The 56731-nt window shown below is 65.7% G+C and carries 54 protein-coding genes and 1 pseudogene (2 of these 55 only partly in view); 38 read left to right on the forward strand and 17 right to left on the reverse strand.

The window, feature by feature from the left end; all coding sequences use genetic code 11:
* Positions 1 to 402, reverse strand: the 5' end (the start) of a protein-coding gene (locus tag F9B98_RS06640; RefSeq protein ID WP_150954590.1) for a sugar ABC transporter ATP-binding protein. It extends 1170 nt beyond the left edge of the window; 402 of the gene's 1572 nt are visible here — the first part of the coding sequence; its start codon is at positions 400 to 402; the stop codon falls past the left edge of the window.
* Between the two features lie 213 nt (positions 403 to 615).
* Between F9B98_RS06640 and F9B98_RS06645 the strand changes: the two genes are divergently transcribed.
* Positions 616 to 1548, forward strand: a complete 933-nt coding sequence (locus tag F9B98_RS06645; RefSeq protein WP_150954593.1) for an SMP-30/gluconolactonase/LRE family protein — start codon at positions 616 to 618, stop codon at positions 1546 to 1548.
* 89 nt (positions 1549 to 1637) lie between these two features.
* Here the strand turns inward: F9B98_RS06645 and F9B98_RS06650 are convergent, their stop codons facing one another.
* From F9B98_RS06650 to F9B98_RS06665, 4 genes are read right to left on the reverse strand one after another with little or no spacing between them, the layout of a single operon-like run.
* A complete protein-coding gene (locus F9B98_RS06650; RefSeq protein ID WP_191966699.1) occupies positions 1638 to 2129 on the reverse strand; it encodes a VOC family protein in 492 nt (163 codons plus the stop codon).
* 26 nt (positions 2130 to 2155) lie between these two features.
* Positions 2156 to 3046, reverse strand: coding sequence for a muconolactone Delta-isomerase family protein (locus F9B98_RS06655; RefSeq protein WP_225310249.1), 891 nt, complete (start codon positions 3044 to 3046; stop codon positions 2156 to 2158).
* Positions 3043 to 5001 carry a thiamine pyrophosphate-dependent enzyme gene (locus F9B98_RS06660; RefSeq protein ID WP_150954599.1) on the reverse strand — a complete coding sequence of 653 codons (1959 nt, stop codon included), beginning with the start codon at positions 4999 to 5001 and terminating at the stop codon, positions 3043 to 3045. Before F9B98_RS06660 ends, F9B98_RS06655 begins: the two co-directional genes overlap by 4 nt.
* 26 nt (positions 5002 to 5027) lie before the next feature.
* Positions 5028 to 6059 (reverse strand): zinc-dependent alcohol dehydrogenase, encoded by a 1032-nt coding sequence (locus tag F9B98_RS06665; protein WP_150954602.1) that lies wholly within the window; start codon positions 6057 to 6059, stop codon positions 5028 to 5030.
* A 350-nt stretch (positions 6060 to 6409) separates the two neighbouring features.
* Between F9B98_RS06665 and F9B98_RS06670 the strand changes: the two genes are divergently transcribed.
* From F9B98_RS06670 to F9B98_RS06730, 13 genes are all read left to right on the forward strand, one after another.
* On the forward strand, positions 6410 to 7189 hold the full coding sequence (locus F9B98_RS06670) for an IclR family transcriptional regulator (RefSeq protein WP_191966700.1): 780 nt from the start codon (positions 6410 to 6412) through the stop codon (positions 7187 to 7189).
* Between the two features lie 124 nt (positions 7190 to 7313).
* Positions 7314 to 8420: a mandelate racemase/muconate lactonizing enzyme family protein gene (locus tag F9B98_RS06675; protein WP_150954609.1), complete on the forward strand. Its 1107-nt coding sequence runs from the start codon at positions 7314 to 7316 to the stop codon at positions 8418 to 8420.
* 13 nt (positions 8421 to 8433) lie between these two features.
* A complete protein-coding gene (locus F9B98_RS06680) occupies positions 8434 to 9186 on the forward strand; it encodes an SDR family NAD(P)-dependent oxidoreductase (RefSeq protein ID WP_150954613.1) in 753 nt (250 codons plus the stop codon).
* 5 nt (positions 9187 to 9191) lie between these two features.
* The gene (locus tag F9B98_RS06685) at positions 9192 to 9695 is read left to right on the forward strand and encodes a VOC family protein (RefSeq protein WP_150954616.1); all 504 of its coding nucleotides are present in this window, start codon (positions 9192 to 9194) and stop codon (positions 9693 to 9695) included.
* Positions 9696 to 9972: 277 nt separating this feature from the next.
* Positions 9973 to 10956, forward strand: coding sequence for a sugar phosphate isomerase/epimerase family protein (locus F9B98_RS06690; RefSeq protein ID WP_150954620.1), 984 nt, complete (start codon positions 9973 to 9975; stop codon positions 10954 to 10956).
* A 7-nt stretch (positions 10957 to 10963) separates the two neighbouring features.
* Positions 10964 to 12154 carry a Gfo/Idh/MocA family protein gene (locus tag F9B98_RS06695; protein ID WP_150954623.1) on the forward strand — a complete coding sequence of 397 codons (1191 nt, stop codon included), beginning with the start codon at positions 10964 to 10966 and terminating at the stop codon, positions 12152 to 12154.
* Between the two features lie 169 nt (positions 12155 to 12323).
* Positions 12324 to 13106: an SDR family NAD(P)-dependent oxidoreductase gene (locus F9B98_RS06700; RefSeq protein ID WP_150954626.1), complete on the forward strand. Its 783-nt coding sequence runs from the start codon at positions 12324 to 12326 to the stop codon at positions 13104 to 13106.
* A gap of 396 nt (positions 13107 to 13502) precedes the next feature.
* The gene (locus F9B98_RS06705; protein ID WP_150954630.1) at positions 13503 to 14135 is read left to right on the forward strand and encodes a hypothetical protein; all 633 of its coding nucleotides are present in this window, start codon (positions 13503 to 13505) and stop codon (positions 14133 to 14135) included.
* Between the two features lie 226 nt (positions 14136 to 14361).
* The gene (locus F9B98_RS06710; RefSeq protein ID WP_150954633.1) at positions 14362 to 15420 is read left to right on the forward strand and encodes an NAD(P)-dependent alcohol dehydrogenase; all 1059 of its coding nucleotides are present in this window, start codon (positions 14362 to 14364) and stop codon (positions 15418 to 15420) included.
* A 106-nt stretch (positions 15421 to 15526) separates the two neighbouring features.
* Entirely contained in the window at positions 15527 to 16804 is a 1278-nt protein-coding gene (locus F9B98_RS06715; RefSeq protein ID WP_150954636.1) for an ATP-binding protein, read from the forward strand.
* A gap of 183 nt (positions 16805 to 16987) precedes the next feature.
* Positions 16988 to 17773, forward strand: a complete 786-nt coding sequence (locus tag F9B98_RS06720; RefSeq protein ID WP_150954639.1) for a fumarylacetoacetate hydrolase family protein — start codon at positions 16988 to 16990, stop codon at positions 17771 to 17773.
* 548 nt (positions 17774 to 18321) lie between these two features.
* Positions 18322 to 19140, forward strand: coding sequence for a hypothetical protein (locus F9B98_RS06725; RefSeq protein ID WP_150954642.1), 819 nt, complete (start codon positions 18322 to 18324; stop codon positions 19138 to 19140).
* Between the two features lie 573 nt (positions 19141 to 19713).
* Positions 19714 to 19989 (forward strand): hypothetical protein, encoded by a 276-nt coding sequence (locus F9B98_RS06730; protein WP_150954645.1) that lies wholly within the window; start codon positions 19714 to 19716, stop codon positions 19987 to 19989.
* Positions 19990 to 20103: 114 nt separating this feature from the next.
* On the opposite strand, the gene F9B98_RS06735 is transcribed toward F9B98_RS06730, so the two are convergent.
* On the reverse strand, positions 20104 to 20724 hold the full coding sequence (locus F9B98_RS06735) for a GntR family transcriptional regulator (RefSeq protein ID WP_191966701.1): 621 nt from the start codon (positions 20722 to 20724) through the stop codon (positions 20104 to 20106).
* A 1406-nt stretch (positions 20725 to 22130) separates the two neighbouring features.
* Positions 22131 to 23207, reverse strand: a complete 1077-nt coding sequence (locus F9B98_RS06740; protein ID WP_225310250.1) for an ATP-binding protein — start codon at positions 23205 to 23207, stop codon at positions 22131 to 22133.
* A 341-nt stretch (positions 23208 to 23548) separates the two neighbouring features.
* Between F9B98_RS06740 and F9B98_RS06745 the strand changes: the two genes are divergently transcribed.
* Positions 23549 to 24604: a hypothetical protein gene (locus tag F9B98_RS06745; RefSeq protein ID WP_150954651.1), complete on the forward strand. Its 1056-nt coding sequence runs from the start codon at positions 23549 to 23551 to the stop codon at positions 24602 to 24604.
* A gap of 351 nt (positions 24605 to 24955) precedes the next feature.
* On the opposite strand, the gene F9B98_RS06750 is transcribed toward F9B98_RS06745, so the two are convergent.
* Complete coding sequence (locus F9B98_RS06750) at positions 24956 to 25327, reverse strand: hypothetical protein (RefSeq protein ID WP_150954654.1); 372 nt, start codon at positions 25325 to 25327, stop codon at positions 24956 to 24958.
* A 255-nt stretch (positions 25328 to 25582) separates the two neighbouring features.
* Positions 25583 to 25990 (reverse strand): hypothetical protein, encoded by a 408-nt coding sequence (locus F9B98_RS06755; RefSeq protein ID WP_150954657.1) that lies wholly within the window; start codon positions 25988 to 25990, stop codon positions 25583 to 25585.
* Between the two features lie 97 nt (positions 25991 to 26087).
* On the opposite strand from F9B98_RS06755, the gene F9B98_RS06760 reads away from it, so the two are divergent.
* The 4 genes from F9B98_RS06760 to F9B98_RS16275 all read left to right on the forward strand — a co-directional run bounded on the left by F9B98_RS06760 (position 26088) and on the right by F9B98_RS16275 (position 32059).
* The gene (locus tag F9B98_RS06760; RefSeq protein WP_191966702.1) at positions 26088 to 26828 is read left to right on the forward strand and encodes a TnsA-like heteromeric transposase endonuclease subunit; all 741 of its coding nucleotides are present in this window, start codon (positions 26088 to 26090) and stop codon (positions 26826 to 26828) included.
* Positions 26829 to 26847: 19 nt separating this feature from the next.
* Positions 26848 to 28851: a Mu transposase C-terminal domain-containing protein gene (locus F9B98_RS06765; protein WP_150954663.1), complete on the forward strand. Its 2004-nt coding sequence runs from the start codon at positions 26848 to 26850 to the stop codon at positions 28849 to 28851.
* Between the two features lie 18 nt (positions 28852 to 28869).
* Positions 28870 to 29946 carry a TniB family NTP-binding protein gene (locus F9B98_RS06770; RefSeq protein ID WP_150954667.1) on the forward strand — a complete coding sequence of 359 codons (1077 nt, stop codon included), beginning with the start codon at positions 28870 to 28872 and terminating at the stop codon, positions 29944 to 29946.
* Between the two features lie 925 nt (positions 29947 to 30871).
* Positions 30872 to 32059, forward strand: coding sequence for a zinc-ribbon domain-containing protein (locus tag F9B98_RS16275; protein ID WP_225310286.1), 1188 nt, complete (start codon positions 30872 to 30874; stop codon positions 32057 to 32059).
* 43 nt (positions 32060 to 32102) lie between these two features.
* Here the strand turns inward: F9B98_RS16275 and F9B98_RS06780 are convergent, their stop codons facing one another.
* The 4 genes from F9B98_RS06780 to F9B98_RS06795 all read right to left on the reverse strand — a co-directional run bounded on the left by F9B98_RS06780 (position 32103) and on the right by F9B98_RS06795 (position 36853).
* Positions 32103 to 33215, reverse strand: coding sequence for a hypothetical protein (locus F9B98_RS06780; RefSeq protein ID WP_150954671.1), 1113 nt, complete (start codon positions 33213 to 33215; stop codon positions 32103 to 32105).
* Between the two features lie 330 nt (positions 33216 to 33545).
* Positions 33546 to 35420 carry a hypothetical protein gene (locus F9B98_RS06785; RefSeq protein ID WP_150954674.1) on the reverse strand — a complete coding sequence of 625 codons (1875 nt, stop codon included), beginning with the start codon at positions 35418 to 35420 and terminating at the stop codon, positions 33546 to 33548.
* Between the two features lie 210 nt (positions 35421 to 35630).
* Positions 35631 to 36161 carry a hypothetical protein gene (locus F9B98_RS06790; protein WP_150954677.1) on the reverse strand — a complete coding sequence of 177 codons (531 nt, stop codon included), beginning with the start codon at positions 36159 to 36161 and terminating at the stop codon, positions 35631 to 35633.
* Complete coding sequence (locus tag F9B98_RS06795; RefSeq protein WP_150954680.1) at positions 36158 to 36853, reverse strand: DUF3800 domain-containing protein; 696 nt, start codon at positions 36851 to 36853, stop codon at positions 36158 to 36160. The genes F9B98_RS06790 and F9B98_RS06795 overlap by 4 nt, the downstream gene beginning before the upstream one ends.
* A gap of 471 nt (positions 36854 to 37324) precedes the next feature.
* Here F9B98_RS06795 and F9B98_RS06800 point away from each other — a divergent pair, with 471 nt between their 5' ends.
* Positions 37325 to 37636: a hypothetical protein gene (locus F9B98_RS06800; RefSeq protein ID WP_150954684.1), complete on the forward strand. Its 312-nt coding sequence runs from the start codon at positions 37325 to 37327 to the stop codon at positions 37634 to 37636.
* 33 nt (positions 37637 to 37669) lie between these two features.
* Here the strand turns inward: F9B98_RS06800 and F9B98_RS06805 are convergent, their stop codons facing one another.
* On the reverse strand, positions 37670 to 39112 hold the full coding sequence (locus F9B98_RS06805; protein ID WP_150954687.1) for an MFS transporter: 1443 nt from the start codon (positions 39110 to 39112) through the stop codon (positions 37670 to 37672).
* A 163-nt stretch (positions 39113 to 39275) separates the two neighbouring features.
* Between F9B98_RS06805 and F9B98_RS06810 the strand changes: the two genes are divergently transcribed.
* From F9B98_RS06810 to F9B98_RS06830, 5 genes are all read left to right on the forward strand, one after another.
* Positions 39276 to 40175: a MetQ/NlpA family ABC transporter substrate-binding protein gene (locus F9B98_RS06810; RefSeq protein ID WP_150954690.1), complete on the forward strand. Its 900-nt coding sequence runs from the start codon at positions 39276 to 39278 to the stop codon at positions 40173 to 40175.
* On the forward strand, positions 40172 to 41197 hold the full coding sequence (locus tag F9B98_RS06815) for a methionine ABC transporter ATP-binding protein (RefSeq protein ID WP_150954693.1): 1026 nt from the start codon (positions 40172 to 40174) through the stop codon (positions 41195 to 41197). Before F9B98_RS06810 ends, F9B98_RS06815 begins: the two co-directional genes overlap by 4 nt.
* Positions 41194 to 41853: a methionine ABC transporter permease gene (locus F9B98_RS06820; protein ID WP_150954696.1), complete on the forward strand. Its 660-nt coding sequence runs from the start codon at positions 41194 to 41196 to the stop codon at positions 41851 to 41853. The genes F9B98_RS06815 and F9B98_RS06820 overlap by 4 nt, the downstream gene beginning before the upstream one ends.
* An 83-nt stretch (positions 41854 to 41936) precedes the next feature.
* The gene (locus tag F9B98_RS06825) at positions 41937 to 42347 is read left to right on the forward strand and encodes a hypothetical protein (RefSeq protein WP_150954699.1); all 411 of its coding nucleotides are present in this window, start codon (positions 41937 to 41939) and stop codon (positions 42345 to 42347) included.
* A 218-nt stretch (positions 42348 to 42565) separates the two neighbouring features.
* On the forward strand, positions 42566 to 43957 hold the full coding sequence (locus F9B98_RS06830) for a DUF1524 domain-containing protein (RefSeq protein WP_150954702.1): 1392 nt from the start codon (positions 42566 to 42568) through the stop codon (positions 43955 to 43957).
* 200 nt (positions 43958 to 44157) lie between these two features.
* Here F9B98_RS06830 and F9B98_RS16125 read toward each other — a convergent pair whose 3' ends face one another.
* Together F9B98_RS16125 and F9B98_RS06840 are read right to left on the reverse strand one after the other, a co-directional pair.
* Positions 44158 to 44784 carry a TetR/AcrR family transcriptional regulator gene (locus F9B98_RS16125; protein ID WP_225310251.1) on the reverse strand — a complete coding sequence of 209 codons (627 nt, stop codon included), beginning with the start codon at positions 44782 to 44784 and terminating at the stop codon, positions 44158 to 44160.
* 10 nt (positions 44785 to 44794) lie between these two features.
* Positions 44795 to 45556 carry an acetoacetate decarboxylase gene (locus F9B98_RS06840; protein ID WP_150954705.1) on the reverse strand — a complete coding sequence of 254 codons (762 nt, stop codon included), beginning with the start codon at positions 45554 to 45556 and terminating at the stop codon, positions 44795 to 44797.
* Between the two features lie 96 nt (positions 45557 to 45652).
* On the opposite strand from F9B98_RS06840, the gene F9B98_RS06845 reads away from it, so the two are divergent.
* The 12 genes and pseudogenes from F9B98_RS06845 (at position 45653) to rpsN (ending at position 54625) form a co-directional block, all read left to right on the forward strand.
* Positions 45653 to 46531 carry a 3-hydroxyacyl-CoA dehydrogenase family protein gene (locus tag F9B98_RS06845; protein ID WP_150954708.1) on the forward strand — a complete coding sequence of 293 codons (879 nt, stop codon included), beginning with the start codon at positions 45653 to 45655 and terminating at the stop codon, positions 46529 to 46531.
* Positions 46532 to 46621: 90 nt separating this feature from the next.
* The gene (locus F9B98_RS06850) at positions 46622 to 47635 is read left to right on the forward strand and encodes a metal ABC transporter solute-binding protein, Zn/Mn family (protein ID WP_150954710.1); all 1014 of its coding nucleotides are present in this window, start codon (positions 46622 to 46624) and stop codon (positions 47633 to 47635) included.
* Positions 47632 to 48447 (forward strand): metal ABC transporter ATP-binding protein, encoded by an 816-nt coding sequence (locus F9B98_RS06855; protein WP_150954713.1) that lies wholly within the window; start codon positions 47632 to 47634, stop codon positions 48445 to 48447. The genes F9B98_RS06850 and F9B98_RS06855 overlap by 4 nt, the downstream gene beginning before the upstream one ends.
* On the forward strand, positions 48444 to 49304 hold the full coding sequence (locus tag F9B98_RS06860; protein WP_150954715.1) for a metal ABC transporter permease: 861 nt from the start codon (positions 48444 to 48446) through the stop codon (positions 49302 to 49304). Before F9B98_RS06855 ends, F9B98_RS06860 begins: the two co-directional genes overlap by 4 nt.
* Before the next feature lie 76 nt (positions 49305 to 49380).
* Complete coding sequence (locus F9B98_RS06865) at positions 49381 to 49794, forward strand: Fur family transcriptional regulator (protein ID WP_056224791.1); 414 nt, start codon at positions 49381 to 49383, stop codon at positions 49792 to 49794.
* Entirely contained in the window at positions 49763 to 50809 is a 1047-nt protein-coding gene (locus tag F9B98_RS06870) for a permease (protein ID WP_225310252.1), read from the forward strand. Before F9B98_RS06865 ends, F9B98_RS06870 begins: the two co-directional genes overlap by 32 nt.
* Positions 50802 to 51659, forward strand: coding sequence for a DUF1980 domain-containing protein (locus F9B98_RS06875; protein ID WP_150954718.1), 858 nt, complete (start codon positions 50802 to 50804; stop codon positions 51657 to 51659). The genes F9B98_RS06870 and F9B98_RS06875 overlap by 8 nt, the downstream gene beginning before the upstream one ends.
* Complete coding sequence (locus tag F9B98_RS06880) at positions 51649 to 53073, forward strand: hypothetical protein (RefSeq protein WP_150954721.1); 1425 nt, start codon at positions 51649 to 51651, stop codon at positions 53071 to 53073. The genes F9B98_RS06875 and F9B98_RS06880 overlap by 11 nt, the downstream gene beginning before the upstream one ends.
* Positions 53073 to 53770 (forward strand): annotated as a pseudogene (locus F9B98_RS06885) (DNA-3-methyladenine glycosylase). The gene F9B98_RS06880 and the pseudogene F9B98_RS06885 overlap by 1 nt, the downstream one beginning before the upstream one ends.
* Before the next feature lie 138 nt (positions 53771 to 53908).
* Complete coding sequence (rpmB, locus tag F9B98_RS06890) at positions 53909 to 54145, forward strand: 50S ribosomal protein L28 (protein WP_055832508.1); 237 nt, start codon at positions 53909 to 53911, stop codon at positions 54143 to 54145.
* The gene (gene rpmG / locus F9B98_RS06895) at positions 54145 to 54315 is read left to right on the forward strand and encodes a 50S ribosomal protein L33 (RefSeq protein WP_013584775.1); all 171 of its coding nucleotides are present in this window, start codon (positions 54145 to 54147) and stop codon (positions 54313 to 54315) included. The genes rpmB and rpmG overlap by 1 nt, the downstream gene beginning before the upstream one ends.
* A 4-nt stretch (positions 54316 to 54319) precedes the next feature.
* Positions 54320 to 54625: a 30S ribosomal protein S14 gene (gene rpsN, locus F9B98_RS06900; protein WP_022878196.1), complete on the forward strand. Its 306-nt coding sequence runs from the start codon at positions 54320 to 54322 to the stop codon at positions 54623 to 54625.
* Between the two features lie 107 nt (positions 54626 to 54732).
* Here the strand turns inward: rpsN and F9B98_RS06905 are convergent, their stop codons facing one another.
* Positions 54733 to 56184 carry a helix-turn-helix transcriptional regulator gene (locus tag F9B98_RS06905; RefSeq protein ID WP_150954724.1) on the reverse strand — a complete coding sequence of 484 codons (1452 nt, stop codon included), beginning with the start codon at positions 56182 to 56184 and terminating at the stop codon, positions 54733 to 54735.
* A 416-nt stretch (positions 56185 to 56600) separates the two neighbouring features.
* Here F9B98_RS06905 and F9B98_RS06910 point away from each other — a divergent pair, with 416 nt between their 5' ends.
* Positions 56601 to 56731: the 5' portion of an HU family DNA-binding protein gene (locus F9B98_RS06910; protein WP_013584778.1), read on the forward strand. It continues 157 nt past the right edge of the window; the window shows 131 of its 288 coding nt (coding positions 1–131); its start codon is at positions 56601 to 56603; its stop codon lies off the right edge, out of view.

The raw sequence follows: 56731 nt of genomic DNA on the forward strand, positions 1-56731 counted from the left end.
TTCTAGGCCCCACTCATGTGCGATCCGTCGTGCTTCTTCTTCGCCGTGAGAACGGCGCCACCGCTTGCCGGGGCGGCCAGCAAGCTCCAGGTTCTCGGCGACGGTGAGGTCGGGGACCAGGCTGAGTTCTTGAAAGACTGTCCCGATGCCGGCGGCGCGAGCTGCGGCTGCCGACTCCAACGTCACCGGTTCGCCATCAAGGAGGAGCTCACCTTCGTCGGGCGATTCCATCCCGCTCAGTATCCGAACGAGCGTGGACTTTCCCGCACCGTTTTCTCCGATGAGTGCCGTCACACTGCCGCCGGCGAGTCCGAGCTGCGCGCCGTCCAGCGCTGTCGTAGCGCCGTAGGCCTTGCGGAGGTTCCGTGCCTCGAGCACGGGCAGTGCGCGATCCTTCGACAAGGCGTCTCCATCTTCGTCGGTGAATAAGACGCTCAGAGGTTGACACGACCCATCAGAGATTGTCAATATTTTGAGTGAAGTTCATATGGCCAAACCACGGCGCGTGTCGACGCCTCGTCTTGGCGAACCCCGGTCCGTTGGCTTCACATGATGAAAAACGCTTCAGTGGCTTATGCTGCTGCGGTCCGAACTGGCCCCAAAGGCGGGAGACCCATGGAAATTCAAATCGTTCTCGATGTGAAGCCTGCGCTGGGCGAGGGCCCACTGTGGGACGTCGCGCAGCAGCGCTTGTACTTCATCGACAGTCTCGGCAAGCGGGTATTTAGGTGTACCGCCGATGGTGGCGAGTTGCGTGCCTGGACCGTTCCGTCCGCGATTGGGTCGATGGCGCTGACCAGAGATGGGGAGGGCGCCGTCGTGGCGCTGGCTGACGGCGTTCACACGCTCGACTTCGCTAGCGGAGAAGTCACCGCCGTGATCGACCCCGAACCTGGGCTGACAGGTAACCGCCTGAACGACGGCAAGGTGGACCGAGCTGGACGGTTCGTATTTGGGTCCATGAACATGTCCGAGACCGAGTCCAGCGGTCGCCTGTACAGCCTGGACGCATCGTGGCAGCTACGCGTTTTGGACGAGGGCATCATCTGCTCCAACGGGCCGTGCTGGTCTCCCGACGACCGGAGCTTCTACTTTGCAGATTCGTGGTCTGGCGAGATCTGGCAGTACGACTACGACGTCGAGACGGGGGACGCGACCAACCGTCGCCGCTTCGGCGCAGTTCCGGGGACCGGTGTGGGCGCGCACGATGGGTCGACCGTCGACGCGGAGGGCTACCTTTGGAACGCTTTTGTTTACGAAGGTAAGCTCGCCAGATTCGCCCCCGACGGAACGTTGGACCGCCTCATCGACATGCCCGTGAAGAAGACCACGAGTGTGATGTTCGGGGGAGCTGACCTCGACGTGCTGTATGTGACTTCGATGGCCGAACCACCGCAGCCGCACTACCCCGGAGACCCGGCGGCACGAGGCAGCCTGTTTGCTATCACCGGCCTCGGTGTCTCAGGCGTTGCGGAGCCGCGATTCGGCGGGGTTGCCGCCGACTCCCACCTCGCTCGTTTCGTTCAACGTGAGCGCCTAGCCGGATGACGCAGAAGGTGGGCCGAGCATGCTCGGCCCACCTTCTTTGTCCAGGTCACTCCGCTCGCGTGGATCTCAGCCCCTGCGGGGTTGCAGACCTAGTGCGGCTTGTTCTGGGGTGCGGCGTGATCTTCGAGGTAGGACTTCAGTTCCAGCAGCCGGGCAGGAGACGGTTGGATGAACTCCAACGTGTTGCCGTCCGGATCGTGGAAATAACAAGCCCACCCGCCTTCGTTCGCGCCCTGCGTTATGCGGGTTGGGGGGTTTCGGAAGGTTCCGCCCCCGAGTGAAACCCTGTCGTGCAGCGTGGCTATGTCGTCCACGAGGAAACCGAGATGAGCGCTGCCGACCTGGTTGACCGGTGACGGCGATCCGTCGATTCCGTGGGCTACATATTGAATCAACTCGATGTCGTGAGTGGACAGCGCCGGAAGCGTCGTCGGGATTTTCATCTGAGCGACCTCCAGGACCGCCCCAGGAACCCCCACCAGGAGAGGCGTGTATGCGTTCTGCTGTCGTTGTCGGTGCACAAGGACTAGGCCAAGCACATCTCGGTACCAGGCGATAGATTCCGCGACATCACGGACCACTACACCGTGATGCAAACTACCCAGAATCAAGCGTCCAGCTCCGAAGCATTCGTCAGGGTGTCCCTGATCTTTCTCAACAGGTCGCCAGCCGCGTCGAAATCCGCGGCGCCCGTGCCTGTTGCGGTGAGCGTGGCGACAGTTCGGATCTGTATGGCATCCTCCCCGCCGGGTAGCGGGCGAATCATCGCGGCACGTCGGACGCGCCCGATATCGATTGTCAGCGCCGCATTCGGAGAGGGGTTGCCAGCCGAGTCCAAGCCATTTCGTCCGGAGTGCGACAGGCTGAGCGACCCGGCGGAAGAAACCTCGGCGGCCGCGTTTTCCACGACCAGACGTACGCGCTCGTCAGCGCGATCCGCCGCCACGTCGAGCAAGACACTCGTCAGATCGATCTCCAACGTCACCCAAGGTGCCCCTGTGGTTGCCGGAGCGTGTTGCGGAATCGGGCTCGGCGACTCGTCGAGGCGCCGGCTTCGCATGGTCAACTCGGGCAATTCCGGAAGAGAGACCTGACTGATCTCGGCGGCGCGACCTAGCGGACCACGTCCTGTCGAGCGTGTGCGGATCGGCAACTCGGGGAGGGGCTCGAGCTTCTCCGAATGGGATGCCTGGTTGTGGTGCTCGTCGAGGGTGCGCGGATCGTTGGGATGCTCTTCGAGTTCCTGAATGTCGATGGACATGAATGGCCTGAGCGGCAAGGTGCCGAGGGCTTGGAGCAGCATCTCGCGGTTGGGTGCTCGCCAAACACCAACGTTGGCCCAGCGCCCAGGGATGCGCCAGAGAATCTGGAGGAAGCCCTCGGCGGCAAGTTCGAGTGCTCGTTCGCGCTCAGCTCGCTTGAGCTGATCCACCTCTTCAGATTCCAGATCGCCCGTGTCGACGTCGATGTTGACCAAGAACTCCTGCATGGCGCTCATCGGGACATGACGCGGTTCACCGCGGCCACGATGTCTTTCGCGGCAGGAACGACAGCCGCCTGCAGGGCGGGGGCGGAGGGCATCCGTACGTCCGGGGTGCCCACACGGATGATCGGTGCGGAGAGCTGATCAAAATGGCGATCACTGATGAGCGCGGCAATTTCAGCGCCAAACCCTCCGGTGACGAACGCCTCGTGCGCGATGACGATGCGACCGTTGGATGTGGCCACGGCACGGGCAATCGCCTCCTCGTCCAGCGGTCGGAACCAGCGGAGATCAAGCACAGTAGCCTCGATACCCGTCTGAGCCAGGGTCTCGGCGGCCTCCATAGACGCGGACACCATCGAGCCCCACGTGATGATGGAAACGTCGGAACCGGAGCGTCGTTCACGCGCACCGCCGACGATCTCCGTCGGCCCGGCGAGAGTGACGGTCCCGAGCTCCTGGTACATCGCCCGGTGCTCGATGAGAATCACTGGGTCGGGGTCTTCGACCGCCGCCAACGTCATCGCGTACGCATCCTGGGGGCTGGTGGGCATGCCTACCTTGATGCCGGGGATATGGCTGAGGATCGCCTCAATGCTTTGCGAGTGCTGCGCGCAGGAGCCCGGGGTCACCCCTTGCTGCATACGAATCACGAGAGGGGCGCTTACGGCGGACCGGTTGATGTAGCGCACGTTTGACGCCTGGTTGATGATCTGGTCGAGGGCGACGAACACGAAATCCGCCCACATGATCTCCACGACAGGTCGGAGACCGTTCATCGCGGCGCCGACGGCAGACCCAAGGATGGCACTCTCAGCGATGGGGGTGTCGAACACCCGCTGCTCGCCGAACTCTTTCTGCAGGCCGCGCGTGACGCCGAAGATGCCGCCCGCGAAGCCCACGTCTTCTCCATACACGACGACTTCTTCGCGACGGCGCAGAGCATCCTTCAACGCCTCGTTGACGGCTCGGAAGTACGCAATTTCCTTACCCTCCGCATGACCGCTTGTGGGGGCGGGGAGGTCTGGCGCATACAGGTGCTCGAGGACGTCATCGGGGTCCGGCGCGGAAAGAGACCGAACACGCTCCGAAAGAGCCTTGATCTCGGACGCAACTTCAGCGTCAATCCGCTCGATCTGCTCGTCCGAGAGATTCTCCAGCTCTCTTAGACGCAAAAGCGGGTCCTGCAAACGCGCGGCTTCTACGTCGGCTTCGGGGCGATAGTGCTGGATGTCTTTGTTGTAGTGACCAGAGAGACGAATGGTCTTGAACTCCAGGAGCACGGGACCTTCGCCTGCCCGGCAGGTGCGAGCCGCCTCGGCGACGGCTTCAGCAACAGCGACGGGGTCCTGTCCGTCGATGACGTGGCTCTCGATGTTGAGCCCCTGCCCTCGCCGCGCAAGATGCTCACCGCGTGTGGTCGTGGCAATCGGCGTCATCTCAGACCAGCCGTTGTTCTCCAGCGCAAAGATGACCGGAAGGTTTTGAGCGGCAGCGAACACCATCGCCTCCGTGGTGGCCCCTTGGTTCATCGCGCCGTCGCCCAGTGAGACCAAAACGACACCGTCTCGACCCTGCGCGCGATCCGCCAGAGCAATGCCGGCGCCGATGGGGAGACCCGCGCCAATGATGGAGTTCTCGCCCATGAAGCCGACGTCAGGAGCGCTCAGCATGGGTGAGCCTGCACGGCCGCCGTTGGTGCCTTCCGCTCGCTGCGCGATCTCGGCGAGCACCGCGAACGGGTCTGCGCCGCTGGCCAGGGCCCAACCATGTCCCCGATACGTCGAAAGTACTTTGTCGCCTGGCTGAAGGACCGACATGGCTCCAACCGGGATTGCTTCCTGCCCGAGGCAGAGGTGCACCGAACCAACTACATGTCCGTCGCGTCCGAGTTCGAGAACCTCCTCCTCAAACTGGCGGATGAAGGCCATCCGACGGTAGCTGTCGATGGGGTCATAGGTGTACGGCATGTCAATCGTCCAATCCGAGAGGAGCGTCAGGCCTGCGGCGCGAAAAGAAATTTCACGCCATCGCCGCGTCGTGTCGCGGCGATGACGGACTCCCACTCGTGGAGGGGAGCTATTTGAGTAATGAGGGGTTCGAGCGAAACGAGGCCATCCGCGACCATGCGGATCGCTCGCCGGAATCCTTCTGGAGTGGCGCCGAACCCGGAGGTCAGCGTGAGGTCTTTCAGGCATATCGCGCTGAGGTCAACCGAAATCGGCCCGCCAAACAGGCCGAGCTGGACGTAACGACCGCGTCGCCGCACGGCCGCAAGGCACGAGGAAACCGCGGGGGCGGCGCCGGCGCATTCGATGACAACGTCGAAACGTTCCCTCCGCGACTCATCCGCAGAGCTCTCGGTAACTTCTACCCGCAGCCCGAGGTTTTCCGCTACGGCGAGCCGCCGCCGATCAGCTTCTCGGCCGAGCATCGTGACCTGCCCGCCGTGCGCTCGGGCTACCTGAGCTGCGAAGAGGCCGATTGCCCCCGGCCCGGTCACGAGGACGCGGTCTCCTGCGCTGATGACGGAGGGATCGCAGAGCGCCCCGACCACACACGCAAGCGGCTCCAGAAGCGCTGCCTCCGTCAAGCCGATTGAGTCCGGCAGTCGATGCAGATTGCGGACCGGTACGAGGACGGCGGGGGCGAAGGCGCCATCCACGTGGCTCCCCAGCGACTGTCGGTTGGGGCAAAGGTTCCGATGCCCCGACTGACATGCGTCGCACGTCTCATCGCTACCAAAGAACACCTCCGACACCACTCGTGAACCGACCCAATCCGGGTCGACGCCATCGCCGACTGATACGACGGTGCCGCTGAACTCATGCCCGACCGTGACTGGGGGGTTCACCGCCCACTCGCCATCAGCGATGTGCAAGTCGGTGCCGCAGATCCCAGCCGCAGCAACTGCGACCAGTGCTTGGCCGGCTTGAGCGGGGCCAACCTCGACTTGTCGTAGCTCGAGACTGCCTGCCCCTTCAGCGAACTTCACCAGTGCTGAGCCGGTCAAGGTGTTGGTGCTCAACGGACGCTCATTTCTGCGGGCCTGATCGGCGAATGGGTTCTTCTCGTGACAACGCCGAAGTTCTTGACGAATGTGATGATCAACCCGGCTCCTTTGCCCCTCCGCTCACCCGCGGATCTTCCCGCTCAGATGCAGCGCGTGTCGGATGCTCCTGCGCATCGCTCGCACTTGGCCGCAATCAGGGGGAGTTTATGGATATGAAAACAGCTTCATTCTATGACACAGCGGGTGGGGGAGTGCAACCCTGGGTTGAGCGCAAACAGCCGCGCGCGGCGGCGCTCAGCGGGGTGGGCGCCGGCAGTTGAGCAAGTTCCTCGATTTGATTTCATATACTGCGTAATATGTCGCCCGTGAGCAACGAAGACACAGCGAACGGTGAGCCCCGAAGCCAGACCCGCATTCAGTCGGTGAGCCGGGCAGTAGATCTACTCATCGCGGTGGCGGAGAGCTCGACGGGCGAGACGGCCAAGTCCCTCGCGGATCGTTTCGAGTTGTCGTTGCCGACCACCTATCACCTGCTTACGACGCTGTGGGCGGAGGGTCTGATTTCGAAGGACTCTCAGCGCGTGTTCCAGATCGGGCCGCGAGCGGAGATCATCGCGCAGGCTGTTCAACGTGCTGATGCCGTGCCGCCAGCTCACCGGGCTGCTCTGCATCAGCTTGTGTCTGAGACCTCTGAAACTACTTACCTCGGCGCTTGGCGCGGGGGTACCGTCAAGGTTCTCGAAACCGCGGAGGGAGCGCACGCGGTCCGAGTGGTTGGGCTGAACGACGCTTACGCGGCCGACGATCTCCACGCCCGCGCGAGCGGCAAGCTGCTTCTTGCCTTCAGTTCGCCAGAGGTGAGAGCGGAGACGCTTTCGAGACTGAAGTTGCGTCGTCTGACGCCCCACACCATCACGCGGCGAGCGGATCTGATTGCCGAGCTGGATCGCATCCGAGAGCAGGGATTGTCCTACGACCGTGAAGAGTTTCAGCTCGGCGTCAGCTGTATCAGCGCCCCCATTCGGCGCAACGGTGACGTGGTCGCCTGCCTTACAGTGTCATCCCCGATGCAACGGTTTCCGCACGTAGAGTCCGCCATTCTCGCGGCTCTCGACCGCGCCGTGGCAACCGCCGAGGAGCGCTAGCTTGCTCTCTTCATCAAATGAAGCACGTTCAACATGGACAAAGCTGCACTGGGGTCGCACAATGAGTGAGGCGCGGTCCCGGTAACCTTCCGGGCGCGAACTCAACGAGGAGAGCTCCACCTAGATGTCTGAACGCATCGACCGCATCGAGGCGTGGCAGTGTTCGCTGCCCATGCCGTATGAGCTCCATCTGGGCGCGATCACGTATCGCACGAGGGACTACGTCCTTCTGCGGCTGACGACTGCTTCAGGGGTTGTCGGATCAGCAACTGGATACACCAGGGGCACGCCATTGATGGCGGCCCTCTCTAGTCTCGCGTCAGATGTGACGGCGATGGAGGACATCAGCCCCGCCGCCGTTCACAGCGTTTTGCGTCGACGCTACGCCCCGGGCTGGGGGGCCATGGCGCGGGCAGGATCGCTCATCGACGTCGCTCTGTGGGACATTGCGGCACAAATGGACGGGGTTCCACTCGGCCAGGCACTAGGCGGTGCTGATCACGACGTTTCGCTCATGGCGGTTGCGGGCTACTTCCTCGACCACCGCGGCGTCGGCCCGATACTCGACGAGGTCGCGGAATTTGTCGACCAGGGGTACCGCACCATCAAGCTCATCGTCCCCGGCCATGATCTCGCCACCGACATGAAATTCGTCGCCGATGTCGTCGACCGTCTCAATCCCCAAGTCGGACTAGGGATCGACTTCCACGGTGCCTTCACGACAGTCGACGAGGCGGTGGCGTACGGTTCGGCATTCCGAGACTTCGATCTCGACTTCATCGAGGACCCGTTTCCCAGCTACGAGATAGGGGCCGTGACGGCAGCGGCAAAACGTCTGACGACGCCCGTGGCTTCTGGGGAGGACCTGATGTCCGCGACATCCTACGATCTGCTTGTCGCCGACGGGGTGCGCGTCGTTCGGGCTGACGTCTCCGCCAGCGGTGGGTACACCGAGGTCCTGGCTGCGTCACAGCGGGCGCGCGCAGCCGGAGCGCGGGTCGCGCCTCACGTATGGCCCCACCTGCACTTCCCCCTTGCCCTTGCCGCTGCCGATCTGGTCGAGGTCATTCCCCACACCACCGGCGCAGACCCAATCGATCAGGTCCTTTACGAGCCGTTCCCGATCAAGGACGGACGCTGGAAGACACAGGTCGATCCCGGATTGTATTTGCCCATCGACTGGGCTCGCGCGGCACTGACAGCGTCAGCGTCCTTTGTGAGCACTTCATAGAAGAAGGATCGGTATGCCCGCTTCGACTGCACTTATCACTGGTGGCGCCTCTGGCGTCGGCTTTGCGACCGCACGGCGGTGGCTTCGCGATGGGGGGCGCGTCGCGCTTCTCGATCTCAACGAAGATGCCCTCACGCGCGCGGCGGCCTCGCTCGGCCCAGGCACCGTTTTTGCATCCGCCAACGTCGCCTCCGATGACGCCGTGCGCGACGCCGTCGAGAGGGCGGTGGGGCAGTTGGGGGGATCCCTTGACGTGGTGGTCAACTGTGCGGGCATCGCTCGCCCCGCTGCTGCGGCGGACGTGTCCGATTCGGATTGGTCCGGCCTGGTTGACGTGCACCTCAACGGCACGATGCGCGTGAGTCGGGCCGCCTATCCGTGGTTGGCGCAGTCACCTCAGGCAGCCATTGTCAATGTCTCGTCGGTGGCCGCGCAGGCAGGGATGCCGGGCCGCTCGAGCTATTGCGCCGCCAAGGCTGGGATTGAAGGACTCACGCGTGCGCTCGCCGTGGAGTGGGCGAGTCAAGGGATTCGCGTGAACGCGGTGGCGCCGGGCTACATCAACTCCGAAATGACAGCTGGGCTGATCGCTAAGGGCTCGCTGGATCTCAGCCCCATCATCGCGAGGACGCCGATGGCGCGCCTAGCGGAGCCAGAGGAGATTTCTGGGGCGATTGCCTTTTTGGCCTCGCCCGACGCCTCCTACGTCACCGGGCAGACGCTATACGTCGACGGGGGCATGACCGTCGATGGCAACTGGTATTGAGGGCGATGACTGCACTGATCGCGGGTTGCCGCGGCACGTCTCGCGCGTGGCCCGACGTAGACCAGGTCGCCTATGTTGTTCCGGACTTAAAGAGTGCCGTCGCGGAATGGAGCCGTCGGCTCGGCGACGTTCAGTGGAGTTCGTACACCTATGAGGCCGCGGCGCTGCCTGTGGCCGGCTTCCGCGGAGGCGTGGCCGAGTTCGAGATGAAGGTTGCGCTGTCCAGCACGGTCCCGCAAGTGGAACTGATAGAGCCACTCAAGGGGCCGAGCGTGTACCACGAGTTCATCAGCCGTCGCGGACACGGTTTCCATCACGTAGGCAGGTTCGTTACCGAGGTTTCAGCCTGCGTGCGCAAGCTGAGCAGTCAGGGCATCGAGCCGGCGCAATGGGGAGGGGGTTACGGCATGGACGGGGACGGCGGGTTCGCATATTACGACGCTGGCGAGTACTTCGTCGAGTTCATAGAAGTGCCGCGTCGTCGTCGCCCATCCGAGGCTCTTGTCTAGTCACTTCGAATCAGATCGGCCCGTAAATCCATTGTCTGTCTCCGTGAAGGGATAGCCCCTCTCATGGCCAACTGATGGTTGCGGTCACGTCAGGACTAGCACAGGCCCAACTCATCAAGGGTGTGCTCGCGACCCGTTCCCATCTGCGAGGGCCGGGGTTAGCTTTCATCATGTTGAATCAATTGCATATAGACAAACTGCACCCCACCGCGCATGATGGATAGTGCGTGCTGAATGCGGCATGCTGATGCGACCCTCAAGGAAGAGGACAGGTGTAATGAAACTCGGTATCCTCACGGCGCTCTTCGATTCCCAGCCGTTGGACCAGGTGGCGAGCTACGTCGCCGACCTCGGCTACGAAGCCGTCGAACTCACCACGTGGAATGGCTCAGGGCACTTCGACCTCGACCAGGCGAGCGCAAACAGCCAGTACGGCCGTGACCTGAAGAAGATGCTGGCCTCGCGCGGTCTCACTATCTCCGCCCTGTCCGATCATTTGTCTGCCCAGCAGGTTCTCCCGCCGAATGACGCCAGCTTCGATGATTGGTCGGTAACCACGGACAAGCAGGAGATGTTCGAGTACGGCAGGGCCCATCTCATTCGGACCGCACAAGCAGCCTCCGACCTCGAGATTCCTGTCGTCAACGGGTTCTTCGGATCGACGGTTTGGGGCTCCTGGTACACCTGGCCCCCCAAGCACCTCCAGATCTACAACGATGGCTGGGACCTTTTTGTCGAGCGCTGGAATCCGATCCTCGACGAGTTCGCCAAGCTCGGGGTGAAGTTCGCGCACGAGGTACACCCGACGGAGATCGCATACAACATCACGACCGCCCAGACCGCGGTCGAGAAGTTGAACCGCGACGATTGGGGTTTTAACTTCGACCCGAGCCATTTCATCTGGCAGCAGATCGACCCTGTCATCTTTATCAAGACCTTCGGCAACCGCATTCTCCACGTGCACGCGAAAGACTTCGAGGTGCAGGAGGATGAAATTCGCCGCGACGGCGTGCTCTCGACCGGATCATGGCGGAACATGCATCGTGCGGCTCGGTACCGAGTCGTCGGGTGGGGACAGGTTCCCTGGAAGCGCGTCATCACCGCTCTTCTCGAGGTCGGGTATGACTACGTCATGTCCTACGAGCACGAAGATCCGGTAATGAGCGAGCGAGACGGAGCGGAGAAGGCCATCGACTACCTCCGCCCGCTCATCGTGAAGGAACCGATGAACCCTGAAGCTCAGCACTTCTGGCTCGTGTGAGGCCGCGATGAGTGACTCCACTTCATTCTTCAACCAGGGCAATGCCAAGGGAGCTGCGGGCTCCATTCCGGAAATCGGCATCGGCATGCTCGGCTACGCCTTCATGGGGCGCGCGCACATCAACGCTCTGAAAAAGATCGCTTACACCTACTGGCCCCCACCGCTCATGCCCCGGCTGGTAGCGGTAGCTGGTCGTTCTGAATCGGCGGTGAGCGAAGCCGCGCACCGCTACGGCTTCGAGCGCTCGACTACGGACTGGCGCGACCTCCTAGAGGACCCGTCTATCGGCATCTTCGACAACACCGGACCGAACAACCAGCATCTCGAGCCGACAATCGCCGCCGCTCGAGCCGGCAAGCACTTGATCTGCGAGAAGCCTCTGGGCCGGACGGCCGACGAGGCTTACGAGGTCTGGTCAGAAGTCGAAAAAACCGGTGTGAAAGCGATGACCGCCTTCAACTATCGCTTCTTCCCCGCCGTTCGTCTCATAAAGACGCTCTTCGAAGACGGAACGCTGGGCGAGGTGCGCCACTTCCGAGCGCGATACCACCAAGAGTGGTTGGTCGATCCTGAAAGCCCGACCTCGTGGCGGCTCGACAAGAGCATCGCGGGTTCGGGTGCTCTGGGCGACCTCGGGTCGCACATCATCGACCTGGCTCGGTATCTCGTCGGAGAACCGCAGACCGTGTCGGCGAACATGCACACCTTCACGAAGGAACGGCCCGGCGGTCACGTTGACGTCGACGACGCCTTCGACGCCATGCTCACGTTCGAGAATGGGGCGCTCGGAGTTCTCGAGGCGACACGCGTTGCGCCGGGACGAAAGAACCACATGCGGTTCGAGATCAGCACGACGACCGGCACGGTCATCTTCGACCAAGAACGCATGAACGAGATTGAACTGCATCTGGCCGGGTCCGAGCCCGCAGCGAACGCACAAGGGTTCCGGACAGTGCTGGTCTCCGAGGCGTATCACCCCTACTGGGAACACTGGTGGCCGCACGGACACATGATCGGGTGGGAGGACAGCTTCGTCCACGAGCTCGGGCATTTGCTTGAGTCCATCGCTACCGATTCCCCCGTCGGCCCGCACGGCGCGACGATGGAGGACGGATACCGCGTCGCAGAAATTGTCGATGCTATTGTCCGGGCCTCCGAAACCGGAACGCGGCAGGACATTCTCTTCCGCAGTCTGTAGCCCAAACCGCCACCCCTTGGCGGGTTCACTCCAGTCAACGCGACGAGTGGGCCCGCCGGAGGGGTCGCCGGCGAACAGCGCTCTTCATCTATCTGGACCGATTCACGCGGAACTCGCACAGTACTGAGGACTGCGGAGCGGTCTTTTACGTCCGCCAGGAAAGGCAAGTATGCACGCCACCGACCACCGACCCCGCATCATGATTACCGGGATTTCGCGCGGCATTGGAAGAGCGCTCGCCCTGGCGGCTGCAGACGCCGGCTACGACGTCGCGGGAATTCACCGAGGCACAGACCCATCCGTGTCACAGGAGCTCACCGCGCAGATCGAGCAACGGGGTGTCTCCGCCCTCGTCATGACTGGGGACGCCGGGCTGTCGTCCGACATCGACGCAGCGGCAGAGCGGGTAGTGAGCGAATGGGGTGGCATCGATGTCTGGGTCAACAACGCCGCCCGCCTCTTGGTGCAACCCTTCCTCGATATGAGCGACGAAGACTGGGCCTCGTTGCTGAACTCCAACCTGATGGGCTACATCCGCGGCGCTCGCGCTGCGGCGCGCACAATGGTGAAAGCCGGGTATGGGCGGATCATCAACATCAGTTCCGTCGTTGCTGACCAGCCGCCGACTGAGATGACCGGTTATGTGACTGCGAAGGGTGGCATAACGGGCCTCACCAGAGCTCTCGCAGTGGAGCTGGGCCCCCGCGGTGTGACGGTGAATGCGGTTGCGCCGGGCGCGACCGAGACGCCGTTGAATACGGAGGCGTGGACGGACGAGGTCCGGGACACCTACCGGGGTCGTATCCCCCTGGGCCGGATCGCCACCCCCGAAGACGTCGCCGACGCGATCCTCCTCGTCGCGTCCGAACAGTCGCGTTATATGACGGGACAGGTCATCGCTGTCGACGGAGGGCTTCTGCTGAACGGCTCCGTGGGGCATCGGAAGAACTAGGTCTCCTAGTCTTCCCGCCACCGTTTCCAGCACCGGGGTACTCCGTTGACCAATCTGACACTGTCCACACCGTTCGCCACTCTGCGTCTCGCGCCCGACCGTGGCGGCGAGGTGACCTACTTCGGGGGCGCGGATGGCCGGAACGCTCTGGCATACCACCAATGGGATGCTCCTCTCCCAGCTGACGTCGGACCGTCGTACGGTTCGAGTGAGTTGGACTGGCTATCGAAATATCGGGCAGGCTGGCAGTTCCTTTTTCCGAACTCGGGAGCGGAGTCAAGCGCACTAGGGGTTCCGGTAGCGTTCCACGGCGAAACCTCGCTAGCTCCGGTGAGGGTCGAGCACTCCACCTCGACCTCCTGCACCATCCGCACCACCGCACGCCTACCCCTCGAGTTGACTCGCACCATCTGGCTGGACCAAGACGCGCCGACCGTCCACGTCGAGCAGTCCGTAACCAACGTCGGAACTGTCGACACCCCGTTCCTGTGGGGCCATCACCCCACCTTTCCCGCCATCCCCGGCGCCCAGGTCGACGTGCCCATAGGTGCCGCCGTCTCCGTCGAACCCGCAACACCAGGCGACCTCACGTCAACCGATTTCTCATGGCCCCTGGCCAGAAATAGGACGGGCGCGCAGATCGATGTGAGTTTCCTCCCGCATGAGCCGGGCGTGCGTTTGCTTTACCTGCACAAACTCACTGCCGGGTGGACTGCACTTCGCAATCCGCCTGGTGCGGACTCGCCCGGCGTTGCAATCAGTTGGGACGTCGCCGCCCACCCGTTCCTCTGGCTATGGCTGCAGAACGGCGACCCCGGCTTCCCCTGGTTCGGTCGGGCGAGAATGATCGGCCTTGAGCCACAACGGGCGTGGCCTTTCGACGGGCTCGCGGGGGCCGTCTCACGTGGCCAAGCCGTCGTCGTCGCGCCAGGTCAGACGGTTCACTCGTGGTTGACCATGACGCTTCTTTCCTCTGAACTTCCCGAAATTACTCACGTGGATCGAGAGGGCCGCATTTCGCACGGTTGAGCAGGCAACATCTCACGTCGTGTGTGATCACATTCAGGCGGGCGGCCCAGATCTCTGGCCGGAGTATCCAGCCGGTGATCGATGCACAGGTTGGCCGCAGGCGAGTTCATGCCGTTCGCCTGGTTGACGCGCAGCTTGGGGCGAGCCCGTAGTGAGGCTTTACGTGTGGTGCTACAGTATGAAACACTTTTCATAACAATGAAGTAGTTGGCGACGAGGGAGTCCCATGGAAACGATGCAAGCGTTGGTTCTCGCTGAGGTCGGCAAGGTCGCGGTGGTGGAGAAAGGCATCCCTGAGCCCGGTCCCAACGACGCAGTGGTCAAGACCACCAGAGCGATGGTCTGCACCTCAGACATCCATACTGTCGCCGGCGGTATCGCCGTGCCGAATGGGCGCACCCTCGGCCACGAATCCGTGGGCGTTGTTCATGCCATCGGCTCAGCAGTCACCGGCATCGCCGTAGGTGATCGAGTCGCCGTCAGCGCTATCACTCCGTGCTTCGAGTGCCACCCGTGCCAAACGGGACACACTTCGCATTGCGAAGGCATGCTCGGGGGCTACAAGGCTACGGGCGCGCGTGACGGGAACATGGCCGAATACTTTCTCGTCAACAACGCTCGAGGCAATCTCGCCCTCATCCCCGACGGTGTAAGTGATGATCAGGCTGTGTATGTCACAGACATGCTTACAACCGGATTGATGGGGGCCGAGAATTGCGAGCTGCGATTGGGTGAAACCGTGGCGATCTTCGGCCAAGGACCGGTGGGCCTGTCGGCAACCATTGGAGCGCGTCTCCTCGGCGCCGGTCGGATCATTGTCGTGGAGTCCGTTCCGGCCCGACAGAACCTCGCTCGCCAATTCGGGGCGGACGATGTTGTCGACTACACGCAGGGCGATTCGGTGCAGCAAATCCTTGAGCTGACGGGCGGAGAAGGTGTCGATGCCTCCATCGAGGCTCTCGGGGCGACACAAACGTTCGACTCCGCTTTCCGCGTGTTGAAGCCTCGCGGCAGACTCTCCAACATTGGTTACCACTCCAGCCCCGAGCCGCTGCCCATCGACATCGCTGCCTTTGGTCTGGGTCACGGAGACCAAAAAATTCGCGGCGGCCTCTGTCCCGGTGGGAGCGAGCGCATCGGCCGTATCCTCCGGCTGATCGAGGGAGGACGCATTGACCCGACCCCGATGACGACTCACACCTTTGCGTTTCGCGACGTCGAGACGGCGTTCGATCTCATGGGGACGAAAGAAGACGGCATCATCAAGCCGCTCATCACTTTCTGAGCGAGGGTGCGCAAGGACGCCTCGGCCGGCCATTCTCGGCCGAAGCCACGATCACGTGCTGATTCGGGTGCGACGGGCGCGCGACTCACAGAGGAAAGGTAGAGCATTGCCGAACTGGCGCATCCGCGATTACCACGCCGAGGATGTCGACGGCATCCTGCGGCTTTGGGAGGAGGTCACCAGGGGAGGTATCGAGCCGGTCTATAGCCTCTCTGAGGTGCTGACATCCTGCGCAAAAGACCACGCCGTGGTCGCCGTCGCTGGCGATCAAGTTGTCGGGGCCGCCATCGGTCGAACCGCGCATGCGCAGGGGTGGGTGGTCTTCCTCGCGACTGCGGTCCACGCACGTCGGGAGGGGATGGGGTCGTCCCTGCTTGCAGCTTTGGAGTCGCGAATGGCACCGCAGGGTATCTCCAAGCTCTCCGCACTGATGCCCGCCGCAGAGACACGGGTGGGGGTGTTCCTCCAACAGGGCTTCGAGCTGAAGCAGGACCTGCACTACTTCGAGCGCCGCATTCCCGTACAACGTGAGGAGCTTCGACGACTAGCCGAGCTTGGCGGGCGCGTCCTTCCTCGTGGACTTTGGGACGACGTACGCGGAATGGGTAGCGAGAAAGAACTGCTCGAACGGCGCGTCGTTCTGCCGCTCGCACAGACGGAGCTCGCGGATCGGTTCGGAGTCGTGCCGCCTCGAGCGATTGTGCTGTTCGGCCCACCCGGCACCGGAAAGACCACATTCGCGAAAGCAATCGCGTCCCGTCTGGAGTGGTCGTTCGTTGAGGTCTTCCCTTCACGACTCGCCGCGCACCCGGGGGGCCTCGCCGGGGCGTTGCGCGAAACGTTTGCTCTGATCGCGGAACTCGAGCATGCGGTCGTTTTCATCGACGAGGTGGAGGAGATCGCCTCTCACCGCCAGGGGGAACCGCCGTCTCCAACCCAAGGGGTGACGAATGAACTGCTGAAAATCATCCCCGCGTTTCGCGAACAGCCCGGACGCCTCCTCATCTGCGCAACCAACTTCATCCGATCCCTGGACGCCGCGTTCCTGCGTCACGGGCGTTTCGATTACGTCATCCCCATCGGCTTGCCCGACCCGCAAGCCCGTGACGCAATTTGGAGTCGGTACATTCCCGACTCTGCTAAAGACATCCACGTCGTTCGGCTCGTGGAGATGACTGAGGGATTTTCGCCTGCGGACATCGAGTTTGCTGCACGTAAAGCCTCGCAGTCCGCACTCGAGGAGGCTGTGGACGATGCGGATGACAATTCCCAGGGCCCGCGTATGAAGCACTACCTGAGTGCAATTGCGGGGACTCGTGCAACAGTCTCGGACGAGGTTGCCCGCGACTTCCTCGACGACATCGAGACGGTCGGCAGGCTTTGAGACAGCTGGGTGGCTGCCGACTCATCGGAAGGCTGGCTTGTACTTGCCCTCGAGCCGAAGCGTGCCCCGACCATATCGACCGTCGCGGACGCGATCAAGTACGCCGCCCGCTCTCACTCACGCCCTGACGCCGGTGTCCGTTATCAAGTTGGGCGACCAGCTCCACGGCTGACCGGAGACTACATGTTGACGAAGAACCAGGTCGAAGCTCTCGCCGCGGAATTGGTCGAGGCCGACCGCAAAAGAGGAACGGTCCGGCGCATCACCGCGCGATACCCCAATGCCACGGTCGAGGATTCCTACGCCATTCAGACGACGTGGAGTGAGTGGAAGGCTGCAGCCGGACACAAGATCGTCGGGCACAAGATAGGGCTCGCTTCCGCAACCACGGAGGACATGACCGGGATCACCGATCCGAACCACGGGGTCATCTTCGATGACACCATCTTCGACTCGCGTATCCAGATCGATAGCGAGAGGCGTTCGGACGTACGCGTCCAAGTTGAACTCGCATTGGTTCTGAGTACCCCCCTTCAGGGCCCTGACCGCACGGTCGACGACGTACTCGCGGCAATCGGCTACGCCGTACCAGCCCTCGGAATCCTGAACTCAAGCATGGAGGTTCGAGGCCGCACCAGCGTTGACACCATTGGCGCCAACGCCGACTACGGCGCCACCGTCATCGGAACCACCCGGATGCGCCCCGACGAGATCGACCTTGACTGGATACCCGGCGTGCTGTGGAAGAACGGAAAAGTTGTCGAAACCGGTGTCTCGGCCGGCGTCGTGGCGAGTGCAGTCAGGCGCGTCGCTTGGCTAGCGAACAAGCTCGACCAGCACGGATCGCGCCTAGAGGCCGGCGACCTCATCCTCGCAGGATCTTTCACTCGGCCCGTATGGGTCAACGGCGGCGATGACCTCCTCTGCGACTTCGGGCCGATGGGAGAGGTCCGGTGCCGGTTCGTCTGAAGCCCGCCGTCTCGCGACATGCTCTTCGCGGCCCGACTTGCGAGACGGGACCGAGAACCGACGCCCGGAGCGAACACGCACCGGTTGTGTCGTCTACTGAAGTGTTCGCACGGCCCGAGCTGACCATCTACGGCTGGCAGCAACGGCGCACGGGCGAGGTATCTTCTCGTTGCCCAATGTCGGCCGAGCGTTGGTCGACGCCGCCTCCGGTGACGGCCCGCGGCGACATGCCGATAAAGGCTCAATTAGACATGTCTAACGGTCGAGAACACCTGACAAGCGGGATGGGCCGGGCTACCGTGGTCAGTTACCCCTTGCCGTTCCAGGCCGAGAGGGAAGTCGAGAGGCGGAGGATGTGATGCGCCCGCGTCGAGTCTGGATTCACTCGCTCCGTGTCCATCGTCCGGACAGTTCGGCAGACCAGTGGGCGACGGGATGAGATTGTGACCGACGGTGGACGTCATCGGCGCAGAGTGGATCTGACACCTGAGGACGCGGCTCTAGTCAGTTGGGCCGACAGCAGTTGTCCCCCTTCCCTCCAGCCACTCATGGAGCGACTGAACCGTACCGGGATCTCGACGCTGGCTGTGAACCAGGGCTGGTGGCCCCTGCTCAGGCGGGTGGACGCCCAAATCGCCGCCCTCGAACCGCGGTACCGGGTGGTTCGGTTAGGCGCGGAGCTGGGGGTGCTCGATCTTGCAGTCCATCCGGACGATCTCAGCGAGGAGGTCGAGAACCTCGTCGACGAAGCCCAATACGAATCGACGCGAACTTGCGAAATCTGCGCAGACCGCGGGCGGGCCTACCGTCAGGGTGATTGGCTCATCACGCTCTGTACTGACCATGCCCGCGCCCGAGGAGCTCGACCGGCGCGGACCGATGCTGACATCTCGGACGCCGTCCCCAAGCCCACAGATCGCGAGCTCGCGTTCGCCCTCTCTGCCGGAATACCCGCCTCGGCGTTCGCAGCGCAGGCCCGTCGCGAAAACGAGATCTACCTCCAGATATCAGCGGACGCCGACGAGGCAGAGATGGCTTCCTGGCTGTCCACCGCAGGGGTTGCGCGTCTAGCGGGCCTCACCTCCGCTGAAGTAAGTGGTCTCCGCCGGCGGGGTGAGCTATTTGCGGGCCGTCGACGAACTGGTCGCTACGCGTTCCCGCGCTGGCAGTTCGACATGCAGAACAGACCCCTCGTTGGTTTGAGGGCCGTCCTCGCCGCGCTTGGCGACGAAGACCCCATCAGCGTCAGCATCATGATGACCACCCCGCTCGAGGGGCTCGACGGTCTCGCTCCCGTGCAGTGGCTGGCGAGGGAGCGACGGGTTCAGGCCGTCACTCAACTGATGGACGAATGGCAGTGGACGTGAGCGGCGCCGCCAGTCACTTCACGGCGACCCCTCGGGTCGCCCCGGTTCCAGCGATATTTCACCTCGCGACCGGCGTTCTGACTTCCGCTCCCCCGGCCCCCTGAACACGGCTGAAAACCCTGCACGTCGGCGGGCTAACGCTGTGAGTGTGGACGACGGAGTCAGCGCGCGAGACCTCTGGAACTCCATCGTGCCTCCGCGGAGGGTTCCGCTCGAGGCGCCGAGGACGCGTCGTGGCAGCGCTACGACGCCCGCTCGTTCCGTTCCACCGACCCGGCAGCCCGACCGCCCCTTTGTTGTGATTCTCCTTGCGCAGGTTCCACGTAGTGGTCGGGGATCACGGTTGTGGCGGTGTTGCCGCCGTGAACTCCGCCGCACCGACGATGGCCCGCATTATCGTGTTGAACACCGCGGGACTTTGCTCGGCTGGGCGACAACGGTGAAAGTCGCGGGCGAGCGGTTGCACCGGGCGATCATCTCCGAAGGCGTACCGGCCGGTCGTATCAACGGCAGCTGGCATGCGGAGGAAACTGACGCGTTGCGGGCAGCAGCCCGCTCGTGAAGGAGGGGTGAATGGTCGACGGGGTGACGGGTGTCGAACGTATCGTAAGTGCGCGTTACGCCGAGCTGCCCGACGATGCGCGGCGGGCGTGGTCAGCCGTGGGCATTAACGTCCGAGTGAATGCCAACCTGGAATTCGTACTGACCGATGACACGAACCCCACGTTGAGGTACGCAACTGTCAGGGGCGGCATGTACTTCGGCCTCAGCTGCTATCTCCAGGAGCTTCTCGACGCGCCCGACGCGGACGCATCGCAGATCCGTCATAGTCTGATCAGCGCACTTTGATAAGCCGACCCGTCGCCACGGCCACCATTCCGCCACAGGGCGCTTGCGGCATGAACGCCGCGGCAGCCGTAAGCTCGATGCCGTGCCCCGCGTCTGCGCGCGCGAGTTGTCACGCTAGCTCGGGTCGCGGCCGTCGACGCCGTAGAACTCTTTAGGGTGCTCCCAAAGAGATGCCGCTATCAACTCCTGGATGTGTTCCCCTGTGAGCTGCGCGGCTCGTTCTCCCGTCGAGGCCTGCACAGCCTCGACAATCTGGCGATGCGCCACATGAAAGGCGTCGGCGTCGACGAGGTGCTCCGTGAAGCTGTCCTCGTCTTGTTCGAGGCGGGCAAGAACCAACGCATGAAGGACGCCGACCGGCTCGTGTGACAGAAGTCCCCCAAGAGCATGATGAAACGACAGGTCGTGCTGAGCGTTCACAGCGTCTTCCAGGTCGGAGAGATCCGTGGCGAGAGCTGCGAGTCGAGCTACGAGAATCTCTTCCAGTCCCCCGAGGCACGTCCACAGCTGCTCGAGGAGCTCAGGCGAACGTTCGGGCACCGCAACACCTCGATTGGGTTGAGTGGCGAGGAGCCCCTCTGCTCGGGCGCGCACGAAGGCTTCGCGGACGGAAGCGCGGCTGCGGTTCAAAGCGGCTGCGAAGTCCTGCTCGCGAAGTGGGGTGCCTGGGGGGAGGCCGTCGCGCAGTACACGTCGCACCTCGGAATAGACCTCATCTGCAGCAGACGTTCTCACGTGTCCCCTCTCGCATCGCGATTCCATTTTGCGTCACCGGCGGTGGTTGACCGTCAAGTGGGGGGGGGGGGGGGGGGGGCGAGCCGACGCGCGGCGCGCATCGTCGACACCGCTTTCCACGCCCATGACTGCCCCGTCGACGGCCTCCGAGGTCGCAACGGCATTGTCGACAAACAGTCGCGCGTTGTCGACAAGAGGGCGCCGCCACCGTGCAGGAACATGTAAGCATGCTTTCTAGCCAAGGTTGACCAGCTCTGCCAAGGTCACCTTGGCGCCATCTAGCCGCGTGATTCCGCGGCTGGAAGGAGGGTTGCCAAGGTTGCCAAGGTAGTAGGTAATTCATGAGAAGAAAAAGAGAGAGAGATAGAGATAGGGCCCCCAGCTCTCTCTTTTTCTCTTATGGATACCTACACCGCACTTGTCGACCTTGGCTGGAGGGCCGACTTTCCCGTGTTTGTGCGAATCCGTGGAGTGTTGAACCTCGGCAGGCGCCTTGGCGTGGGCTGAGCGAGCTTGGCAGGCGTCCTCTGCCCGCACCCAATCCGCAGTGGGTCCAGGTAAGCGACTGGTTCGGTTCAACAAGGTGGTATCGCGCGCGCATCATCCGTCACCGGCGGACAGCGAACGCGGGTCTGACGCGGCCCCAGCTCCGAACCTCCGCCGTTGAGCGTGCTAGGCGGTGTGGGACTACCCAGCGCAGTCGGGGCAAGTGCGGGCGACGTGACGAGGAAGTAGCTAGTCGCCGCAGGGTAGGGGACGTGATGTTCATCCTCCGCCTTCTCGCCGCCGTTATGTGCGAGATGCTGCGTTCAGCCCGCCTCCGCACGCCACCCATGGCGGCCACGGTCGCGCACGGCTTCGAAAGCCGCGCCAGCGTGCTCCGTGGGATTCAGCTCATCCGGGACTCAGCGGCGTCCCCCTCGGTCGCGGTCGGCCCCTGCGCCACGGTATATGCCCTCGCAGATGTCGTGACGGCTATTGCCTTTGCGCGTTGTGCGTCTAGTCACCGGCGGGCGGCTATGCGGTCCGATACGCCCGCCTCGCGGGTCGGCGCGGGGGCGAACCGGTCAGTCCTCGCGACCCGCGGGTCTTCGCCAATCTCGTCCGCGAACCTCGTGAGAATCGAACCTTCCCGTCGGAGTCGGCGCGGCGGCGTCGAGCTGAGGGCCTGCAGCTGCGGAGGTGCTTCAGCGCGAGGGCGTGTTTGTCCGGTGGCGAGGGGTGCTGTTGACCGCGACATCGGGCCGGGTGGATCGAGCGACTGCGGGGTGGGCCTCGCGGGTGCATTCGCTGCCGCCGTGCGCCGCGCCCGGCAGGCGTGCCGGCCGCGATGTTGTCGGGCGTCGAGAACGCGGACCTCCCGTGTCCTCGGTGTGGTCCAAAGGTGTGTCGAAGGCGCCGGTGGCTCAGGCTGGCAGGTCGGAAGCGGGATAGGCGGCCCATCCGTCGTCGTTGCGTTTGTCGCTTCCGTCCACAGTGAGCTGGCGTCGTATGTGCGCGCCCAGGTGGGGCAGAGTGAAGCGAACGTAACCGCGGCCGGCGGTCGGGACGTAGCCGCTTCGGAGGAGGCCCTTCTTGTAGACCTGCACGTAGGCGTCAGACACGCCCATGCGTTTGACGATGTCGGCGATCTTGGTGCGGTCGTAGTCGTCTTGAGACATGGCATCGAGGAACCGTTGGTCGACGCTCGAGAGGTCGCTATAGACCCGGCTGAGGACCCGGCTCTCGACCGCCCCGATGGCTTTGTCTCGCACGGCGGTCGCGTCAGCGACGGTGATAGCGGAATCCGAGGATCGATGCCGCCAGGCATAGTCACTAGCGAGCTGCACGAGATACGGATAACCCTGGGACAGGGAGACGAGCTTGTCGAGCGCATCCTCTTCGATGGTGCGGCCGCCGAGTCGCGCGGTGTCGAGGAGCACTCTTCTCGTTTCCGGTGGCGACAGTCGCTCGAGCTGGAGTGTTCGGGAGCGGCGAAGGAGGGCTGAGTGCGCTCGCACATTCAGGGCGGCGCTATCCACGTGCACCCCAGCGAAGACGACCATAATCTGAGCGCCGTCTTCGATGGCGTGCGAGACATCGAGAACGAAACTGCTGAGTTCGCGGAGCCGAACCTTGCTGGCTGAGACCTCGTCGATTGTGATGAGGATGCCCGAGGACCCGTCGAGTACGGCGGACAATGCGACGAGATCGGGGCGCAGTCGCGGCTTCACCGGACGATGGCGGTCGAGACCAGTGACCTCGGCATCGACTTTCCGAAACCCCAGCTCGCCAAGGCGCGCTCGATACTCCGGTGTCCGCTTGTTGACGAGAGACTGGATGGTCGACCTCGTGACGCCTGCGCTCGCGACATCGCTGATGACAAGCCACCCGGCGTCGCGCGCGCCGTCTCGCAACGTAGACAGGAACGACGTTTTGCCGATACCGCGGAGGCCTGACACCACCACGAAGTGGTTTTCGCCGAGATCGACGGTGTCGAACATTGGCGGAGCTCGTTGAGCTCCTCCCGGTGGCCGCCAAAGATGGGGGGCTTCTTGCCATAGCCCGGAGTGAACGGACTCGGTGCACTCGCGACCACTTCGACCTCCAGAATCATATTTTCTGTGTTCTATTCGGGATGGATCTTGAGCCAGCTTGAGAGCCGGCAATCTGTCAGATCCCACCTGCGGGGCGCGCCCGGCATTGACTTGGCGCCTTGGGTGACGAAGCGCGGTGAGCCCGACGCCACCGCCGATGTGGCCGCGCTGCGCGCGGGTTGCGCGACGATTCCCGTGACGTGTCTACGGTGAGATGCTGATGAACTCGAACCCGGGGGGAATTCTCGATGCAAGCGCTGACCACTATTGCCTGCGATGAGTCCGCATCCGAGGGCGAGAACCTGATGCGCAGTCGCCACCCCGTTTTCGTCCACGGCAGCGTCAACTTATCGCAGGAGGAGGCTGAGAACTTCTTGGCGATGCTTCGAGCACTCACCGGGATCAAGGCTCCCGAGCTTAAGTCGCGATTCGCGCTCGAGCCGAAGCATCGCTCGCGCCTGATGATTGCTCTGGTCGCCCTCGCGGATACGGCAAATATCTACTTCGTTGAAAAGTCGTTTTTCATCGTCGCCAAGATGATTGCTCTTCTACCCGCAGAATACGCCGCTCGGAACGGCCTCGATCTTCATTTCAGCGGGCTCGGGCGCCTCATGGCCAATACGCTCCACGATGGCGGCAGGGAGGCCATGGGGGAGCAGCGATGGGCTTCGTTGCTCGACTCGTACAACAGCGTGATCAGGACGTATCTTCGCGCTGGAGACGTGGCGCCGACCGTGCATCCGTTCTTTGAGGCGCTACGGGATGCGCGCGCCAACTGCGGCGAGGGTGAGGTGAGGGAGGTCTTGGATTTCATTTGGGATGCGCGCCATATCACGCACCATTACGAGGGGATGAGCAGCGTTCAGATCCGTGAATTGGATCCGATGTTCCCGTCGCTCACAACTGTCGCTTCTACCTGGGATGCGCGTCTCGGCGGCGCGCCATTTGAATTCCTCGCGGATAATTACAGCGGTTTGGACGAGACGACCCGTTCAACCATCATCGAGATGGTGCGGGATCCTTCGTCAATGGGTGTGCCGTTGCCGTCGGCGGCGCTGAAGGCGATTCGTCTGACAGATTCGAAGGGGGATCCTCGCGTGCAGGTCGCGGACATCGTCGCCGGGGTTGGACGTGAAGTTGCGGGGATGGCGTTGAACCGGGTCTTCGACGACCCGCTCCAGCAAGTCGCCTACCCGATGCTCGACCGAAGCATTATGACCTCCGACGCCTCGCCGCTTGCGAAACTCGTGCAGAGATCGCGGCGGGTTGCCCATCCCACTGGGGGCTACGGTCACGACCGATGAACCACCTCCCCCACTTCGACTACCCGGAGCGATGGTGAGGAAGGCATCGACGAGACGGTTGTCGACGGCGTTCAGGGGCTCAAGGGGGGCGAAAGTGCTCCGCGCCGCGTGACCGCACGGAGCCCCGGGGTTCAACGCCATAGGGGGAGTGTACGAGCGCTCGCGCTGGGTATAGATCATCAGGCTGGGCGTCGGTCACTCGCGCACCGTGCCGGCCACCGCACGGCCGCTGGCCGATGAATCACGTTTGTGCGGCACTTTTGAGACACCAGACGTCGCCGTCGCAACGACACGGAGATGCCCGGCGCGAAGCGGCCGTCCGGGGCGTGGAGCTCCAGAGCCGGATAGCTTTCATGATCTCCAAGCCCAGGCGTCGTGGCGGGCCTCCCGCAGGACGACCTCGAGATTGCCCGCCCAGAGTTTGTTCACATGACGTCGACCATCAACTTCGGCATTCAGCCACTGGGCCCACGTCCACGGGTCGCCGAGTCCCGTCTGCAGGATGAGAAGCACCTGCTCCAACCCGGGGAGGAGCTGTCGGTCTCGAATCTGGAAAGAGGGATGGAGCTCGATGCCGTCACGCGTTGTCAGCCGGAGCGCCCGCATCTCCTGGGTCGCCCTGACGAGCCCCGGGACGGTCAGCCCAAGTTCGTCCGCGCAGCTCTTGGAGGTGTAGCAAGGGCCGACGATGCTCGCCCACGGAGATACCTCGCTGTCTCTCACGTTCCTTCCCTTCGTTCATGCTCTCGACGGTGACGACACTAGTCATGCGGACCATAGTCCGCACTGACAGAGAATGCTAGGGATCGCCGGGAGTGATCCAGCGAAATAGCGTGCGCCTCATGAACAGGCGAGCAAGTTCTTCGGCGCGACCGCCACCGTCAAACGGTGGCCGGTCCGCTATGGAACGAAGGCGGTGACTGCCTCCTGGCGGCAACCGCTAAGTCCTGTTAATACCTGACCTACGGGCCTGGTCGATCATTGAGCTCGGTCCTGCCGACGCCGCATGTCCGCCTCAACGGCACGCACGTACTTTGCGGCGGGCCCTCTGAGGATCCAGTAGTCCATCTGGTGGCCAATGATCTGTCGGAGTCGGCTGAAGTCCTCGAACTGCATGACCACGGCGCCCGACAACACCTTCTGTAGCCGGTTGTACTCAACGTTTAGTGCCTTGGCCAGATCCGAGATTTTCGTTGACCGCGGCGGCTTTAGGTACAGCTCTGTCACCCCGTACGCGATTTGGTGCTGGAGCTTGGAAGCATCCAGCTGAGCGAGCCGACGCTGATCGTACGTCGCGTCGGGCGTGACCCACTCCGGTTCGAGCCGGCGACCAAAGTCGCGTGGCACCGCAAGGAACTGTCGAGGTACATAGCGCGGGTTCGACACCGGAAAAGCGTAGCCAAAAGCGCGGAAGGTAGCCAAAAGCGCGGAAAATCGCTGCGCTGACGGGTCGACGTGCCGATCTGCGCGCATGGGAGGGGGCATGGGCAACGCAAGAGGAATCAGGAAGTCCCGACCGACTGGTTGGGACCGCATCGAGTGGCTAGACGCCGCCGAGAAAAAGCACGCCATCCGAGCGGACACGCCGGCGGCGGCGCTCGAGGTGGCGCCGGGCTCGCGTACCCGCAACCCCGGCAAGTGGGTGGGCCAAGCGACGTACCAGGGCCACTATTGGTGCGCTGGCGCGGGGCACCTCGTCTTTCACGAATCCATGGCCGAGTACGCGAGCATCATGCTCATCGACCACCTCTACGACATCGTCAAGGTGGCCGCGCAGCCCATGCTGATGACCTTCGCCAACGGGCGCTTCGCTTACCCGGACTACTTCGTGGAAGAAGCGGACGGTCGTCGTCACCTGGTCGACATCCACCCGAAGTTCATCACCAAGCCGGGCGACGCGGAACGTTTCGCGCTCACCGCCGAGCTCTGCGAGAAGCTCGGTTGGCGGTACACCTTCATCGACCAGCTGAGCGACGTCGTCCGGCTCAACGTCGAACTCATCGGCCGCTATCGCCATCCGCGCTACGCGCCGGACCAAGAGCTCCGTCGGCACATCCGCGCGGCGGCACGCAGAGCGCCTGAAATGGGTCCTCTCCGGCACGCCCTCGCCACCGACAAGTCGGGCGAGCTCATGCCTGCCCTCTACCACCTCATGTGGCGACGGGAAGTCCTGTTCGACCTCACCGTCCCCGTCACCGACCGCACGCTCGTGCGCGTCGCCTAACCCACGGAAAGGCATCACCATGCGACCGCCTCGCACCGTCACGCTCGGCCAGCACATCGAGCTCGACAACGAACCCTTCACCGTCGTCGGCTACGGCAACGGCTCCTTCCGCGTGCGCAATGACATCACCTGTGATTACGAAGTCGTGCACCACATCGACCTCAGCCGGCGGCTCCCGCCGGGTGTGACTCTCGAGACCGAGGCGACTCCGAAAACCCCCGTCGCCGTGAACGAGGTCGAGAAGCGCCTCAGCGAGGACGCGCGAACCCTCATTCCGCACCTGCAGGAACTCCTCGACGGAACCCCCGCCATCGGCGAGACCCTCCGTCCCCAGTACGCGCTGCACATCCCGAAGACCCAGCGCTTCGACGCCAAGGTGAAGGAACTATCGGACGACCACGGCATCGAGATACCCGCCGTCACACTCCGACGAAAGCTCAAGCGGTTCTCCGAGGAAGGCGTCACCGGTCTCATCGACCAGCGCGTCGGGCGCACCGAAGGACCCCTCTCGCGCACCAACAAGGATGTCAAGGCGGCGATGGCAGAGATTCTGCACAGCTACCGCGGACGCTCTACCGTCACCTACACCGCCATCCGCGCTGAGCTCGCTGTGATGCTTATGGACCGCTTCCCCGACCCGGCCGAGCGGCCGAAGACGCCCTCCCTCTCCACTGTGGAACGACTCACGAAGTTCATGTCCGGCAACCAGGACCCGACCACGCTCGCGAAGACGAGGCAGACGGCAGCGCTGTCTCCCACCACCCAACACCGGTCCAGATTGGTGTTCGCCCCCGGCGACGAGGCGCAGATGGACGCGACGGAACTCGACCTGCTCGTGCGCATGCCGAGCGGCAAGGTCGACCGTCCGCACCTCACCATCCTCGTCGACAAGAGGACCCGAAGCATCATCGGGCACAACCTCACCGAGTCGAACCCGACCGGTCTCGACCACGTCGGTCTGCTCGCACGCACCATCGTCCCGCGGAAGCTCCGCCCGTGGCACAGCGACTACGCCGCGTATGACCTTCCCCAGATGAAGTGGTCCACGCACCTCACCCCGGAACAGCTGGCCCTGTTCGACTCCTTCCGGCCATACATCTTCCCCATCCGCATCCTCATCGACAACGGCTCGGACTTCAGGTCGAAGTCCTTCAAGGCTGCCTGTGACCGCCATGGCATCTCACTCACGGAGGCGCCGGTGCACGCGCCCGCGGCGAAGGCCCACGTCGAGCGCACCTTCACCACCATCAAGACGAAGTTCGTTCAGCACCTCCCCGGATTCACCGGCGGCGACGTGCTTCGTCGTGGCGACAAAGTCCACGAAGAGAACCTGCTGGAACTGTCCGAGGTGGCGGAACTCTTCGACCGATGGGTGTCTGTCGTCTACCAGAACCGCGAGCACTCTGAACTCGTCGACGAGTACCGCCCCGGGCACTACCACTCTCCGAACTCGATGTACGCCGCCGCCGTCGAGCTCAGCGGGCACTTCGTCGTCGCCTTCGAGGAGGAGGACTACATGGCCATGCTGCCCACCGATGAGCGCACCGTTCAGGCCGATGGTGTCGAGTTCAACGGGCGCATGTACGACAGTCCTCACCTCGGTCCCCTCCGCGACCGCAAGCGCACGACGGGGAGCAGCCGGCAGGTGAAGGTGTCGTACGACCCGGCTGACCAGGAGCGCGTGTGGGTCCGCTCTCCCATCGACGGCGACTGGGTCGAATGCGTCTGGACCGGCAAACGCGGCCGAACCCGCCCCTTCGAGAAGTCGCTGCAGTTCGCCGCTCACCACGAGAGCCTCACGGCCACCACGTTCGACAACCACGCTGCCGATGTCGCCGTCGTGCAGTGGCGCAACGAGCTGACAGCCGCGGCGCGGGAACGCAAGCAGGCGGCGAAGGGGCGGACCAAGAAATCTGCGGAGGTCGCCAGGGCTGCGACCGAGGACACCATCGCCCGAGTCCTCACGGCGAGCGAGGACGCCGCGAACGACTTCATGAACTACATCGCCGTCGAATCGGCCTGAAAGCCAAAAAGGAACCTCATGACTACCGAAACCCTCGCCGACCCCACGCTCGGCCACTTCGACCACAGGGAGGTCCTGTCCCACCTGCTGGAAACCGACACGTCATCGTCCCCCGAGGAAGTATCCCTCGCGACATACAAGAACTGGAAGCCGGGCAGGCGCCACGCGTTCGACGAGCGACGAAGTGAACGCATCGCCAACTCCTTCGTCATCCAAACGCCCTCACTTCGGCAGCTCAGTCGCGAGTATCGGCGGGCGTCACTGTTCGCCAACCGCCCTATTGGGCGCACCGGTATCCTCCTGAGCGGACCCGCAGCGTCTGGAAAGACAACCGCTGCTTTCCGGACCATGGTGGATGCGCTCCGCCGCCACGCCGCCCGACACCCCAACTGGCAGTCCCTCGGACACACGCCCGTCGTCTACGTCGAGATACCTCCCGGATGCAATGCAAAGAACCTCATGGGTAGGTTCATGACGTTCTTCGGGCTGCCCGTACCTCCTCGCATGACCGCCGAGGAACGGACACACGCCGTCACCGAGCTGCTCATCCGTTCCCGCACGTCGCTCGTCGTCTTCGACGAGATGCAGAACCTCGCCCGGGTCGGCCAGGGACAGTTCGAATCGGCGCAGGCCATCAAGAACCTGATGAACAGCGTTCGAGCAGTGCCGCTGTACGTGGGTATCGACCTCGAGAACACGGCCCTCGTCAACAACGAGCTGGGAGCCCAGTTCGCCGCCCGCTGTTCGATGGTCCGTCTCAACAAAATGGACATCTCCACCCCCGCCGGCCGACGGCTGTGGGGAGGGGTCATCGTCGAGTTCGAACGGCAGCTTGGCCTGTTCGCTCACCCGCCGGAGACGCTGCTGCCTGAAGCCGCATACCTCTGGGAACAGACCCGCGGGTCGCTCGGCGCACTCACGCGCTTGCTGGCGTTCGCCGCCCTCGAGCTCATCCACCAGGGCGAACCCGACAGGGAGGTCATCACTCGAAGCCAGCTGGAAGAGCTGCAGATGGATTACAACACGGAGCGTGAGCGCGCCCAAGCGGCAGACCGCCTCATCGCGCGCAAGGGCGAGGATGAAGATGCAAACTGAGTTCCGCCCTCTACCGTTCAGGGTGCGGCCCGCCCCCATGGAGACTGTGGCGAGTTTCGCGCGTCGACTGCAACGTGCGAATGCCATCGACACGCTCACGTGGCGCACCTGGCTTCTCCGGACGCTCGGACACCGAGCCCCGTCTGATGAACGTCTCGGACCCTTTCTCGAGTCCGTCGCGGGTCTACGAACAGGGCACTTCGCACACGAGGCCGCGCTGCTGCCGCACCATCTCGACGGAGCCACGTGCGAAAACTGCGTGACTGGTCTCTCCGAGCGCTTCGCATGCACCCGGTGCACGCACGGGGAGGCTGTCCCCCAGACCGAGCATGACGGCCCTCGAACATGTCGAAAGCACAACCGGTGGCTCGGCCCGGGAACCGCAGCTGAGGGCCAGTATGCGGCAAGTCCGGCCGCGATGCGGGCCGACAGGACTTACGCCAGGCTGAGGCACAAGGGCGACCTCGACGCCCACCGCCTCGCCGAACTCATGGAATCCGTGGACATGTGGGCGGAAACCGAGGTGCAAGGCGGTCTCAGCTCCGCAGAACGCTTCGTGGTCGCCGTCGATCTCGGCGCGCGTGTCACCTCGCCTGCCGTGCTCGCCAGCTTGATAGCCGGGAATTCCACACCCTCGACGCGCTACCAGGCCCTCTCCGCGGCCGTGGCGACAGTGGTCGGAGGGCGCAGCTGCACCGTTTTGGTCGACGCGCTGTGGATGACGCTCAGGGCTGTCGGTCACCCGGATGCGTCCGGACCCCACGCTTTCGCGGCTGTGGGCGGCCTTGTGTTCGCAGCACCCAACGACCTTCAGGATCTTCGCACGTGTGCCTATCCGCGAGCCCGGCATCTGCATCTCACCCAATACGTCTCCTCCACCGTGGCGGGTACTCGACACGCGCAACGGACGAAAGCGTGCAATTACATGTGCCCCCTCGGGCACGACTATGACAATGTCCCAAGCCGCCTTCGACGGGTTAAAGGAAACGGCTGCCCGTATTGTGGGGGCCAAAAAGCATTGGCCGGATTCAATTCGATAACAGACCTCTACCCAGACGTGGCGGCCGAATGGCACCCGTCTAAGAACGGGTTGCTTCGACCGACAGACCTCCGCCCAGGATCCGACGAAATGATCTTCTGGTTGTGCAAGAAGAGGGGGCATACTTTTGAAGCCATGCCCAAAGACCGGTGCTTAAACGGTGTCAACTGCGGCTACTGCCGGAACCTCCTAGTCGACGCTTCGACGAATTCCCTAGCTGCAACGGAACCGGCTTTCATCGCCGAATGGGACGAAGAAGGGAATGGGGAACTTACGCCGTGGCACGTTACTGCAGGGTCGGACAGGAAAGTGCGATGGATTTGTGCTGAGCATGGCTCGTACGAAGAGAAGCTTTACGTGAGAGTGAAGCTCAACAGGGGGTGTCCGTACTGTCGCGGCAAGAAGGTCCACCCGACAACCAGTCTCGCCGCCACCGATCCCGTGCTCGCGTCGCGGTGGCATCCGACCAAGAACGGATTGCTGACGCCGAGCGACGTGTTCGCGAAGTCTCGTGATAAAGCGTGGTGGACGTGCCCGCGACATGGGCTCCACGTGTATGAAGCTTGCATTTACGCTCAGCGGGGCCTGAAGGGCTGCCCGTTCTGCGCCGGCAAAGCTGTGAATGCAAGTAATTCGATGCGGACTACACATCCCCACCTGGCTGCTGAGTTCCACCCGACGATGAATGGAGCAAGGACACCGGACAATACAACCGCAGGAGCGAGCAAACTCTGGTGGCTGTGTGAGCTAGGGCATCACTGGGAAGCTCAGGGTGCCCAACGTTCTACGCGAGGGACCGGGTGCCCCTATTGCAGTAACAGGCTGGTGTGGGTCGGATTCAACGACATGGCCACCACGCATCCGCACCTGGTCAACGAATGGGATTTCGAACGGAATCACCCCCTGCTTCTGGAGGAGGTCGTGGCCGGGACGAACAAGCGGATCCACTGGAAGTGCCGGTGTGGGTACCGGTGGAGGGCAGCAGGTGGGGACCGGGTCACCGGCCATGGATGCAACGAGTGCAACTTGCGACGACGTCGGCAGGAGGCATCCCGACCGTCTGAGAAGGATTGAGAGCTGAAGGGCCGGCTTAGGGCCATGCATAAGGACCCCGGGACTAGAGGGCTTGGGCCCGGAAACGCCAAGACGCCGTAATTCTCGACACTGCGGCGAAATCTCGGGCTTGGGCGGCCTCGCCAAGCGGTTCAAACGCATCCGCGATCTCACGGTCAGTCATCGAAGAGAACAAGCTTGCGTAGGCGCTTCGAGTCGTCTCGCCGTCCGTCTCCACCATCATTGCGATCAAATCACCGCGGAGCGCGGTGGCTTTCAGTCGCTCCGCAGCGCGCACCGCTGCCGCGAAGGGCTCGGCCGCAGCCCACGCCGCTTGATGATCAACATAGCCGCGGTTGATGTCCAGGTGCGGTGGTAGATCCGGAAGATCAATACGGCCGGCGATGAGAATGGGCAAGGCGATGCGTCGCACCCACTCCTCGAGGTCACGTGCCTCCCACATGAGCGTACGGAGCTCCCCCGTGTGCGGACGGCGTACGGCGACCTGTGGCCAGACGGAAACGCCGGATGTCGTTCCTCGGGGAACCGACACGAGAACAGAACCGATCTCACCAAACCCGCGGGAGGCATCCTGTTCGACGTCTCGCGGTCTTGTGTCCAGAAGTACCTTTCCGACGCCGACGGTGGCAATTGCTGGTGCTTGATGCTTCGCGGCGTTGGTGAAAGCGACCAGCCTTCGTAGAGGATGTAAATCCGGATCCTTCCGGTGCCACGGTTGTAGTCTGTCGAGCCGTTTGTGAAGATCCGCGCCGGCGACGAACATCCCGTGGCTCTTTCGGTGCTTGTGACGCGTCCACGCAGCGAAGGCGTCCGGCGAGGAGGTCGACGGCATCTCGATGGCCCTACTCTCGTCCGGGGTGAGATCCCGCGGCAGGCGCTCCGTCACCTCTGCCGTCAATGAATGCTCAAGAACGTTCCGTAGCTGATTCAGCGCGTCGGCAAATAGTCGCGCCACCGACTGCGGCAGCGGGGCGACGTTTGTGAGAACGACTTCCTCGGTGCTCTCGGTCCATCGGGATTGGAGAGTTAGTGGCCCAGGTGCATCTAGATAAACCTCGAGAGTGCGGGCCATGCGGTCGATGGTGGCATCGACGTGGGCCAGCGTGTACAGCACATGTTGTTGATGATCAGGTAGCCATGGCACGAGCGCGGACACGCCAAGAGCCTATGCCGCGCCGCTTTTCGGTCCGCTGGCCGCCCTCCAGAGAATCTGGGTGCCGCCGACTGAGCTGAGAACGGTAGCACGCGACCATCTCTGGCTCAGCCCGGCCTAGGGTCGGGATTCTGTCGCGACGGTTGTAGTCAATTGAACAGCCATGGCCCTACTCCCGTCTGGGGGCACACCATTGTGCGCCGCGTCTGTGGAGAACGTAAGCCTTACGGGCTCGATGTGTTCCACGCTGTGTGCGAGTTTCGACATCCGTGGGCGGCTACTCCTGAGGCGCCACGCCGATGCCCCTGCCGCCGCCGTGCGCCGCGACCCCGTTCATCTAGACGACTTATCCGTGCCGCGGGGGTTCTCGGTTCCCAGTCTCTTGAGGATTGACATCCCAGCTCCGCGCGTCTCTTCCACCTCGCGCCGGCGGTTTTCATGCTGTGCCAGTACTGCCGCGATGGTCGTATCGCTTGCGAACGCCTGTAGTGCGAGGTTGATGGCGTCATCGGTCATCGCTCTGGAGAAGTTGCGGACGCTATGCAACGCTGCTGCGCCTACGGGGTTCCCATGTACGACGGCGTTCCGCACGCGACGATGGCGGGCACGCACGACCTCCATTTCGCCTCGGATAGCGGCGAGGTGGAGGCGCTCTGCGTCCACGGAGGTGATGATTGTGAACCCCTGACGCAAGCCGGCAGCGGCGGCTGGCGGGCACGCGAAGTCCTCAAGATGTCGCCGGTTCTCCCATAGTCGGGTCAAGTCGACGATCCTCGTGCCGAGTTCACTGATGTCGGAGAAGCGGTCGTAAATCGTGTCAACCAACTCATGACGATTGTCCATGTCGTCTACCTGCAACGGCGCGAGCAGGAGCTCGAGTTCGAGCTGCCCGGCGTGCCGCTCGATCTCCAGCTCGGTGAGTGCATCCGTCAGTTCCAATGAATTCATCTGCGCCAGCGAGGCAATCTGCTCAATCGCATGATCTTCAAGCGCGGTTGCCACGCGCGGTGTAACAGGGCGGGCGCTGAAGGAACGCACATCTCGATGGTCCGTGAGCCGTGCCTCGCGGGCCGCGGCCAGAGCTTCGACCAGAAAATCCGGCATTTCTCTAGAAGACATAGCGCCGTCAAGCTCCTCCGAGAGGTGCTGGAGGATTTCGCTGCTCACCCGTACGCCATAGTGATCCTCCCCGGCGGGCCTCTGGTCGTACTCCGCGATGAGCGAGCCGGAACGCAAGTCTCCGTCCACGAGCGTCGACGACCCATGAGTGTCTATCCAACTGACGCCGCCGGCGTTCGCCACGATGTTGAGGACAGCCTCGATCTGTCGCTCGGCCTGCTGTGCCGCACCCAGGCTGCTGCGGCGCCCAAGGTCTGCCCTTGCAAGAACGAACTGATGGTGGGCGCGTCCTTGCGCGAACAGCTTTTCCTCACGAAGCCACATCGAACTCCTGAGGAGGCCACGCAACTCGTCACGCTCCGGGAACTCCTCGCCGTCATTACTGACCGCGTTGTGCACCGCCCAGTCAGCAGCGAGGAACGTTAGCCGTCCGACGCTCACCCGAAGGTCAACCTGGGCACGCCGGTATAGCTTCCAAACGACCACGTGACCGACTGGGGCCTTCGCCGCGAGGCGCGCTCGCGCCGCGGACACCTTCTCTTCGGCTGACATGCTCACCGGGGACTCGTCGCACGACCACCGGTCCCTTCCAGAAGTGAGGAGGGAAGCCGTTTCTGAGAGGACGCTCCAATCGGAGGTCACTGCGGCGACCGTACCGGCGAGGACTTCGGCGCGCTGAACGAGACTGCTTAGAGTCGTCGCTCTCAGCTGCGCCAGCTCGCAAACGTCGTCGAAGGCGCGCCGCGACATGTCCGGCTGGGCCCATCGCGCCGAGAACTCTTCGGCAGCAGCAACGATGTCTTCCCGCGCGCGCGAAGAGGCGAGGAGCGGAAGGAGGTCCCTAACGGCGCCGGTGACCTGAGGGCCAAGATGCGTCGCAGAGTGGTGAACGTCCATGTCGAGGGAGTCGAGGTTGCGCCTATTCGACCAGGAAGACGCGCGTGCATCCCGCGCCCATGAGTGGAGCTCAGCGACCGCGTCGCCCAGAGTGTACGCGCGGGGTCGCGCCCTGCGGCTGACCGCGTTCACGGCCGCGGCTGCGGATTCGATCCACTCGTGGGGACCGAGCTCGTCGGAGTGCGCCGTCATCCCCCGACGATAGGGGCTCATCGCTATCCAGCAGCCCGTCCAACGTCCGTGCGGAGACACGGGAGGCGGTGGTCAGACGAGGCGGTCCCAAGTCGGTAGTTGCGTCACACCGCCGGCGTACGACACGCCGCTCCTGGCAAACACGCAGTTTCCATGAGTAGAATCACGGATAGCTCATCTACCAGCGGTAGAAGGAGTTACGAGGCCGTCCTAACGGGCGGCCTTTGCCTTTCCTTGCTGCGCCCAATACTGCTCGTAGGCGTTGCGGCGACGACGGCGCTGGTGCTCACGGTCGACGGGGAACGCGGTCCACAGGAGCACGTAGTCGGGACGGTCTTCGACCACAACCAGGTACGAGAAGTCACTCAGGCAGATGTGAAACCTAGTGCGGCCGCCGCGGCCTTCGACCCACCAGACGATGCGCTCGGACCGTGGACTCGGATACGTGGCCGAGAACTCATCAAGGATGAGACGCGGCCACGAGACGCATGCGCATCGGTCGGTCGAAACTTCCCGTTCCTCTTCGACCTCGCCCTCGGTGATGATGTGCCAAAAAGTGTGGCAGTGGCCGTCCACCAGAGGCTGCTGCTTGATCGCGAAGCGCTTGCCCTCAATGGGCCAAGACGGTTTCTCGGCAAGGAAGTCCGCGGTGTAACGGCCGTAGATATGAGCGTAGTATTTCGGCCAGTCGCCGCCGAAGTCATTCAGGCTCGGTCCCGGCGGGGGCCAAGGGTCGTTCATCCGCGACCTTGCCAATGGAACAGATTGAACTTCTCCTCGCGGAGCAAGGTGGACCGGAGCAGGTCGTATCCGGATCTCTCGCGAACCCTGTTCGCGAGAGCCAGCTTGGCCGGGCTCGCGTCGAGTCCCCTGTTGACATATGACACCGCCCCCAGCAGCAAATCTGCTAACTGCAGCTGCACGACATCGTGAGACTGCACGATTTGGACCCGCTGGACGATTCGGTGGTCGAAGTCATAGCGACTATTGGCGAGGACATCATGAAGCTTCCTGGCCTTCGTGCCTCCGCGCGTGTCCTTTTTGTCGAGGTAGATGCGGTAGCCGCTGCCCGGGGACAAGAGCCGAGTGAGCAGCTGGTACATCATCTTGTAGTACCAGTCATCGTGAGATTGCCCGTACTTCTCGTGGTTGAGTTGCGACTTCGTAGCAACCACTGCGCGGAACTTCAGGTCATCGTCGTCGAAGAAGTAGTCGACAAGATCCCTGTAGTACTCGAACTTCGCCGGAGAGACGTTCGTCCACTTGAGTTCGAACGCCGTCGGCAGATGGTGTCGCTCTCGTATCTCCCTCAACCGGAGCGAGGTCTCCCGGCTCTTCTCGACGGCGCACGTGACAGCGCCGAGGACCATCACGGGCTGACCATCGTTGGGCAGGTGGCCGCTCTCGTCGCAGTAGATGTTGACCAAGTTCATTCTCGCCCCCGACACATGAGTTTACGTGGCGGTCGGCGACATTCCCGTCGCCGCGGAGGTCTTCTGGCGCGATCAAGGTGGTCGGTGACGGCACGCCGTTCAGACGCATCGCTATTGACGGGGGAAAGGGGGCGACCGCGCGACTACCGCGTCGGACGCGCGCGTCGACGTTGTGCCTGCTTGGGAGCCAGTCTCGCTCGACCTCTGCTGTGGTGAGGTTTCTGACCGCGCGCGTGATCACACCTGATGACGCTGCTCGGTGGGAACCGGGTTTGCGACCACCGCGCCAGTGCTGGGTCAACTAGGTCAGATTTAGATCAGCTTGTGGGCGGTCTCATAACTGAGGCCTCCAGGCGGCGGAACTTCCGTCATCGTCGGATGTCGCACCGACGACCCTCCACGCCGACGCAAGAAACGCTGAAGATTGGCGCATGTCCCCCAAATGGGGGACATGCGCGGTATACCTTTCAGATGGCCCCGTCGTCAGGCACTCCGCTAGCCCCCCTAGCTGACGACGGGGCCACACCGCGTCTCACCGCCGTTCGACGGCCGACGCGCGGACCCCACGACCGCCTCCTGGGCTGGCTCAGCGCGGGGCTCGGCGTCGCGATCAGCACGATCCTCGTGACCCACTGGTGGAGGGTCGAGGGATGGGCCGACGAGGCGCAGGTGGTCGACCCGCCGCTCCCGCCGTTCCTCGAGATCGTGGCCCTCGTCGGCCCCGGGACGGTCCTCGTCATCGGGGGCCTTCTCACCGCTCTGCGGCACGACGCCCGCAGGTGACGGCCGGGGTCGCCCGACCGCTTCCGGCCCGACTCACTCCGGCAGCGAAGCCCGCTCCCGCGTCGGCTCGGTACGCTTCGGAATGAGCAGGGCCAGCACCAGCGCCACCGCCGCGGCCCCGATCCCCATCAGGAACGACACCTGGAACGCCTGCGAGGTCGGCACCCGCGTCTCGCCCGCGACGGTCGACAGCGTCGCGAGCACGACGCCGACGATCGCCGCGGCGGTGCTCGTGCCGAGCGAGCGCGCGAGGGCGTTGAGGCCGTTCGAGGCGCCCGTCTCGCTCGGCGGGACCGCGCGCATGATGAGCATGGGCATGGCGGCGTAGCCGAAACCGATGCCGAAGCCGATGAGGATGTTCGCCACGACGAAGTGCCAGACCTCGGTGGAGAACAGCAGGCTGAAGCCGTACGCGAGGATCAGCGAGATCGATCCGGCCACCAGCAGCACGCGCGGCCCGATGGTGCGGGCGAGGGTTCCCGAAATGGGCGAGAGCACCATCATCACCAGCCCCGACGGCATGACGACGAGGCTGGCGGCAAGCAACGACAGGCCGAGTCCGACACCGGTGGCGACGGGCAGCTCGAGCATCTGCGGATAGGCGACGTTCGAGGTGAACAGCGCGAACCCCATGGCCACGGATGCCAGGTTGGTCAGCAGCACAGGGCGGCGCGCCGCAACGCGCAGGTCGAGCAGGGGGCTGTCGATGCGCAGTTCGTACCAGCCCCACAGGAGCAGGATCAGGATGCCGCCGACCGCCAGCCCCAGGGTGAGCGGGGAGGTCCATCCCCAGGTGTTGCCGCGCGAGACGGCCAGGAGCACCCCGATCAGACCGAGCGCGAGGCCGGCGGCGCCGAGGTAGTCGAAGCGGCCGGCGGTGCGCAGCACGCTGACGGGGACGATCCAGAGGATGAGCGCGAACACGACCGCGCCCAGGCCCGCAGCGATCCAGAACAGCCAGTGCCAGTCGCTGTTCTCAGCCACCAGCGCGCTGATCGGAAGGCCCAGGGCGCCGCCCACGCCGAGCGTGGCGCTCATGAGGGCGATGGCGCTGTCGACGCGGTTCTCGTGCAGCACGTCGCGCATGATCGAGATGCCGAGCGGCACCACCCCGACGATCGCGCCCTGCAGCGCGCGCCCCACGATCATGCCCACGATCCCCGTCGAAAGCGCGGCGACGACCGAGCCGAGGATCATGACGAACAGCAGCACCAGAACGATGCGGCGCTTGCCGTACATGTCGCCCAGTCGCCCGGCGATCGGGGTGATGACCGCCGCGGCCAGCAGCGTCGAGGTCACAACCCAGGCGGTGTCGTCGCGCGAGGCGTTCAGCAGTTGTGGCAGCTGCGACTGGATCGGCACCACGAGGGTGAACATGAACGACGAGCACAAGCCCGCGAGGGCCAGAATGGCGACGACCAGACCCTGAGGGCTGTTCCGGGACAATCTCTTACGCGCATTTTCATCCCGTGACATCGCTGTCCAGGCTACGCCTCCGCTGTGAGCCCGCGGGTCGGCGAGGCGTGTGATCATCGCCGATGCGCCGGCATCCGCCCAATCCGTTACTCCGCGTGACAGCCCGTTACCGGTCGTAACACGTCGAATTCGCATCGCGGATGCCGCGTGCTGACGTGGTCTCATGACTTCTCGCACCTCTCGCCTGGCCACGATCCTCGGCGCCTCCACCGCTGCCCTTCTGCTCGTTCTCACCGGTTGCGCCGGGGGTGCGGCATCCGGAGAGGACTCCTCCCGCCTGGTGCTCGGGGCCGACGACGGCACCGAGGCGCACTGGACGGTGCTGAAGCAGAAGCTCGCCGACGAGGGCATCGACCTCGAGGTGCGCACGATCAACGACGGTGTGCAGCTGAACCAGGGCGTGCAGGACGGCGAGCTCGACGGCAACCTCTTCCAGCACCTGATCTACCTGTCGCAGTTCAACGTCGAGAACAGCGGCACGCTCGTTCCGGTCGGCGCGACCGCGGTCTACCCGCTGGCGCTGTACTCCGAGCAGTACACGGACGTGAAGGACCTGCCCGAGGGTGCGAAGGTCGCGATCCCCAACAACCCCACCAACCTCGCCCGCGGCCTGCTCAACCTGCAGACGGCGGGACTGCTCACCCTCAAGGACGGCGGCAACGCCCTGTCGACGCCCGCCGACATCGTCTCGAGCAAGGTCGAGCTGCTGCCCGTCGACACGAACCAGACGGTCACCGCGCTCAAGGACGGCAGCGCGCAGGCGGCCATCGTCAACAACACGCAGGCGCAGAAGGGCGGGCTCGGCGACGAGCTCATCATCTTCAAGGAAGACCTGAACAACCCGCAGCTCGCGCCGTACATCAACGCCTTCGTCACGCGCGATGACAAGAAGGACGACCCCCGCTGGGCCAAGGTCGTCGCGGCGTACCACTCGACCGAGGTCGAGACGGCGGTCACCGAGCTGAACCAGGGCAACCTGCAGTTCAAGGCCGACTGGACCGGCGCGCAGCTCCAGGACGAGCTGACGAGCCTCGAAGACGCCCTCAAGGCCCAGAAGGGATGACCTCGGTCATCGAGCTGCGGGGCGTCACGAAGAGCTTCCGCGCCGACCGCCGCACCACCACCACCGCCGTCGACGACGTGTCGTTGACGGTGGAGGAGGGGTCGATCGTCGGGGTCATCGGGTACTCCGGCGCCGGCAAGTCCACCCTCGTCCGGCTGCTCAACGGACTCGAGCAGCCCACGTCCGGCACCGTCGAAGTGCTGGGAGTGAACGTGGGGGATGCCACGGAGGCGAGGCTGCGCGACCTCCGGCGCCGCGTGGGCATGATCTTCCAGCAGTTCAACCTCTTCACCTCCCGGACGGTGGCGGCCAACGTCGCCTACCCGCTCAAGGTGGCGGGCTGGAAGAAGGCGGACCGCGACAAGCGCGTCGCCGAGCTGCTCGAGTTCGTCGGGATCGGCGACAAGGCGAAGCAGTACCCCCGGCGCCTGTCGGGCGGGCAGAAGCAGCGCGTCGGCATCGCCCGCGCGATCGCGACCGACCCGCGCATCCTGCTCGCCGACGAGGCGACCAGCGCCCTCGACCCGCAGACCACCGCCGAGGTGCTGGACCTGCTGCGCGAGATCAACCGGCGCCTGGGCATCACGATCGTCGTCATCACGCACCAGATCTCGATCGTGCACGAGCTGTGCGACCAGGTCATCGTGATGGATGGCGGGCGGGTCGTCGACAGCGGCGACACCTACCGCGTGTTCGCACACCCGCGCGCCGAGCTGACCAAGCGCTTCGTCGCGGCGGTGACCCAGGGGGTCCCCTCGGGCGAGGCTCTGGCAGCGCTCGCCGCGGGTGGCGGCGACCTCGTGAGCGTCGAGATCAACGAGTTCTCGAGCGAAGACGTCTCGAACGTCTTCCACCGCCACGGCGCGCGGCATTCCGTCGTCTACGGCGGCGTGACCGACGTGCTCGGCAAGCAGCTCGGCACCCTCACCTACCGGGTGCACTCCGACGACCTCACCGCCGTCGTGGCGGAGCTGCGCGAGCACACCGAGGTCGCCGTGCCGGCTCGAGAGGTGACCGCATGAACAAGTGGGACACCCTCACCCCGGTGCTGATCCAGTCGATCGGCGAGACCGTTTACATGGTCGCCGTCTCGCTGCTGATCTCCGGCGTCGCGGGACTGGCCATCGGCGCGCTGCTCTACGCCACGCGCCCCGGCAACCTCTTCGCCAACCGTGCGGTCTTCGCCGTCGCCAACCTCGTGATCAACCTGATCCGGCCGATCCCGTTCATCATCTTCCTCACCGCCGTGGCCCCGGTCACGCGCGCTGTGACGGGGACGACCCTGGGGACGGATGCCGCGATCGTGCCCATCACGATCATGGCCACGGTCGTGATCGCCCGCGTCGTCGAACAGAACCTCGTGGCCGTCGATCCGGGCACCGTCGAGGCGGCCCGGGCCGTCGGCGCGCGCCGCATCGGCGTGCTGTTCGGCGTCGTGATCCCCGAAGCCCTCGCGCCGCTGATCCTGGGCTACACGTTCATGTTCATCGCCGTCGTCGACATGTCGGCGATGGCCGGCTACATCGGTGGCGGCGGGCTCGGCAACTTCGCCATCATCTACGGCTACCAGCAGTTCAACGCGCAGGCGACCTGGGTGACGGTGGCGATCATCGTCGTCATCGTGCAGGCGGGTCAGCTCGTCGGCAACGCGCTGGCGCACCGCATCCTGCGCCGCTGACGCGCGCATCAGCGGGGGCGGCGGCGGGGGCGGCGCCGCCCCCGCCTGCGCTGAGCTGAGCCGCCCCCGCCTACCCTCGAAGGATGAGCCTGACCCGCACCTTCGCCCGCTGGCTGCTCGGTGCCGCACTCGTCTTCACCGGCACCGCGCACCTGACGTTCGCCCGCGAAGCGTTCGTCGCTCAGGTGCCGTCCTGGCTGCCGATTCCGGTCGACGTCACGGTCGTGGCATCCGGGGTCGTCGAGATCGCGCTGGGACTCGCCCTGCTCGTCCTGGGCCGCTGGCGCGTCGCCGTCGGCTGGATCGTCGCGGCCTTCTTCGTCGCGATCTTCCCCGGCAACATCGAGCAGTTCGTCCGGGGCACCGACGCCTTCGGCCTCGACACCGACCTCGCTCGCGGCATCCGTCTGCTCTTCCAGCCCGTGCTGGTCGTCTGGGCGCTGTGGTCCACGGGGGCGTGGAAGGCCTGGCGCGCGCGAAGACGAGATTGCTGAGCCGCGAACCGCATCCGCCCCGCCCGGGCGCGTCCGGTATCGATTTCGTCTCGACATTTCCCGCCCACGCATCCTGCATTCGCAATTCGTCCAGGTGCATTCAGTGCGGTCGGGCGACCTGCATTCCCCTGAATACTCTCGAAAGGTTGTTTCGAGGGGGGGAGGGGAATCATGCGATTCCGGAATGCAGTGGTCCGAACGACGTCGGCGGTGGCCGCGTGACGAATGCGACGCCGGGGTGGTACCCCGACACCGAGACTCCCGGTCGCCTGCGCTGGTGGGACGGCCGCCAGTGGACGAACGACTTCACGCCGCTGCCGCCCGCGCCGAGCGTGACCACCGCCCCACCTCCGGCGGCACCGGGCGAGGCGCGCCCCTGGTTCTCGCGCGTCCCGATGTGGGGCCGGATCGTGGTCGGTCTCGTCCTGCTCGTCGCGCTGTGGCTGCTCGCCCCGTTCGTCGCGATGGTCGCCCTCGTGGTGCTTGTCACCGGGATCGTCTCGCTCGCGCGCAACACCCCGACCTGGCTGAGGTTCCGCTCGCGGTCGAGCGCCGCGATCTGGACGGTCTCCGCCGTCGTCGCCTTCGCGGTCGCGGGAGGCATCACGGGGGCCACCTCGCCGAAGAACGCGACCCCGGTCGCCCAGGCGGTGCCCGTCGCCACGGCTTCTGCGACGCCGTCGCCGACGCCCACGGCATCCGCCACCCCGTTCGCCGACGATCAGGCCGCCCTCGCCGCGTTCGCGGGGCAGGCGGGCACCGTCGTCGACGCCTCGGCGACCACCGACAAGACCGCACTCGCGGTGCTGGACACTCTGGCCGTGAAGGGGCGCGCGCCCAAGACCGGGTACGACCGGGTGCAGTTCGGCCAGCGCTGGCTCGACGTCGACCGCAACGGATGCGACACCCGCAACGACATCCTCGGCCGCGACCTGAAGGATGCCGTGCGCTCCGGAACCTGCCGGGTGACCGGCGGCACGCTCGCCGACCCGTACACGGGTAAGAGCATCGCCTTCGTCCGCGGCCAGGGCACCTCGGAGCTCGTGCAGATCGACCACGTCGTCGCGCTGTCCGACGCGTGGCAGAAGGGTGCGCAGCAGCTCAGCGCCGACCAGCGCGCCAGCTTCGCCAACGACCCGCTCAACCTGCTCGCCGTCGACGGTGCGGCGAACGCGCAGAAGGGCGACGGCGATGCCGCGACCTGGTTGCCCTCGCAGAAGTCGTACCGCTGCACCTACGTCGCGGCGCAGATCGCGGTGAAGGCGACATACGGCCTGTGGGTGACCGAGGCCGAGCGTGACGCCATGAAGCGCGTGCTCGAGAGCTGCCCGGAGCAGGTCGTGCCGACCTCGGCCTTCGCGGCGCCCGCTCCGGTCGCCGCACCGGAGCCCGAGCCGGTCGTCGCTCCGGTCGTCGCGCCCGAGCCGGCCCCGGCGCAGCCTCAGCCCGCTCCCGCCGAGCCCGCGCCTGCGCCTGCGCCGCCCGCCGAGGACGCGTACTACGCCAACTGCGACGCCGTTCGCGCGGCCGGCAAGGCGCCCCTGTATCGGGACCAGCCCGGTTACCGGTCGAAGCTGGACCGCGACAACGACGGCGTGGCCTGCGAGTGACGAGCGCGCCGCTCACCCGCTGAACGCCTGAGACGCGCCGCTCCCTCCTCGGGGGCGGCGCGTCTCGGCGAGCAGGCGGAGGGGCGGATGCCGTGACCTCGCGCCCGCGCGGCCGGCCGGGCCGGGCGCGGGTCGGGCTCGGCCAAATGCGGGTCGCGGACTCTGCTGTGCGCCGCCCGTGCCGCGGCGTCGGCCCGCGCTCAGGCGGAGGCGGACCCGCGCGTCAGCCCGAGGATGCAGCCCTCGACCGCGGCCACGCGCACCCGCTGAGTGTCGGCGTGCAGCACGCTCTGGCTCACCGCCCCGACGTGGGCGGCGACGACTGCGCGCGTGAAGAGCGCGGGGTCGATCACCGGGTGCAGGCCGATGCGCGAGAGGCACTCCACGAGCAGCGGCTGCAGCGTGTCGTGGAAGTGATCCGTGTGCGCGGTGAGCAGCATGCGGACCTCCTCGTCGTGACGCGCCCGCGTGATGAGCACCGAGCGGATCGCGTACCACTTCTCCTCGGGCGGGAGCCCCTCGACGACGCCGCGCACGATGTCGTCGAGGGTGGGCTGCTCGCTGCTGCGGGCCTCGCCGAGCATGTCGCTCAGCAGCTCGAAGACCAGCTCGGCCTGCTGCTCGTAGACGGCGAAGAACACCTCGTCGACCGAGCGGAAGTTCGAGTAGAACGCGCCCCGCGTGTAGCCCGCGCGCCGGGTGATGGCCTCGACGCTCACCGAGGTGCTGCCGGTCTCGTCGAAGATCGCCTCGGCGGCCGCGATCAGCGCCGTGCGGGTGCTGCTGCGGCGTCGCACGGGCTTCGATGCCTCTGCGGGGGTGGTCACGGGCTCCACGTTACGCAGCGGCGGCGCGGTTCACCTCGTCGAGGTAGTCGACGACCGGGCGGACGGGGGCGAGCGTCAGGTCGGTGACGATGTGCGAGGCGCTGACGATCTCGCGCACGGGGAGGTCGGCCATCGGGGCGAGCGCGTGCTCGAAGAGCTGCAGGCGGGCGGGCCCAGTCCACGCCTCTTTCACGACGATGTCGGTGATCTCGGTGCGCACGAGGTGCGCCGCGCGCATGCCCTGCGTGAACACGTCGGGCACGAGCTTGACCATGAAGGTCGGCACCGTGATCTGCGCCTTCGCCTCGTCGAGGTCGAGCGGCTCCCACTTGTAGCCCATGGTCGCGGTGGCCACGCGCTCGCTGCCGCGGTCGAGGGTGCCGACGAGGGCGCCCTGGTCGACGCGCAGGTCGGGGGTTCCGATCACCTTCGGGTAGGCGCTGAGCTCGCGCCCCGACACGGTGGCGGCGAAGTTGTCGAGGTACATCGCGTGCAGGTACTCGCCGCGCTCGCCGTCGAGGGTGACGGGGATGGCCTGGCCCGACTCGACGTACGGGCCGTAGCCGTCGACCTCGCCCATCTTCATGACCTCGAAGCGCACGAGCGGCTCGTCGATCTCGAGCGGCTCCGGGACCACGGCGCGCAACGCGTCGGCATCCGTTCGATAGACGACGTTGAAGTACTCGCGGTTCAGGAACCGCGTGGCCCGCAGTGGGTAGACGGGGGCGGTCAGCGGGGTGGTGCCGCGGCGGAGGATCTCGAGGGGGTTCATCGGTCATCACCTGTTCAGTACGAAGTGTATTGAGTACAGTGTGTATCGAGGGGTCCGCATTCGCAAGGCGACCTCGGCTCCACGAGAGGAAATGACATGAGCGTCCCGCTGCCCCGAAACACCGACACCCGCCCCGTGACCGTCATCGGGGGTGGCACGCTCGGTCGTCGCATCGCGCTGATGTTCGCCAGCGGAGGGGCCGACGTGCGCATCTTCGATCTCGCGGATGCCGTGCGCTCCGCCGCCGTCACCTACGTCGAAGAGACGCTGCCCTCGGTGGTGGCCGCCCGCGAGGGAGCCGTCGCCGGCACCGTGCAGGGCGCCGATGAGTTGGCATCCGCCGTCTTCGACGCCTGGCTCGTCGTCGAGGCCGTGCCCGAGCGGATCGAGCTCAAGACCTCGGTGTTCGGAGATCTCGACCGCCTCGCGCCGGCGGATGCGATCCTCGCCAGCAACTCGTCGTCGTTCGCGTCGCGCCTGATGATCGACCGGGTCTCGACGCCCGAGCGCGTGCTCAACATGCACTTCTACATGCCGCCGCAGCAGAACGCGGTCGACCTCATGAGCGACGGGCAGACCGCGCCCGAGGTCATCGCGTTCCTCCAGGAGCAGCTGCCGCGCTTCGGGGTCTTCCCGTTCGTCGCCCGCCAGGAGTCCACCGGCTTCATCTTCAACCGCATCTGGGCCGCCATCAAGCGCGAAGCCCTCGCGGTCGTCGCCGACGGCGTCTCGACACCCGAAGACGTCGACGCGATGTGGCGGGTCAACTCCGGCGCCCCCGCGGGTCCGTTCCAGATGATGGACCAGGTCGGCCTCGACGTCGTGCTCGACATCGAGCAGCACTACGCCGACGAGAATCCGCACCTTCCCGAGGGTCCGCGCGAGCTGCTGAAGCGCTACGTGGATGCCGGGAACCTCGGCGTGAAGTCGGGTCGCGGCTTCTACGACTACAGCTCGCGAGCGGACGCCGCCTGAACTCGGCGTGGCCCGCGCCCGATCCTGGGAACCTCGTATGGGGAGCGCGTTGAGTTTGAGAACGATTATCAACGACGGTACGGTTTCCCCATGACCCGCCGCATTCTCGCCCCCGTCATCCTCGGGGCCGTCTCCGTTCTCGCGCTCGCCGGTTGCGCCGGCGGAACCGCGTCCCCCGCCTCGTCGTCGGACGCGTCCGGAAAGGTGAAGGTCGTCGCCTCCACCGACGTCTACGGCTCCATCGCCCAGGCGGTCGGCGGTGACTACGTCGATGTCGCGTCGATCATCACCTCCCCCAGCCAGGATCCGCACGAGTACGAGGCCAGCGCGCAAGATCAGCTCACGTTGAAGAACGCCGGGCTCGTGATCGAGAACGGCGCGGGCTACGACGCGTTCATGGAGTCGCTCATCCAGGCCAGCGGTACCTCCGCCCCCGTGCTCACCGCGGTCGAGTACAACCACGACTACCCCGGTGCCGAATCCCACGACGACGCTCACGCCGACGACGCGAGCCCGGCGCCGAGCGAGAGCGCCGACGACCACGCGCACGCCGACGACGACGGCCACGAGCACATCGAGGGCTTCAACGAGCACGTCTGGTACGACCCGCACACGATTGAAGACCTCACCGAGGCGATCGCCTCCGAGCTCGGCAAGCTGGCGCCCGATCACGTCGCCGACTTCAACGCGAACGCCGAGTCCTTCACCCAGCAGATCGCCGGCCTCGAGGACTCCCTCGACGCGATCAAGGCGAAGGATGCCGGCAAGAAGATCTTCGTGACCGAGCCGGTGCCCGTGTACCTCACGACGGCCGCGGGCCTCGACAACGCGACCCCGAACGAGTTCAGCGAAGCGGTGGAGGAGGGCCAGGACGTCCCGCCCGCGACCCTGCTCGAGTCGCTCCAGCTGCTGGATTCGGGCCAGATCGGCGTCATGATCGTCAACCCGCAGACCGGCGGCGCCGAGGTCACCCAGGTGCAGAACGAGGCTAAGAGCAAGAACATCCCCGTGATCGAGTTCACGGAAACCCTCCCCGAGGGTCAGACTTACATCTCGTGGATGCAGAGCAACATCACGGCGCTGTCCGACGCGCTGGCGGCGTGAGCGCGGCCGCCCCGCTGCGCATCCGCGGCGCCGCCCTCGAAAGGGGTGGCCGGGAGCTCTGGGCCGGGCTCGACCTCGAGGTCGAGCCCGGCGAGCTCGTCGCGGTGCTCGGACCCAGCGGGTCGGGCAAGACCACGCTGCTGCGCGCGATCCTCGGCCTCGAGCGACTGAGCTCCGGCTCGATCGAGGCCCTCGGCGCCCCCGTTCGTCGCGCCGGCAACCGCCGGATCGGTTACATCCCCCAGCAGCGCCCGCTGCCCCGCGAGACGCCCCTGCGCGGCCGCGACATCATCGGCCTCGGCGTCGACGGGCACCGGCTCGGCCTGCCCCTGTCGCGCAAGAAGGACCGCGCGCGCATCGACGAGCTGCTCGAGGCGGTCGGGGCGACGGCCTTCGGCGACCGCCCGGTGGGCCTGCTCTCGGGCGGAGAGCAGCAGCGGTTGCGCGTGGGCCAGGCCCTCGCCGACGACCCCGCCCTGCTGCTGTGCGACGAGCCGCTCACGAGCCTCGACCTCGCCAATCAGCAGGCGGTCGTGCGCCTCATCGACCGCCACCGCCGTGAGCGCGAGGCCGCCGTCCTGCTGGTCACGCACGACATCAACCCCGTGCTCTCGCGCGTCGACCGCATCCTCTACATCGCCAACGGCCGTTTCACGCTGGGGACCCCCGACGAGGTGCTCACGACGGAGACGCTCTCGGCCCTCTACGGCGCCCCCGTCTACGTCGTGCGCGCGGGCGGTCAACTGATCGTCGTCGGAGCCCCGGACGCCGATGAGGCCCACCACCATCACCACGACGAGGACGACGCATGAACTGGTCCGACGTCGGCAACGCCCTCTTCGGCGGCGTGAGCCAGTACGGCGCGATCCTCGAGCTCGTGCAGAACTCCGTCTACGCCGGCGCCGTGCTCGGCCTCGTCGGCGGGCTCATCGGCGTCTTCGTGATGCAGCGCGACATGGCCTTCGCCGTGCACGGCATCAGCGAGCTGTCGTTCGCCGGTGCCGCCGTCGCCCTGCTCATCGGCGTCGACGTCGTCTCGGGGTCGATCGTCGGCTCCCTCATCGCGGCGGCTCTGATCGGGGTGCTGGGCGCTCGCGCGCGCGATCGCAACTCGATCATCGGCGTGCTCATGCCGTTCGGGCTGGGGGTCGGCATCCTGTGCCTCTCGCTCTACAACGGCCGCAGCGCCACCCGGTTCAGCCTGCTCACGGGGCAGATCGTGTCGGTGCAGAGCGAGCAGCTCGGCTGGCTCGTCGTGATCGGCGTCGCGGTGCTCGTCGCCCTGCTGCTCATTTGGCGCCCGCTGCGCTTCGACTCGCTCGACCCGCAGTCGGCGGCGGCACGGGGGGTTCCGACCACCGCGGTCTCGCTCGCGTTCATGCTGCTGCTCGGTCTCATCGTGGCCGTCGCGGTTCATATCATCGGCGCTCTGCTCGTGATGGCACTGCTGGTCACGCCCGCCGCGGCGGCGATGCGGGTGGCGTCCGGTCCGCTGTCGGTGCCGCTGCTCGCGGCGCTCTTCGGCTTCGTCTCGGCCGTGGGCGGCGTGCTGCTCGCGGTGGCCGGCACGCTGCCGGTGAGTCCGTACATCACGACCATCTCGTTCGCGATCTACCTCGTCTGCCGACTGGTCGGGGCTCGCCGCGACCGCACGACGCGAGCGCTCTAAGGCAGGGGTGCGCAGGCCCGCGGCGAGTTCCGTCACGCCCAGCCGATTCACCGATCCCCTCGCTAGACTCGCGGCCATGGTCCAGCGCAACACGTGGCAGCGCGAACGCGTGCGGGAGGCTCTGTCCGGAGCCCCCGGCTTCGTCAGCGCCCAGTCGCTGCACGCGACCCTGCGCGACGAGAACACCGGCATCGGTCTCGCGACGGTGTACCGCACGCTCGCGGGTCTCGCCGCCCGCGGCGACGCCGACTCCCTGCAGAGCCCCGACGGCGAGAACCTCTTCCGCGCCTGCGAGACCCGTGGCCACCACCACCACCTGATCTGCCGCTCGTGCGGCAAGGCCGTCGAGATCGCCGCGACCGACGTCGAGGAGTGGGCGCAGCGCACCGCCGCGCAGCACGGATTCAGCGAGGCCGAGCACGTCGTGGACATCTTCGGCATCTGCACCGACTGCGCCCATGCCCGGGCTCGCGAGCGTGGCGACGAGTAGTCGCACCACGGCCCCCACGCCGCAGCGCACGGGCGCCTCCCGCACCCTCGTCGCGCTCGGCCTGGGTGTCGTCGTGGTCACGGCGTTGTTCCTCATCGATGCCTTCGCTCCCACCTTGTTCGCGCAGTCTCTCCCGACGCGCGCGCAGGACGGCCTCACTCTCGCCCTCAGCGTGCTGATCGAGTCGCTGCCGTTCGTGGTCCTCGGCGTGGTGCTGTCGATCATCGTGCAGGTCTGGGTGCCCCCGGGGGCGATCGAGAGATGGATGCCGCGCGCGCCGTGGGCGCGCCGGGCCGTCCTGTCGCTGCTGGGAATGTTCATCCCGGTCTGCGAGTGCGGCAACGTGCCCTTCGCCCGCGGTCTGCTCATGCGCGGTTTCGGGGTGAGCGACACGCTGACCTTCCTCGTGGCGGCTCCGATCGTGAACCCGATCGTGATCATCAGCACGCACGCCGCCTTCGGATTCAGCGACGGCATTCTGGTCGCGCGTCTGATCGGCGGTTACCTCGTCGCCAACCTCATCGGCTGGCTGTACAGCCGGCATCCCGATCCCGACAAGCTGCTCACCGAGCGCTTCCTCGAGACCTGCGAGATCGTGGTGCAGGAGCGCGGCGACCGCGGTCGGCGCACCCTCGCCCAGTTCGTCGTCGAGCTGCGCTCGGTCATGCCGGCCCTGATCATCGGTTCGCTCCTGGCCGGCGCCGTACAGGTGCTCGTGCCGCGCAGCGCGCTGCTGGCCATCGGCTCCGACCCGGCGCTGTCGATCGCCGCGATGATGGCGCTCGCGATCGTGGTGTCGCTGTGCTCGAACGTCGATGCGTTCTTCGCGCTGTCGTTCGCCTCGACCTTCACGCCCGGGTCGATCGTCGCCTTCCTCGTGGTGGGGCCGATCATCGACCTCAAGATGATGGCGCTGCTGCGCACCACCTTCTCGACCCGTGTGCTCGTCGGAATGACGGTCGTCGTGGTGCTCTTCGCCTTCACGCTCGGAACGGTGGTGAACCTCCTTGTCTAGAACGGGTGCTCTCGCCACGCGCTGGCTCGGGGTGGGCCTGACCGCGTGCCTGTCGATCACGACGATCACGCTGTGGGCCACCGGCCGCATGGCGCTGTACATCAACCCCGATTCGGCGTGGTTCGCCGTCGGCATGGCCTTCCTCGCGCTGATCGGCTCGATCGCGTCGTTCGCCCTGCCGCTCGGAGCCGAGGCGGATCACGGCCACGATCACGAGCACGGCCATGCCCCCGCCGCGGCCTCGGCTCGCCGGGAGGCCTTCGCGCACGCCGATCACGAGCACTCCGACCCGCTCGACGCGCACGATCACGCGGCCCACGACCACCTCGCGGCCCGACCGCGCCTGACCCCCGGCGGGATCGCCGCGTTCACGGGCGGCGTCCTCGCCTCGGGCGCCGTGATCGCCGTGCTCCTGACCCCCGCCGCGTCGCTGTCGACCGAGTTGGCCGTGTCGCGCGACGTGGGCGCTCCACCGTTGTTCGCCGGCTCCGATGTCGTGACCCTCGCCGCCTCGGGCGACACCTCGAAATTCGGAATCGGCGACTGGTCGGCGGTGTTCGCGCACGCCACGAACCCCGAGACCTTCGACGGCAAGCCCGTCACGCTCACGGGCTTCATCACCCCGGCGACCGACGGCTCGAGCTTCGATCTGACCCGGCTGGTCATCACGCACTGCGTCATCGACGCGCAGACCGCGCGCCTGCCGATCGCGGCGAGCACCGACGCCCCCTCGACCGGGCAGTGGGTGACCGTCACGGGTACGGTGCGCTCGAGCGGCGACGGCAAGCTCGCGGTGCACGCCGACCAGGTCGCCGCGATCGCCGAGCCTTCGGACCCCTATGAGTACTGAATCCCGTCGCGGCGGCGACTCCCGCCGTTCGCGCGCGCGTCGTCGGCGCGGCCGCGGCTTCGCGATCGCCTTCGCCGCGGTCCTCGTCGGTCTCGTCGTGGTCGGCGGTCTCGGCGGAGTGATCGCCGTGGCGCAGGGGCCGCGCGTCACGGACGTGCAGGTCGATCCGGCGGCCGCCGTCGCGGCATCCGGATCCCGCGTGATCCTCACCACGACCCAGTCCCTCGAGAAGGTCGACCCCTCGCAGGTTCAGGTCGACCCGGCGACGCCCTTCACCGTCGACACCGCGGGCCGCAGCGTCGGCGTGCGTTTCACGCTGCCGCTGCGCGACGACACCGACTACACGATCACCGTCAACGGGGTGAACGGTCTCGGCGCCGGTCCCGCATCGACGCTGACCGAGACGTTCCGCACCCCCGCCCTGCAGGCCTACCTGATGCAGCGCGGCACCCCCGAGGGCGACACGATCTTCCGCACCGATCTGCAGGGGCAGGCGGGCCTGCCCGTCTTCGTGCACCCGCACATCGAGGACTTCCGCGCCACCGCGAACCATCTCGTCATCTCGGTGCGCGACGGCGACACCCCGCGGGTCATCGTGACCGACCCCGACGGCAAGAACCAGCGCGACATCACCCTCCCCGGCCCCGGCTACGTCACCAATCTGCAGTCCGCCGACCGCGGGGAACGCATCGGCTTCACCTTCTCGGATGCCGATCTGGGCGCCGCGGGAGGACGCGAGAGCCGTCTGTTCACGGCATCGGCCGCCGACGACTCCCCGCCGGTGGAGGTCGGGTTGAACGGCGGCGACGTGCGCATCGCCGACTACCGCTTCGTGCCCGACACCGACAGCATGCTCGTGCTGACCTTCGACTCGCGCCTGCTCTTGACCGACGCGCAGGGTGGCAACGCCGCTCCGCTCGGCAGCGCCGTGTCGATCGACGGCATCGCGCGCGGGTCGTCGGTCGCGATCGTGGAGCGCCTCGAGGGCATCCGCGAGATCAACCTCACCGACGGCTCGGAGCAGGCGCTCGTCGACCCCGTCGATCCCCCCGGCATGGCGGGGCGCGCGACTCCCCTGCCCGGGGCCGGAGCGGGCACGATCCGCTCGTTCGCCGACATCAGCTCGGACGGCGTCTCGCGCTCCACGATCGTCGCGCACGTCGACACCGACGGAACCGTCCGGCAGCTGCTGACCGTGCCGGGCTCCGATACCGTGCTGCAGACCTGCGTCTCCCCGAGCGGACGCTATGCCGCCGTGCTCGTCGCCCCCCGGGCCGTCGACAACCCCTTCGACCGCTACCAGCTGCCGCTCCCGCAGCGTCTGCTCACCCACCTCGTCGAGGTCGACACCGGCCAGGAGGTCGTCGCTCTGCAGGGCTTCGACCTGTCGTGGTGCCAGGTGCCCCCGCAGTGATGCGTCCCGCGACGCGCGCCGACCTCTCGGGCCTGCCGGTCGCGGTGGCACCGCGACTGCTCGGTGCCCTGCTCGAGACGGAGGTCGCGGGGGAGCGGGTCGTGGCGCGCCTGACCGAGGTCGAGGCCTACCACGGCCGCGGCACCGGCGATCGGCCCGATCCGGGCTCGCACGCGCGCATGGGGCCGACCGCGCGCAATGCCACGATGTGGGGCGAGCCGGGTCACCTCTACGTGTACCTGAGTCATGGCATCCACTCGTGTGTGAACGTCGTCTGCGGGCCCGAGGGGGTCGCCGGCGGAGTGCTGCTGCGCGGCGGCGAGATCGTCGAGGGTGCCGACATCGCCGAGCGCCGACGTCTCGAGCGCCGCGGCGCGGTGCGGGCGGCGCGCGATCTCGCCCGCGGTCCCGGACGTCTCGGAGACGCGGTGGGCCTGCGGCATCCGATCCACGATGGGATCGACGCCATCACCGGTGAGGAGCGCGCGGGCGCCCGGGCGCGGCTGCTCCTGCCCGACGCCGCCCCCACGGTCGTGGCGACCGGCCCCCGCGTGGGTGTCGCGGGCGTCGCCGGAACCGACGCGTTCCCCTGGCGCTTCTGGATCGAGGGGGATGCCACGGTCTGCCGTTCCGGTGGGGGCGGGGAGCGGCCGAGGCGGCGGCTCGTCAAGGCGACACGCCGCCCGTGCTAGACTGACCCCTTGTCTGCGCGCACTCCAGCACGCAGTTCGCATCTCATCTCCCGATTCGCGGCTATCGCCGTGCTCGGGCGGGGTGCAGACAAGGGATCTTGGGTGACACCGTCCGGTGTCACGGTACAGAAGGAGACATCACCATGGCAGCAGTGTGCCAGGTGACTGGAGCGGTTCCCGGCTTCGGTCACAACATCTCGCACTCGCACCGCCGGACGAAGCGCCGCTTCGACCCGAACGTGCAGAAGAAGACCTACTTCGTTCCGTCGCTGGGTCGCAACATCAAGCTCAACGTTTCGGCGAAGGGCATCAAGGTCATCGACGCTCGCGGCATCGAGTCCGTCGTCCGTGACCTGCAGGCGAAGGGCGTGAAGCTGTAATGGCGAAGAAGGCTCAGGACGTTCGTCCGATCATCAAGCTGCGTTCGACCGCCGGCACGGGGTACACCTACGTGACGCGCAAGAACCGCCGCAACAACCCCGACCGCATCGTGCTCAAGAAGTACGACCCCGTGGTCCGCAAGCACGTCGACTTCCGAGAGGAGCGCTAAGCACATGGCTAAGAAGAGCAAGATCGCGCGCAACGAGCAGCGCAAGGTCGTCGTCGAGCGCTACGCCGCGAAGCGCGCCGAGCTGAAGAAGACCCTGGTCGACCCCAACGCGACCGACGAGGCCCGCGAGGCCGCCCGCGTGGGTCTGCAGAAGCTCCCCCGCAACGCGTCGCCCGCGCGCGTGCGCAGCCGCGACGTCATCGACGGCCGCCCCCGTGGCGTCCTCACGAAGTTCGGCGTCTCGCGCGTCCGCTTCCGTGACATGGCCCACCGTGGCGAGCTGCCCGGTGTGACCAAGTCGAGCTGGTAAGCGCCAGAGACCCGACCGAAGGGCGGGGGTTCCGAGAGGAGCCCTCGCCCTTCGGCGTTCCCGGGAAGTCGTGCCCCGGCGAGCCCGTCTGCGGACGAGGGAGCCGCTCAGCCGTCGAGCGCGTTGAGCTGTTCGATGGCCTCGGCCCGTCCGCTCACCCCGAGCTTGAGGTAGATCGATCGCACCTGGCTCTTCACGGTGTTGAGCGAGACCCCGCGTTCGCGCGCGATCTCGGCCAGGCTCAGCGGGCTCTCCAGGAGAGACGCGAGCGCCCGCTCCGTCGGGGTGAGTCCCTGGGCGGGGTAGGCCGGGGCACTCTCGTTGTCGGGCGCCGCGACGCGGGCGAGGATGGCCCCGAGAGACGGCATGAGGTGGCGGAGCTCGGGATGGTCGGCCATCACGTCCTCCATGAGACTGCGCGTCTCGTCGTGCGGAAGCATGATGAAGGGCGTGGCCCAGGTTCCGGAGCGCGCCACGATCAGCAGGGCGGCCTCCATGCTCTGCTGCGCCCGTCGCGCGTTGCCGAGTCGCTTCTGCGCGAGGGCACGGCGCATCAGCACGGGCGTGAAGGTGCGCAGGCAGTGCTCGGTCTCGGTGGCCACGCACGCGTCGGTCTCGATGAGCAGCTCGCGCTCGCGGCCGAGGCGGAGGAGAGCGGCGGCGCGCTGCATCGAGAAGCAGATCCCGTGTCCCTCGGGGTTGTCGTACGGCGCGAGGACGGCCAGCGCCTGCAGGTCGTCGCCCTGCGCGACGTAGAGGTCGGAGAGCACGCACACCAGGAAGTAGCGCACCATGCGATGGCTGGCGTGCCGCAGGCTCCCGTGCAGCAGCTCGCGCGCTTCGACCCGCCCGTCCGCGAACTCGTGACGCAGGAGCTTGACCATGACGCCCGCCGCTCGGGCCGTGTACGTCCAGTACGCGTCGTCCGGCTGTGCGCCGTCCATCGCCGCAGGCACGGCGGCCAGGCGCTCGATGTCGAAGCGCGCCGACGAGGTGAGGATGTCGGCGAGGAAGAGGAGATAGGCGGTCTCTTCGACCGGCCAACCCCCGGAGGAGAACACTGCTTCGGCCTCTGCGAAGGCTTCTTCGGCCGGCGTGTACTCGCCGTTCATCGCGTGCCCCAGGGCGATGACCGAGAGGGCGCGGTACCGCAGGGCCGGGGTGTCGGCGAAGAGCAGCGATTCCGCCCCGAAGCGGGCGGCCTGCTGCGCCGAGCCGTTCGCGAGGCAGTATTCGCCCACGCTGGCCAGCAGAAGGGCACGGCCGCTCGACGAGAGGGCGGCGGGGCGCTTGAGGCGCACCTCGTCGAAGTACAGGCGGACGACCTCGGCGCCGTCGCCGAGAGCGTCGCGCCGTGCTCGCGCCGACAGCAGCGCCGCGACGGTGTGCGCGGTCGCGTCGGTCCACACCGGCGGCGGCGCCGGCAGCTCGGCCTCGGCGAGGAGGGCGAGATGACGGGGAATCGGGATGCCGTGACCCGGTGCCAGGCGCGACGCCGTGGTCACCACGGCCGCGCGGAGGGTCGCGCGCGCATCGATGGAGGAAGCGGTTCCCGGCATCGCACCTCCGTGTGTCGAGAGCCGGCGGGTCTCACCCCGCCGGGGTGTCGTCCCCGTTCTGGTTCGAAAAATCGTACGTGTGATCTCCGATTTCCGCCCGGCACATCCCCCGGATCCCGCGGGTCCCGCGCTGGTGCCTCGAGTAATCTCGCCCGCGCGGGCCCCGATCTTCACCCGCGCCGGCCGGCGCGCGCGTTCGCCCGACCGCGGAACGGGGCACCACGCACGCGTCCCACAGGTCACATTCGTCCCTCCGCGGTGCGACACGCCGTGGCGAATGGGCCGAAATCGGTCAGAATCCGCGTGATTCCGCGGTTCGGTTGATACTGTCGAGGCGGTCTCCCGACCACCGAGGAGGATTTCCCCCTCGTCCGCGTAACGAGAGGCGACCTCGTCGTCGCCTGGAGGACAACCACATGGCTGACAAGTCCATCACCAAGACCGAGCTCGTCGCGAGCATCGCCAGCGCGACCGGGCAGAGCCAGTCCGCCGTGTCGGGCGTGCTCGACTCCCTCTTCTCCACCGTCTCCGAGGCGGTCGCCAAGGG

Source organism: Microbacterium testaceum StLB037, assembly GCF_008763945.1.
Lineage (GTDB): Bacteria > Actinomycetota > Actinomycetes > Actinomycetales > Microbacteriaceae > Microbacterium > Microbacterium testaceum_G.

Excerpts from the sequence above, each read along its gene's own strand:
- F9B98_RS06645 (WP_150954593.1), top strand. The coding sequence starts at position 616 with ATGGAAATTCAAATCGTTCTCGATGTGAAGCCTGCGCTGGGCGAGGGC.
- F9B98_RS06655 (WP_225310249.1), bottom strand. The coding sequence starts at position 3,046 with ATGAGCGCCATGCAGGAGTTCTTGGTCAACATCGACGTCGACACGGGC.
- F9B98_RS06660 (WP_150954599.1), bottom strand. The coding sequence starts at position 5,001 with ATGCCGTACACCTATGACCCCATCGACAGCTACCGTCGGATGGCCTTC.
- F9B98_RS06675 (WP_150954609.1), top strand. The coding sequence starts at position 7,314 with ATGTCTGAACGCATCGACCGCATCGAGGCGTGGCAGTGTTCGCTGCCC.
- F9B98_RS06680 (WP_150954613.1), top strand. The coding sequence starts at position 8,434 with ATGCCCGCTTCGACTGCACTTATCACTGGTGGCGCCTCTGGCGTCGGC.
- F9B98_RS06685 (WP_150954616.1), top strand. The coding sequence starts at position 9,192 with ATGACTGCACTGATCGCGGGTTGCCGCGGCACGTCTCGCGCGTGGCCC.
- F9B98_RS06690 (WP_150954620.1), top strand. The coding sequence starts at position 9,973 with ATGAAACTCGGTATCCTCACGGCGCTCTTCGATTCCCAGCCGTTGGAC.
- F9B98_RS06695 (WP_150954623.1), top strand. The coding sequence starts at position 10,964 with ATGAGTGACTCCACTTCATTCTTCAACCAGGGCAATGCCAAGGGAGCT.
- F9B98_RS06700 (WP_150954626.1), top strand. The coding sequence starts at position 12,324 with ATGCACGCCACCGACCACCGACCCCGCATCATGATTACCGGGATTTCG.
- F9B98_RS06710 (WP_150954633.1), top strand. The coding sequence starts at position 14,362 with ATGGAAACGATGCAAGCGTTGGTTCTCGCTGAGGTCGGCAAGGTCGCG.
- F9B98_RS06720 (WP_150954639.1), top strand. The coding sequence starts at position 16,988 with ATGTTGACGAAGAACCAGGTCGAAGCTCTCGCCGCGGAATTGGTCGAG.
- F9B98_RS06725 (WP_150954642.1), top strand. The coding sequence starts at position 18,322 with ATGGAGCGACTGAACCGTACCGGGATCTCGACGCTGGCTGTGAACCAG.
- F9B98_RS06730 (WP_150954645.1), top strand. The coding sequence starts at position 19,714 with ATGGTCGACGGGGTGACGGGTGTCGAACGTATCGTAAGTGCGCGTTAC.
- F9B98_RS06740 (WP_225310250.1), bottom strand. The coding sequence starts at position 23,207 with ATGTTCGACACCGTCGATCTCGGCGAAAACCACTTCGTGGTGGTGTCA.
- F9B98_RS06745 (WP_150954651.1), top strand. The coding sequence starts at position 23,549 with ATGCAAGCGCTGACCACTATTGCCTGCGATGAGTCCGCATCCGAGGGC.
- F9B98_RS06760 (WP_191966702.1), top strand. The coding sequence starts at position 26,088 with ATGGGCAACGCAAGAGGAATCAGGAAGTCCCGACCGACTGGTTGGGAC.
- F9B98_RS06765 (WP_150954663.1), top strand. The coding sequence starts at position 26,848 with ATGCGACCGCCTCGCACCGTCACGCTCGGCCAGCACATCGAGCTCGAC.
- F9B98_RS06770 (WP_150954667.1), top strand. The coding sequence starts at position 28,870 with ATGACTACCGAAACCCTCGCCGACCCCACGCTCGGCCACTTCGACCAC.
- F9B98_RS16275 (WP_225310286.1), top strand. The coding sequence starts at position 30,872 with ATGTGCCCCCTCGGGCACGACTATGACAATGTCCCAAGCCGCCTTCGA.
- F9B98_RS06785 (WP_150954674.1), bottom strand. The coding sequence starts at position 35,420 with ATGACGGCGCACTCCGACGAGCTCGGTCCCCACGAGTGGATCGAATCC.
- F9B98_RS06790 (WP_150954677.1), bottom strand. The coding sequence starts at position 36,161 with ATGAACGACCCTTGGCCCCCGCCGGGACCGAGCCTGAATGACTTCGGC.
- F9B98_RS06795 (WP_150954680.1), bottom strand. The coding sequence starts at position 36,853 with ATGAACTTGGTCAACATCTACTGCGACGAGAGCGGCCACCTGCCCAAC.
- F9B98_RS06800 (WP_150954684.1), top strand. The coding sequence starts at position 37,325 with ATGGCCCCGTCGTCAGGCACTCCGCTAGCCCCCCTAGCTGACGACGGG.
- F9B98_RS06805 (WP_150954687.1), bottom strand. The coding sequence starts at position 39,112 with ATGTCACGGGATGAAAATGCGCGTAAGAGATTGTCCCGGAACAGCCCT.
- F9B98_RS06810 (WP_150954690.1), top strand. The coding sequence starts at position 39,276 with ATGACTTCTCGCACCTCTCGCCTGGCCACGATCCTCGGCGCCTCCACC.
- F9B98_RS06815 (WP_150954693.1), top strand. The coding sequence starts at position 40,172 with ATGACCTCGGTCATCGAGCTGCGGGGCGTCACGAAGAGCTTCCGCGCC.
- F9B98_RS06820 (WP_150954696.1), top strand. The coding sequence starts at position 41,194 with ATGAACAAGTGGGACACCCTCACCCCGGTGCTGATCCAGTCGATCGGC.
- F9B98_RS06825 (WP_150954699.1), top strand. The coding sequence starts at position 41,937 with ATGAGCCTGACCCGCACCTTCGCCCGCTGGCTGCTCGGTGCCGCACTC.
- F9B98_RS06840 (WP_150954705.1), bottom strand. The coding sequence starts at position 45,556 with ATGAACCCCCTCGAGATCCTCCGCCGCGGCACCACCCCGCTGACCGCC.
- F9B98_RS06845 (WP_150954708.1), top strand. The coding sequence starts at position 45,653 with ATGAGCGTCCCGCTGCCCCGAAACACCGACACCCGCCCCGTGACCGTC.
- F9B98_RS06850 (WP_150954710.1), top strand. The coding sequence starts at position 46,622 with ATGACCCGCCGCATTCTCGCCCCCGTCATCCTCGGGGCCGTCTCCGTT.
- F9B98_RS06860 (WP_150954715.1), top strand. The coding sequence starts at position 48,444 with ATGAACTGGTCCGACGTCGGCAACGCCCTCTTCGGCGGCGTGAGCCAG.
- F9B98_RS06865 (WP_056224791.1), top strand. The coding sequence starts at position 49,381 with ATGGTCCAGCGCAACACGTGGCAGCGCGAACGCGTGCGGGAGGCTCTG.
- F9B98_RS06870 (WP_225310252.1), top strand. The coding sequence starts at position 49,763 with ATGCCCGGGCTCGCGAGCGTGGCGACGAGTAGTCGCACCACGGCCCCC.
- F9B98_RS06880 (WP_150954721.1), top strand. The coding sequence starts at position 51,649 with ATGAGTACTGAATCCCGTCGCGGCGGCGACTCCCGCCGTTCGCGCGCG.
- rpmB (WP_055832508.1), top strand. The coding sequence starts at position 53,909 with ATGGCAGCAGTGTGCCAGGTGACTGGAGCGGTTCCCGGCTTCGGTCAC.
- rpmG (WP_013584775.1), top strand. The coding sequence starts at position 54,145 with ATGGCGAAGAAGGCTCAGGACGTTCGTCCGATCATCAAGCTGCGTTCG.
- rpsN (WP_022878196.1), top strand. The coding sequence starts at position 54,320 with ATGGCTAAGAAGAGCAAGATCGCGCGCAACGAGCAGCGCAAGGTCGTC.
- F9B98_RS06905 (WP_150954724.1), bottom strand. The coding sequence starts at position 56,184 with ATGCCGGGAACCGCTTCCTCCATCGATGCGCGCGCGACCCTCCGCGCG.